The following is a 57,671-nucleotide window of genomic DNA, read 5'->3' as shown; positions in this document are numbered from 1 at the left end:
ATAACGGATTCGCGCAAGGTTCAGTGAAATAGAATAACGGTGAAATAGAAAAATCAGTGAAATCAAGTATCTCGGTGAGAGGAGAGTATACGTATGAGTAAATTGAATGTGGATTTAGATGTAGGTGACGTACGCATTGTGGGAGACAGCCTGGCGGAAATGCCGTGGCAAGATAAGCCGGAAGGTGGCGAGGCTACGGTATGGAGGCATAGTGAGAATCCGGTCATTGGACGGAATCCGGTGCCGGGCATTGCCCGTATTTTCAACAGTGCAGTAGCTCCGTATGAAGGGCGGTTTGTGGGGGTGTTTCGGGCCGAAACGATTAATGGACGCCCGCATTTGCATCTGGGCTGGAGTGACGACGGGTTGGCTTGGGACATTGAAACGGAACGTTTGCATTTGGTCGATGAGGCAGGAAACGATTACCAGCCTAATTATGCTTATGATCCGCGCCTGGTTCGAGTGGAGGATACGTATTATATCATCTGGTGTACAGATTTTTACGGTGCGGCGTTGGGTATAGCGCAAACGAAGGATTTTAAAAGCTTTGTACGATTGGAAAATCCATTCCTGCCGTTTAATCGCAACGGTGTGCTGTTCCCCCGCAAACTAAATGGAAACTTTGTGCTGCTATCCCGTCCGAGCGACAGCGGTCATACGCCGTTTGGGGATATTTTTCTAAGTGAAAGCCCGGATCTGGTGTACTGGGGCAAGCACCGTCATGTGATGAGCAAGGGTGGACAGGGCTGGTGGCAATCGGTAAAGATTGGCGGTGGACCGGCTCCGATTGAGACGACAGAGGGCTGGCTGATGTTCTATCACGGGGTGACAGGCACGTGTAATGGGCTAGTATACAGTATGGGCGTAGCCGTTCTTGACCTGGATGATCCGTCTAAAGTTAAATATCGTTCCTCTAATTTCGTGTTGACCCCGGAGGAATGGTACGAAGAACGGGGCTTTGTGCCGAATGTGGTGTTCCCGTGTGCTACGCTGCATGATGCGGACACCGGACGGATTGCGATTTATTATGGAGCCGCCGATACGTATGTAGGTATCGCATACACGACAGTATCCGACATTATAAAGTATGTCATCGCAACGGATGAAGTGGTCGCAGACGACCGTGAGTCGGGCCGGATGTAGGAGGGAACTTGAATGCCGGAGGATATGTCTTTACAGCAATTGCAGTCGTATATGGGGAGTAGCCCGAAGCCTTCGGATTTTGACGTATACTGGGAACGGGCATTACAGGAGTTGGAGCGGCAGCCACTTGATTATACACTGGAGCCGGCCAATTTTGTCTCTCCGTTGGTGGAGTGTTACCACCTGTATTTTACTGGAGTAGGCGGAGCAAAGGTTCACGGAAAGCTGGCTCGTCCCAAGCATCTTACAGAACAAGGCCCGGCTTTGGCCATGTTTCATGGGTATTCCTGCGACAGTGGTGACTGGTTCGACAAGGTGAGCTATGCGGCACACGGATTCACTGTGCTGGCTATAGATTGCCGGGGACAAGGTGGGCTGTCTGAGGACAATTTGCAGGTTCAAGGAACGACGGTTCGCGGCCATATTATCCGCGGGATTGACGACCCGGACCCGGATCGGTTGTATTACCGCAATGTATTTTTGGATACGGTACAGGCGGTGCGCATTCTAATGTCGATGGAGCAGGTGGACCCCGAACGGATCGGCGCATTTGGCTGCTCCCAGGGAGGGGCCTTAACGGTTGCCTGCGCTGCGTTGGAACCTCGTGTCCGTGTGGCGGTTCCGGTATATCCGTTCCTGTCGGACTATAAAAGAGCTTGGGCGTTGGATGCCACTACATCTGCATATGAGGAACTGGTTTATTATTTTCGTTGGTTTGATCCAAATCATGTACGTGAGATAGAGGTGTTTCACAGATTAGGCTACATCGACATTCAACATTTGGCAGACCGTATTCGGGGCCGGGTGCTATTTGTGACGGGGTTGTCGGATGGAGTTTGTCCACCCTCCACCCAGTTTGCGGTGTACAATAAAATCGTGTCAGACAAGGAAATGCTTCTCTATCACGAATACGGCCATGAATACTTACCGCATCTGTCGGATCGCGCCATGAACGAATTTTTACAGCTTTAGGGGGTTGAACTTCGGTAAAGGCTCCTTTATAGTAATAGCTATAACCTTCGTGAATGCGTAATAAATGAATGTCCCATTTGTATAACCTCAATAATATGGTTTGAGGGTCTCTACCAGGAACCGATAAATCCTGATTACAAAAAGTGTACGTCTTGTACATTTCTTGTGGTCAGGATTTTTTTGCGTGATACGAGGGATTTACATGACAGCAAAGGAGCTAATGTAATGAACTTCAAAGTAGTTATTTTAACGATTGCGACCTTTACGGTGGGTCTGGTGGAGCTGATTATCGGTGGTGTTCTACCCCAAATTGCACAGGATTTGAATGTCTCCGTAAGCACGGCAGGACAGCTTATTATGATCTATGCGCTCGTGTATGCTATTGCCGGGCCGACTTTGCTGGCGTTGACCGCCAAAATTGAACGAAAACGACTGTATCTGTGGTCGATGTTTATCTTTATTCTGGGAAGTCTGCTGGCCTTCTGGAGTCCGAATTATGCTGTTTTGTTTGTATCCCGTATTGTTACCGCTGCAAGCGGATCGCTGATTGTGACGTTATCGCTGACCATTGCGGTCAAAGTCGTGTCCAAGGCTTATCAGGCCCGCGTCCTCGGAGTCATCTCCATGGGGGTTAGCTCCTCCATCGTGCTTGGTATTCCAGCCGGAGTGCTGATTGGAAATGCGTTTGGCTGGCGGGTGCTTTTCCTGATCATTGCTTTATTGACGGTAGTTGCTATGATCGTTATAAACTTGTTTATGGAGCGGATTCCGACGGAACACGTTGTGCCTATGCGCGATCAATTGAAATCCTTGAAAAATGTTAAAGTGATCAGTGCCCATCTGGTAACCACGCTGACACTAGCGGGGCACTACACGTTGTATGCGTATTTCACTCCGTTTTTGGAAAACCTGATGGGCTTGAACGCTTCATGGGTTAGTGTGGCCTATTTTGTCTTTGGACTGGCGGCAGTGAGTGGCGGTTTTATTGGCGGCTCTTTGGCCGACCGGTTCGGAACAGCGAAAAGTATTCTAATCGTCGTGGGCGTGTTTATCGCCGTGATGTTTTTGCTGCCATTCTCGATCCACTCGATGTATGTATTTGCGCCACTCCTGATCATATGGGGAATACTGAGTTGGGCCTTGTCGCCTCCGATGCAAAGCTATCTCATTGAAAATGCACCCGAATCGGGTAGTATTCAGCAAAGCTTTAATTTCTCCGCACTCCAGGTCGGGATCGCTCTCGGTTCTGCCTTGGGAGGGGTAGTGATTGAGAATAGTGATTCTGTTGCCACGAATGCTTGGGTAGGCGGGGCATTTGTGATCGTTGCTTTTGTCTGCGGCGTATTTTCGATTACCAGAGCCGGGACATCGCAGGCTGTCAGAGGGCACGGACACCAATCCATTTTATAGCTCAATTGGCCATCCCCTCTTTTATAATACGAGCAAACATGTTATACTACACACAATTATGAAGAAGGAGGTGAGGTAGGTGAATCACGAGATGCTGAACAACCGTATTAGCCAGCTGCCGATTGCTATGGCTGGCATTGTTCATGCTTTTCCATACAACGGGAGAAGTCTGTCCAATTTTAATCATACGGTTGTAAACATCGCGAGAAGACGCCTACCTTAACTCGAACGGATTGCTGTATCTTCCGAAGAGTCGCGGGGTTGCTCCTGCGGCTCTTTTTGTGTTACCCGGGTAAGGGTCTTCCTAAATAAAGGAGAGCCTGAACATGTATATAGTAAATGGTCAACAATTGAAAAAATACCACGCTGCCAATTTGATTTTGGAGGGTGCATCGTTTGATATCCATACGGGGGAAAAGGTGGGGCTCATCGGCCGCAACGGAAGCGGTAAAACCACCCTATTACGCCTAATCGCACGTTTGTCCCGCCCAGATGAAGGGCAGCTCGTCATTGCCAAGGATACGAAAATCGGCTATTTACCGCAAATTCCGGCGGAGTTTGAGAGCTTCACCGTATACGAAACGCTGGCTTACGCCTATCGTGAGCTGCAGGATTGCCGCAATCAGATGAGCACACTGGAACGGGATATGTCAGATCCGGTTGTGGCGGCGGATGCGGGTCTTTTGGAGAAGTTGCTGCAATCGTATGCTGCCTTGCAGGAACGATTTGAGCGCAACGGCGGCTATGAAATGGATGCAAATATTGACCAAGTAGCGGATGGGCTGCGTATTCCCAAAGCAATGTATACGCGCAGCTTCGGCTCGCTGTCAGGTGGAGAGAAAACGAAAATTGCGCTGGCATCACAGCTGATCGGGCGGCCGGATTTATTGCTGCTGGATGAGCCGACCAACCATCTGGATTTGAAGGGGCTGGAATGGTTGGAGCAATTTTTGCAGGGCTACACAGGCGCATGTGTGGTTGTGTCCCATGATCGTTATTTTCTGGATCGGGTTGCCGTTAAAATGATTGAGCTCGAGGATGGCGAGGCGTTTACGTATTATACGAACTACAGCGGCTATGTTAAGGAAAAGGAAGAACGATTGCTACTGCAATTTGAAGATTATAAGGAACAGCAAAAGCGGATCAAAAAGATGAAAGAGGCCATTCGGCGTTTTGAAGAGTGGGGCCGCAATGGCGACAACGAAAAGTTTTTCAAAAAAGCAGCCTCCATTCGTACGGCGTTGGAGCGCATGGAGCTGGTCAAGCGGCCTGTATTGGACCCGCAGGGGGCGGAGTTTCACTTAAAGCTGGAGGATCGCTCAGGTCGCAGAGTGCTGCAATTTGAAGAAATCGCCAAATCCTATGGAGAGCGCCAGATATTAAACGGGGCAACGGGTAGTCTGGAATTCGGCGAAAAGGTGGCCTTGCTGGGTGATAACGGCTCAGGCAAAACGACGCTGCTCAAGCTGCTGCTTGGTCAGGAAAGCGCGGATGCAGGCACGGTACAGTGGGGTGCGCGCGTGGAGTACGGATATTTGGCGCAGCAAGAGAGAGAACGGAATAGCCGGGCAACTGTGCTTGCTTACTTCAAGGAGGAAGCAGGGGTGGAAGAAGGCGAGGCACGCGGGTTGCTAGCGAAGTATTTATTTTACGGTGCCGATGTGTTTAAGCCCGTGAGCATGCTGTCCGGTGGCGAATGGTCCCGCTTGCGGCTAGCGTTGCTGGTCATGAAAAAGCCAAATTTGTTGGTGCTGGATGAGCCGACAAACCATCTGGACATTGACTCACGCGAGGCGCTGGAGGAAGCGTTAGACACCTACACGGGAACGGTGCTGGCGATTTCCCATGACCGCTATTTTGTGAATAAGCTGGCAGGGCGCGTGTGGGAGCTGGAGGCTGGAAAGCTGACCTTTTATCTGGGCAGCTTTGATGAGTACCGAGCGAAGAAGCGGGAGCTGGAAAACGCTCGTCTACAGAGCGAGGGGGATACCGGGACACGCCCGACATCTGCAAGCAGAGCCGCATCGGGTAGCGGTTCTGGCTCGGGCCTAGCTGCGTCTGCTGGTGCAGCCAGTAATGGGGTGGGATCGGCTGCACGTACAGGAGCGACCACCGGAGCCGATGCGAGCCGTGCTCGCTCCGGATCAGCAGGTCGCTTGGGCTCGCCCGCTGCCGGGTCTGGGGCCCGCGAAGCGAAGGCCGCGAAGCCATCACGTACGCCCGTTGCATCCAGCGAGCGGTTGGAGCGGGCCATCGCCGCCAAAGAAGCAGAATTGGCGGCGGCGGATGCCGAGCTGGAGCTGCTCGGCACAAGCAGCGACACGATCCACATGGCGGAGCTGTGGGATGCGCGTGAGCGGCTGCAAGCGGAGCTGGACACGTTGCTCGGCGAGTGGGTTGAACTGGAGTAGGTGACAGGCTGTTACTGAATAGACAACGGTTTATTTTATATAGAGGGTAGCCCTAAGGTAGCACGTCTGCTGAGGGGCTATTTTTGTATGGTAAAAGAGAAGGGGAGTGGAAATGAAATAACCATATATTAAAACTAATACATTAAAATGCATGATTATTATTTTCTTTTACATATAAAGTAATAGATTTACATTTTGCAACATGTGATATTCTTTTGTTTGTAAGGAAGATATAAACTTTTGTTAGATGAAGTGTTTGTTGTCAACAAAGATCATACATACAGGTTGTCTACGTGATATATGGCAATATTTCGAGTAGGTGACGATCTGGTCGGGGTGTTGTTCATATAAATCCTTCTCTTCTATTGCGAGAAGGAAAGCTTCGGCGGGGTAAATATGAATCTCGCTGAAGGCTGATGGTATATCTGAATGAAAGGGGGGGAATGCAATGGCTGAAAATTTATTTGATCTGGACGTTCAAGTAAACAAATCTCAAGGTTCTATTGAGCCTCAATTCACTAGTGTTGCTAGATGCTCCGGCGGATGTGGTGATGATAAAACGGACAATACTAAGTGTGTTGCTACCTGCGGGAAGAATTGTTACACGAATGTCGGGGCATTTTGTTAGTAATTAAAATGCCTTTTAAGTACTTATGATTCTTTTATGATAGGTGAATTTAATGAAAATCAAGAAGAGGGACGTCTTAATAGTTCCTCTTCTTGTTTGGAAAAGCGTATTCCAAAGTAAAAATGGTCGTGTCAGGCTAATTGTATATTGCTATGCATGGAGGGGAAGGTATGTCGGGCTCTTTACTAGAGGTTAGTAAGGTAACGAAGAGAATGGGAAAGAGAGACTTGTTGGATGGTATTTCTTTTAAACTTCAAAAAGGAAAGATATATGGATTCATTGGACCTAATGGAGCAGGCAAAACCACGATGATGCGGGTCATGACCGGATTGATGCAGCCAACGAGCGGCTCTGTAAAGATAGCTTCATATGATGTACACACAGATCGGGAAAAAGCGCTATCTAAGGTGGGGGCTATTATTGAATCTCCGGTCTTTTTTGATTATATGACAGGTAGGCAGGTTTTACGCAATTTGTCACGGCTGCACTCTGAAATTGCACCCTCAGATCGGGAGATACATATTGAAGAGTTACTCACAAAGGTGAGGTTAGAAAAACGGGGAGACGACAAGGTGAAAACCTATTCTCTCGGAATGAAGCAAAGGCTAGGCATTGCGCAGTCCATGCTGGGTGCTCCTGAACTTTTATTGCTGGATGAACCGTCCAATGGCCTTGACCCTATGGGGATGAGGGAACTGAGAGATATTGTGCTTCATTTGCGTGATTCAGCGAATTATGCCTTTTTTATCTCAAGCCATTTACTGGATGAGTTGCAACAGATGTGTGACGAACTCATTGTAATTAAAGAAGGCAGGCTAGTTTGGCAGGGGCCTGCGGAGCAGCTGGTAAAGGAAGGCCAACGGTTGGAGGATGCTTTTATGGGATTAATGGGACTATGAAGTTATTGATATACAGCGAGTTCGAACGATTGTGGAAGCGAAAGTGGTTCTGGCTTATGGTTTTGTGCACACCCGTGCTAGCTTATTCGACAGGGTTATATTATTTGCGTACTCGGGATGTTCCAATAGAGGCGCTACACAAAATTTTTATTGTCGCAAGTCTGAAAGAGAATTTGTATTTATTTTGCAATATTCCTGTGGCTGCTTTAGCAGCTGCTATGTTTACTGAGGAATTTCGAAGTGGGCGGCTGCGTCTATTATTTATGCGACGATTTACTCGCGGTCAGATTTTTTGGAGTAAGCTGCTAGTTTTGAACAGTTCTATCTTGTTTCTTCTCCTTGCATTTGCCATTTCATCACAGGTAATCGCTGAAATATGGAAGTATTCATATCATTTAAGTGACGCGGGCCTATCCGGATTCCAACGACTGCAAGTGCTTGAATACTACGGCTGGGCGCTTGCCTCACTGTTAGCTATAAGTTCTTTCTATTGCTTTGTCGCTATGTACAGTAAGAGTGTGACGTATGCAATTGGTATTTGTATGGTATACAATTTGGGCTCTTTATTGTTTGATCCGTTGTACTTAAAATTGGCATCCTTTGTTTCTCATATACCATATTTATACGATGTGGCTACATTTATGATTATCCCATATATGCAGCATACTGGGCTGGATAAGTCCTTAATAGGGAATTGGTCTGTGAATGGGGCAATTGTCACTGTCGTTTGTTTATATCTTTTCTTTTTTATTTGGGGCGCATACCGCCGCTTTGTAGCCGATGATTATTTGTATTAGGGGGATTTCTTTATGCTGGGAATCTGGAAAAGCGAAATGGAACGGATTTGGAATCGAAAGTCTACTTATTTGTTGTACGTAGCCTATATATTAATAATTGTTGCAATTATATGGAGTCATAAAATAACGGGCACAAAGGTCTTCCGTTTTGGTGAAGGGACGATGGTTGTAAATAATTTAAATCTGCCGTGGCTGATGATGAGTGAAGTTGCTCTATTTCTAACTACAGCGATGCTTCCTATTTTATATGTCGATCAGTTAGGTGGTGATCTTCATTCCGGGGCGTACAGGTTATATGTTTTACGGCCGTACCGCCGCTTTCAGTTTTGGCTCGCCAAGTTGCTAGCCTTATCGGTCACGACAATCATTTTTTTAGGGACAAGTTTGCTTATAGGTGTGATTGCGGGATGGTGGTTATTCCCGCATAGCTCTACTTTTTTTAAATATGGTTCATCCGTAACCTCTACTTCATCAGATGCCATACCTTATGTACTTGCATTTTATCTCGTGTTAACTATAGTTTGCCTAGCGAAGCTCATGTTAAGTAGTGTCATATGTTTGTTTGTATCCCGACCATTGTTTTCCTATATAGGTATTATAACTTTATCTGCATTTCTCTTCCAATTGTTTAGGCCGCTCATTATGTTAATGGACCCATTTCGAGAAATATTGCTTGCTCTACAGGTTGACAACTCATTTAAATTTTGGATGTGTGTAGGTGGGATGATTGTGATATGCGTTATTATTAGTTTTACTCGATGGCAAAAGAAAATAGTATAGAAGTTCAGTTCGGAACGGAGGCCTCATGTGAAACTATGAAAAATCTATATAAGGCGTTAGACTTCTTTATGTTGCGTACCCCTGTGTTGCCTATGGAAGAGTTCTTAAAATGCTTCTCAACCGAGACTGGGGACAATGAGGAGGCTACGGTTGCTGCGATAAACTACCTATCTGAATTGTCCCGTAATCCGGTTATACGTGAAGCTTTGGCAGCATCAAGTCCCACTTTGCTTGAATCTTTGATACATATGTATAACCCAGATAACCCGCGCAAGCAAGGGCAGGTTATTAAAGCATTTATTCGTTATGTTATAAGAATGATCACACGTCCTACACCATTTGGATTATTTTCAGGAGTAACCTACGGACAATTCGGGGAACAATCACAGCTCTGCTTGCAAGGTCCTGAAACATTTCGAAAGCGTGCCAGACCTGACATGGAATGGTTGTTAAAGATGGTGGAGTTAATTGAAAGCCGGCATGAGGTCGTACGACAGCTTAAAGTCCAGCGCAATACATTAATCTTTCGTCAGGGGAGCAGGGCTAAAATCCCCTATACAACAAGGCACGGCAGTATGACTAAAGGAGAGGATCAGAGCGTATCTGTACGTGCAACCCAGGTATTTGATTTTGTGATGGGTGTGAGTTCAAGTCCTATACCCTATTGTGATTTGGTTCATCATCTCCAGCAGAAATTTAAAGTTGCTGATATAGAAACAATTGAGCGTTATGTATGGGAACTATTTGAGCAAGAGTTTTTGATTTCTGAGATTATTCCTCCCACAACTACCACTGATCCGCTAAATCATATTATGTCTGTTCTGAAACCAGTAACGGGGATAGATGATATAAAAGAGAAGCTGATTCAAATTGCAACTGATATTCATGAATATAATCAGCTCCCTGTAGGCCAGGGTGAGGACTTAATGGAGAAAATAAGACAAAGTATGGATTGCATGTTCGATGTGAGATCAAGTCTCCAAATTGATCTTTCTCTTGAAGATCGGAGAATTACACTGCCCCAGTCCATTCGCAGGGATGTAGAGCGTGTAGCTGAATTGCTAACAAGGATCTCCTGTTATAGGAATAGGGCCTTGGACGAATTTAGTGCAGAATTTCTTGAAAAGTATGGTCCATATCGAGAAGTTCCAATACTGCAGCTATTGGATGAAGACATGGGACTAGGTGCCCCGATAGGCTACAATCATCCTCCGAGTCGTCGTGGACAATTACAGAATATATTACCGACCAAGTCGAGAGCACACTACGAAAGGCTTCTGTTTCGATGGTTTCTAGATTGTATTCGTGAAGGAAAAAATGAAGTTGTACTTACAGATGCTATGATCGACGAAATTGCAAAGGAAGAGGGTCAAGAGGGATGGATCGCATCACCGTCTATGGAATTGATTGTACAATTAGCAGCAACTAGTCAAACAGCTGTAAATCGTGGGGAGTATACACTTATTTTAGGCCCCAATCAGGGATCCGATGGTGCGGGAAAAACGTTTGGTAGATTTATGGATCTACTTGGTGAGCCCTTTGGAGACATGTTTTCTATAATCCAGTCGGAAGAGCAGCAGTTGCAACCTGAAAAGTTATTGGCCGAAATATCCTATCTGCCTAGTGCGGGGAGAATGGCTAATGTGGTATTAACGAGACATAGCCGGCCATATGAAATAGCCATAGGAACCAATCATGTATTGTCGGAGGAACGACAAATTCATGTTTCAGACCTCGTTGTGGGGATGAGGGATGATCGGCTCTATTTGAAGTCTTTGAGTCGCAATCGCGAGGTTATTGTCAAAGCGGGACATATGCTCAATCCGGAAGTCACCCCCAATATATACCGTTTTCTCCTCGAGGTTAGCCAGAGTGGTTACCAACAATGGTCACCTATGGATTGGGGACTCGCGGCAAAGTCTCCATTCACGCCACGTCTAAGATATGAGCATATGATTCTCCATCCAGCTACATGGAGAATAGCAAATGATGAGATGGCTAGTCAGCCCAAGGAAATTGAGATAATTGAAGAGTCTGTTCGCCAATTCCAAATGAAATGGAATGTACCGCGTTATGTATATATGATTGAATCGGATAATCGTATCTTGCTAGATATGGATCATCCGCTGCACATTGAACAAATTTGCAGAGATATTCAGTCTAAAGGCACAGTCACATTAATTGAGCACATAGGTAAAGTCGAAGAGACGCCAGTTACCCGTTGCGATGGTCATTTAGCGGCCGAATTTGTGTTCCCGCTCGTACGGAATCAGGCTGATGATGCTCACTACTTTGGGGAAGAAATCGCTGCTACCCTAAATGTAGATCGTAAGAAATTAAGTGAAGGTTCTGTAAAAGTTAACCGTTTCTATCTGCCTGGAGGTTCTTGGTTTTATGGAAAACTATATGGGATGGACACTCGACAAGATGAGTTTATAGGAAGATATTGGAATGAATTCGTGCAGAAATATCAGCAGAGTGGAGAGATCCTTCAGGCGTATTTTATACGGTATGCTGATCCTGATAAGCATCTTCGTGTCAGGTTTGAATTATCGAAGGATTGTAAGGTGCAGATGTTTCTGTCCATTTTCCATGAATGGACAGAAATGCTAGTAGATGAAGGGTTGGTATCTAGAGTTGTCATTGATACGTACGAGCCTGAATTGGAACGTTACGGCGGAATGGAGCTTATGGCATGGGCAGAGAGAGTGTTTTCTTCTGATAGTGAAGTGGTAGCAAGACTCATACAGGTTATCAGATTTGCCCAAACTTCGTTGTCGCAGGAGATTATAGCAACATTAAGTGTTATTAACCTTCTATATCAATTTGGATACTGCTTAGAGGATGCTTATTCGTTACTAAATCGAAACTTTAACGTTAAGGAGTATTTGAAAGATTTTCGCAAGGAGAGGAAATTCTTTTTACAATGGATGACATCAGGGCTGGAAACTCCAGCTTCTTTCCAATCCACTTGGGACTCTATAGAGATTATCTTCAAGCTGAGAAAAGAGGCAGTGGCACAATATAATCAACAGCTTAATGAGCAGGAGGGGAAGGGCGAAATCACTAATACTAAAGAAGATATTATGTATAGTGTAATCCATATGCATTTAAATCGGTTGTTGGGTATAGACAGAAGACGAGAACGTAAGGTGATGATCATGGCCAGGCATGCTTTAGATAGCTTGGTTAAATATCGGGGGAGTCACCAATGACTCATTTGAATAATAATACAAACTCTAGGATTTCTTCCATATTAGGTGCCATACATCAGGGGTTAAAGTTATTTGCATTAGTGTTTAGTATGAATAAGTTTTATATGGTTTCTAGCGTTTTTTTGCATATTTTCCAAGGTCTGATGCCCGTTTTGACACTGATGGTTATGCAAAATTTGCTTAATGGTATTGTTTCTAGTGGAGACATTCGATTGATTTTGTTACAGTTTGGCTTTTTCATAGCCATTTACGTACTGAAGAGTGCAGTTACGATGAGTCAGACTTATGTGGAAGGCACACTAGAAGCGGTGCTGTCCAAATCATTAAATATAATGATTGGGGAAAAATCAAGTTCACTGGGATTAGCCGACTATGAAAATTCAGAAATTAATGACCAATTAAAGCGTGCATCTCAGGAAGCCTCTTACCGACCATACCAGTTGTATACCCAAATGACAGGTATCCTATCTAGTTTGGTAACTATGCTTTCATCTGCAACTTTACTCTTTTTGTGGAAATGGTGGGTAGTTGTTATTCTGTTTTTGATCTCATTGGTGTCTGTATATTCTATCCTTAAACTAAATAAAGAACAGTTTGAAATCTATATGAATCGAACTCCGTTATATCGGCAATCATGGTACATGACCTTTCTGTTAACTAATGATCGTGCAGTCAAGGAAGTCAAAATTTTTAATATGAGTACTTACTTACTTAAAAGATATAAGGATTTGTTGCAACGGTTTTTTGTGGAAGATAGGCGAATATTAGGAAAGCGGGTCACAATTACCTTTATGTACAGTCTGCTGGAACTTGCTGTGTTGTTGGGAGTGGTGTGGCTGGCCATTAGAGAAACCTTTGAGAAAAAAATATTAGTAGGTAGCCTATATGGCTATATTCAAGCAATTATGCTGACGCAAAATCAGATGCAGGCTTTAATTCAGGGGATGGTCCAATTTTCACAAAATAATTTGTATATGGAACAGCTGTTTTTATTTCTGCAGCTACCCACATCAGACCCAGTCCGCCGTCAAAAAGAACAAGCGACGTTAATTGTCATGGACGATAGCAAGGGATTTTGTATGGAGCAAATATCATTAGACGACGTTTCATTTACTTACTCGGGTCAGACCGTCCCCTCAATCCGAAATATTGATTTAACTATGAGTAGGGGCCAGACAATAGCTATAGTAGGAAAAAATGGCTCAGGGAAGTCAACGCTCATAAAGGTGTTGATGCAGCTCTACAACGATTATGAAGGAAGTATCAAAATTAATGGACGTTCTGTTCACGATTACGATTTGCAGCTAGTTCAGGATAAGATTGGCGTTGTGTTCCAAGATTTCATGCACTATGAAATGTCAGCACGTCATAACATCGGTTTTGGATCGATAGAGCGTATAGAGCAGGATGACGAGCTCATTTATGCAGCACAATGCGCAGCTATAGACCAGATTATAACCAAGCTTCCGCAGGGATTGGATACTCAGCTCGGAAAGTGGTTTGAGGATGGTTACCAGTTATCGGGGGGACAGTGGCAACGAGTGGCAATAGCACGGGCTTTCTTGCGGAAGGCCGATATGTATATTTTGGATGAGCCGAGTTCCTTTCTAGATCCAGTGGCAGAAAGGGATCTGCTAGCCCTGTTTCTTGAATTAATGAAGGATAGTATTGGTATTTTTATTACTCATCGAATTTCATCAGCACGTCTGGCGCAAAAAATAGTCGTTATGGATAACGGTGAGATTGTAGAGCAGGGGACCCATAAAGAGTTGATGCTGCTGGGTGGATTATATGCAGAGATGTATAACATTCAGGCCAATACGTTCAGTGAAGAAAATTTGGTCGAAGCTGGAGGGAGAGTTCCAGGATGACAGTTACCTCATACAAATGCAACAATTGGATACCAATTGAGGGAATCATGAAGGATAAGATATCCGCAGTTTTGCAGGAGATTGCCGAGCGCTACAAGGATCCGAATCAGGTGCGTTCATGGATGCAAAAGGTTCCTCCAATAGAGGTCGATGGAAAGAAGATAGAACGTTGGTCAGATGAAACTTTAGCTAGTGGATTCACAGGTATATGTTTATTCATGGGTGAGCTGGATCGACTATATCCCGATGATTGCTGGGATATTATAGGACATCAATATCTAGAACAGATTCAAATGTTTGTGGAGCGGCAGGGCATCTATAATGTTTCCCTATATAGTGGATTAGCAGGCATTTTGCTGGGGATTCACGCTTTATCTAGAAATGGAACACGTTACCAAGGTATGCTGGATTCCCTTGCCTCTTGGTATGAAGAGATTGTTTCGCATAAACTGACTCTCTATCGAAAAGAGTGGCAAAACGGAAGGCTGCAAATGAGTCAATATGACACAATATCAGGATTTGCAGGAATTGGACGTATCACTATGCTATTTCTGAACCGTCCTGGTATGCGCTTGATATGGGAGCAGGCCATTGAGCTATTCCAGATTATGTGCGGTGAGAAAAATACGAGTGGTTACATAGTACCTGCTTGGCATATTTCTCCGGAATATCAGTTTCAGGAGGGTGAAAAATTACAATATCCTCAAGGTAATTTTAATTTAGGACTTTCACATGGCATTGCAGGCCCACTAGCTTTTCTAAGCTTGTCTGCTCTTCATGGAGCCAGCTCCCCCCTATTGAAAGATGATATTCTTAGCTTGGCTGAATTTATAAACCATTGGCAGGTTGAGGGAAAGGAAGGCATAATTTGGCCTGGTCGGATTTCTTTTGAAGAATGGGTGAGTGATCACTTATTGCATGATTGTACAGAGCGTTATCGTGATTCCTGGTGTTATGGTGTACCGGGTATTGCACGTTCTATCTGGTTGGCAGGACAAGCTGTTCACAATGAAGAATGGATTGAAACGGGGCTCACCGCCTATTTGGATATAGAGAAACGACTATATCGAAAAGGAGGATTGTCTTCTGCCACATTGTGTCATGGTATCGGTGGGTTATTACACCTTGTTCAACGTATGTACTCAGATACAGGACATGAGAGGTTAGGCATGATACGAGATAAGCTACTGCAAGATGTACTAAATATGTTCGATGCTAATTCGTTGTTTGGCTTTTACGATCATACTTTGTTGGAGGATAGACTTGAAGAAGTGGATGAGGCAGGTTTTCTGAATGGAAGTGCTGGGGTGGCTCTGGTGCTAGCTTCCTTAATTGGAGACAAAAGTCCGGATTGGGATGTTGCTTTTCTGATCCGCTGAGATATACTATGGTTTTCACGTAGTCTGAACATCATAAAGATAAAAAAAGATCTAACCGACCATTTGAGGTACGACTGGATCTTTTTTTATAACTAATGGCTTAAAATACCTTGCCTCAGTATACCGAAGCTGTCTTCGAAGTGTTCTTGATGCCGTTGACATCGTTGAGCACGGTGTTGCCCCATGCCGTCGGCGTTTTCCAGTCGCTGCTGTTCACGAGATCAAGCCACGCGTTCTCACTATTGTTGCCAGTCCAGGACCAGGCCAGATAGCCGATGCCTTTTTCTTGGGACTGCTTCATGACCTCATAGGGATTCACGGTGGTGCCCAGATTGTTGTTGCCATTGTTGTAGTTGTAGCCAAACTCACCCACGATTACCGCTAGGCCCTTGTCTTTAATGGCTTGCAGCTCGGAGCCGATTTTACTGGAATCATTGTAGTTGGCATACATATGGACGGAAAATAAAAGATTATGGTTAGGATCATGCTGTAGCAGCTCTACGCCATGGGCCTTGATCGGGGAAGCATATTGTCCCCAGCCGGAGCCGTCGATCACAATCGTATTCGGCAAGCCTGCGTTGCGCAGGGTGGTAATGGCCGTTTTGTAGGCGTCCCGCCATGCGGCATCGGAGAGATTGTGGTCGCCCCACTCATTGGCGATATTCACGAGTACATACTTCTGGTTATCGGCCAATATTTGTTTCACCGCTGGATCAGCGAAATAACGAGCCATGTCGTTCAGACGGTTGGCATCATTGCTGCCGGTAACGTCATGCAGTTCAACCACAGAAATCAGCTTGAGCTGTTTCGCGCGTTCGATGATCTCTCCCAGTCTTTGTGCAGATCCGTTGGTTTGCCACACAATACGGACGGTGTTGGACTTCGTGGCAGCAATCGCATCCAGTGCCTGATAGGCTTGCGTGTCAAACCAGATATGAGGGTTGTTCACTCCACGCATGACAAAGGTATTCCCGTTAGCATCCTTCAAGCTGGTTCCGCTTACATGGAATCCCGAGGCAGCAAATGATGTACCCCCATTCAATAACCCAATACCGGAACAAAGCAGAAAAACAACAGCGAAGATGAGTACCTTTTTACCATATAAACGCCAAACTCTCACAAACAAACGCCTCCTCCTCTATAGTCAAGTTAATCCTATGTTGAAAATGGCTACATATTACACCCATTGTGATGTTGAAATGCGGTGTATCGTTTCTTTTACATAAGGGACGGGTATTAATTGTCTAGTCCCGCATAGATTGACGTAGGGGAAAAGGAGGTATGAGCATGTGGAATTGGGTTAAAAGGCTGTCTATACTGGCGGCAATCCTTTTGCTGGCTATTTTTGTAAGCGCATGCAACAAGGGCGATGCTTCGGGTAAGGTGAAAATTGAGTTTTTTCAAAACAAGCCGGAGGCCAAGGGTTCATTCGATAAGCTAATCTCTCAATTCAATCAGGAACATCCCGGTATTGAAGTGACACAGGTCAACCCGCCAGAGGCAGAGACCGTGTTATTGACCCGGGTTGTCAAAAACGATGTACCTGACATTGTGGGGCTTGGGGCCACCGATACCTATTCTATTTTGGCACAGAGCGGAATTTTTACGGATCTAGCGAATACAGAATTGCCGCGTACAGTAGACCCGATTTACCTCAAAATGCTTAAGGATGTAACCGGGGTCGATCCCGTGTATGGAATTCCTTATGCTGCGAATGCGAATGGTGTGATGTATAACAAAACGCTTTTTAAGGAAATGGGATTACAGGTGCCCAAAACGTGGGATGAGCTGATTGCAACGGCACAAAAGATCAAGGCTGCTGGAAAAATCCCGTTCTATTTTACATATAAAGATGATTGGCAAACGAACCTCCCCTTTAATGCGCTGGGCCCGAATCTGGTGGGCATTGATTTTTTCCTGCAACGGCGTGAAAATCAGGTCACCTTTCAGGACAAGTACCGCGAGGTTGCTGAAAAGCAGCTGGAGCTATTGAAATACGGACATGGTGATAATTTTGGCAAAAACTATGCCGACGGTAATCGTGCCTTCGCTAACGGGCAGGGATTGATGTACATTCAGGGCTCGTGGGCCATATCTGAAATTCGCAAAGCCAACCCGAAAGTGGAGCTTGGGTTTTTCCCATTACCGACAGGGAATGACGAAAAGGCGGTCAAACTGGTGTCCGGTATAGATACGCTATTAGCCGTATCGGAGAGCACTCCGCATAAAAAGGAAGCCGAGGAGTTCATTTCCTTCTTGTTGAAGCCGGAGAACAGCAAGCAATACATTACAGAGCAAACGCTGTTTTCGGCGGTGAAGGGAGTTACGCAGGATGATCCGAGTGTGGCGGAGCTGTTGCCGTATTTTAAATCGGGCCGAGTCATTGATTTTGCCGATCACTATATTCCCAAAGCGGTCCAATTGAATTCGATTGTGCAGGCCTTCCTGCAAAACAGAGACATCGACGCTTATCTGGCCAAGCTGGACCGAGAATGGGATAAGGTAGCTAACCGCCGATAGGAGAGGAGGAGGAGACATGAATAAGCGATTAACGGCTTTTTACTGGATGACGGTGCCGGCGGTGCTATTGTTTTTTGTATTTTTGACCTTGCCTGCCTTGCAGGGCTTTTATTATTCGCTTACGAACTGGAACGGCTTTGGTCATCAGTATCACTTTGTCGGGTTTAAGAACTATATTAATTTGTTTCAGGACGACAATGTGGGGAACGCATACTGGTTTACTTTCAAATTTGCGATTGTGGTTACCATTGCGACTAATATCCTTAGTTTGCTGATTGCGCTAGGGCTGAATGCTAAAATACGGTTTCGTAACTTTTTCCGCGGTATTTATTTTCTGCCTAATATTTTGAGCGTGCTGATCGTGGGTTACATATTCAATTACTTGTTCTCGAACGTGTTTACGATTTGGGGGCAAAATTTAGGTATTATCTCATTGTCGACGAACATTTTGGGCAGCGAACAACTGGCTTGGGTGGGGGTTGTCATCGTAGCTGTATGGCAGGGGATTGCCTTTAATACGATTCTCTATCTGGCCGGGCTGCAAACCATTCCGACAAGTCTGTATGAGGCGTCCAATCTGGATGGTGCGGGGAAATGGCGCGAATTCTGGAGTATTACCTTTCCGTTAATTGCTCCGTTCTTCACGATTAATATGGTATTGGCGATGAAAAATTCCCTGATGGTGTTCGATCAGATCGTGGCTTTGACGAATGGCGGGCCGGGACGGGCCACCCAGTCGATTTCCCACCTGATATACACTGGGGGCTTTAGAGGCGGAGAATTTGCTTATCAGTCGGCTAACTCTGTTATTTACTTTATTGTGATCGCGATCATTTCCATCTTACAGCTGCGATTCCTCCAGAGAAGGGAGATGGATAACTGATGAAAACAAGCAGACGTACGAACTGGCCTGTGCTGCTATTGGTAGCGTTAGGGACAATATTTATTCTGTTTCCTCTCTATATGACTGTGACGATAGCACTTAAAAATCCCGAGCAGATGGCGCATTCCGCCTTTGCTTTTCCGACCGAGCTGCATTGGGAGAATTTTAGTCGTGCAGTGGAAATGACCCATTTTTTCAGCGCTTTTCAGAACAGTGTGATGGTCACGACATCGACGGTCATACTCACTTTGCTAACCAATTCGATGGTCGCTTATGCGATTGCCCGTAATATGCAGCGACGCTTTTTTAAGGGATTATATTTTTACTTTGTGAGCGCCATGTTTATTCCGTTCCCGATCATCATGCTGCCGATTGTAAAACTGGCCTCGGGCCTTCATATGACTAATCTGGTGGGTCTCATTATGCTGCATACGGTGTATGGTTTGGCGTTTAATGTTTTCGTGTATGTCGGTTATATTCGCTCCATTCCGGTGGCATTGGAAGAGGCAGCCACGGTAGATGGTGCGACGACATGGGGCACTTTTTGGCGCATTATATTCCCGCTGATGGCGCCGATCAGTGCTACGGTAGGGATTCTCACTTGTCTGTCCACATATAACGACTTCCTGCTGCCGCTCATTATTATTAGCGATGCGGAGCAGTATACACTGCCGCTCGTTCAGTATGTGTTTCAGGGGCAGTTCAATACCGACTTTAATCTGGCCTTTGCTTCGTACCTGATGGCCTTGCTGCCGATGATTATTGTCTATTTGATTGCACAAAAATGGATTATCAATGGCGTTACGCAAGGCTCTGTGAAGTAAGATGAGAATACAATAGCTTCAGGGATACTGTGCCTTACTAGAAAAATAAAAAGAGGGCCCTATACCAGTTCAAACCAGGTATAGGTACCCCTCTTTTTTTATAGCATTACTATTTAGATGCTTCGCTTTGGGTCGTTAGAGGCTGTAAGGGTACAGTTGTCTCTGCTTTCGGGTCGTCCGTTGTATAGTAGAACATATAGATAGAAGCTTCCTTCCCTTTGAAGTTCTTGTAGACATCCACTGCCTTGTTATTGCCGTCTCCGGCGAAATTGGTTGTGATCGGCTTGCCAATGATCCGTTCTTTACCCAGGCCAATATGCGTCTGGTTAATCCCTCCAAAGTGAGCGTCCTCGCTTTCGGTTTCTACGAATAAGTCTGATCCCTGTTTGTAGTAGGTCCACTTCACAGGATAGCCACCGATTTGCGTCGTTAGCGTCTGCTTTTGCTCAGAAATATCAGTTAAACGCTGTGGCGTTTTGTCATCCGAATGGGTCGTAACCTTGTATTTGCCTGTAAAAGTAATAGGAGTGTCCTTGGTAATCACAAGATTGGACGGTCGTTCAAAACGGATCGTGTTCAGATCGTGTTCCTGATCAGGTGAAGACCAACGACTACCCTCTAACGTTGTGCCGTTCACAGAAAGAAAGTATTTTTGATAAGGTAACATGGCGAATTTCTTTTCGCTTCTGATCGTGAGACGGATTTGCGTAGGTGTGACAATCATTTGTTCTATCGTAAAATTCGGATTGTCTTTCTCAAATGGGGTATTCAGCACGCTTTTAATCGTCCCACTTTCCATTTTCTTTTTGCTTAACTGCAGGTCAAAGTTTATGGGTTCATCTATACTTTTCTCAGTTTGCGCATATTGCAGTTTGAAAGCAGTCTGTCCTTCTGGTATAGCTGCTTTAGAAAAATATTGCTGTGCTGTATACTCCCCGTTATCTCCGGGTTTGCCAAAAGCCCCTCCAGGCTGCGACATCACAGGCTCGCCGCCTTTGTAAGCAATAATTTGCGGATTATCCCATCTCTTGGGTATCGACGAATCGAAGGTAATTGCCGAGGACAGCATCAGCTTATCCTTCCCTTGTTCAAATACCTGCACCTTCATACCTTGTAAGCCGTTACGATCCAGCTTGAACGTCTGCATCTGAGGCGATGTGATATCGAGCGGCAATTCCAGTTCCTGAACGCTGTTGAGCTCAATATGATCTACGGTCAGCCGCACGTTCTCTGTTTCTTGCTGCGGTGTCCAGTCACTTTCAAAGTACCCGTTGTACCGTTGATTTTTCGGGTCCCATTGCTGAAAGTTATATTCCCCTGCACTGGTTTCCCCCACAGCACTTTTTAGCGATACGCCTTTGACATTCCAAAACTCGTTGTCTGCTCGTTTTCCGACCTCCAAGCTGTACAGAATCACGGTCCGGTTCTCATCGACAATAGCTGTATGCAGCGTCAGCTTCACTCCGTCTCTGGTTACGGATTGCTCCAGCGGCTGTCCAAGGTCTTGATTTAGTGCCGTCTGAATGCCACTTCTTCCGTGCAGCAGATTGTCCCAGTTATAATGGATGGCGGCATAGACGGGAACGGCAACGAGAAGTGCACTCAGAGAGGCAGCGATAGCTATTTTGCGCCAATTTCTGTGTCGGTGCGGGGGAAATGAATCGGAAGCATTAGTCAGAACGGGGGCAGTCTGTCCTGCCTGTTCCATCCGGTTCCACATCTCATCGAAGTCAGGATAGGCCATTTCCGAATCTTCATTTAACTTGCGCTTCAATGCTTTTTCTATGTTGTTCATAGTTCTCTCCTTCCATCTCGGGAATTTGTACCCCTGCATCCCGCAGTATTTGCTCCAATAACTTTAGTCCTTTGTGAGTCCTCGATTTGACGGTTCCCAGCGGAATTTCCAGTAGTTTGGATATTTCCGCCAGTGTGAAATCATGCATATAGCGGAGTGTCAGCACAGCGCGGATTTTGGCTGGAAGGCGATTCATATACATCGCCCATTCCTCTGCCGACTCGCGTTCTTCCACCAGCCTGTCTACAGGCTTACCTTCCGCCCCGCTAAATAAATAGGGATTAGCCGATACCTTCATATGGAAGCTGTTCCGGCGTTTAAGGTAATTCAGACAATGATTAACTGTAATTTTCATAATCCAGGCTTTTAGTTGTTCGATGTGTTCACGATTGCTGCGAAACAGGGTGATAAACACTTCTTGCGTTAAATCCTCTGCATCCGATGCGTTGTGTACCATGTAGTAGCAGGTTCGGTATACATCTCGTTGATACAGATCAAACAACTCTCGATTACTTTCCAATATGTGCTCTCCTTTCTTGTGCAGTTTATCTATATAACAACTAGGGTTCCAAAAAGGTTCATTTATCGTGAAAAGTAAACCGTCCGCTTCGAATGTATATCACTTTTCCTCAAATGTACCACATGAAAAAAGAAGCCTGTAAATCCCAAAAATGCAGATTTACAGGCTTCTTATATTTTCCGAAGCTAGAGCCTACGAAATGAATATTCCTTCACGCGAAAACACGTCAAATGGATAGCTTGCGGACATACTTCCGCTTAGTCAGTCAGCCGTACAATCGTTCTTCCTTGCGAGCGAGCTGCAAGGATGTCTTCCAGCGCGCTTGGCAGGTCAGCCAATCCGATTTCGCGCTCAACGAGCTGTTCCAGCTGTTCCGGCTTCCAGTCGCTACCGAGCCGCTTCCAGATCGCTACGCGGGTGTCGTAGGGGCAGAAGACGGAGTCTATGCCCAGCAGGCTTACGCCGCGCAAAATAAACGGCAGCACCGTCGTAGGCAGCTTGGTGCCTGCCGTCAGGCCGCTCACGGCTACGGAGCCGTTGTAGGCGATCTGGCTGAGCAGCGAAGCGAGCGGCTTGCCGCCTACGGGATCAACGGCCGCTTGCCAAAGCTGCTTGCCCAGCGGCCGGATGCTCTCCGCACCGTCGTAAACGGCCTCGCGGGAAATGACCTCGGCTGCTCCGAGCGCCTTGAGGTAATCGTGTGCATCAGCCTTACCACTGCTGGCTACGACATGGTAGCCCCTCTTGCCCAGCAGGGCAATGGCTGCACCGCCTACGCCACCCGTCGCTCCGGTGACGAGTACCTTGCCCTGCTCCGGCGCAACGCCGTTTTGCTCCAGCCGATATAACGACAGGGCTGCGGTGAATCCGGCTGTCCCGAAAATCATCGCCTCTCTCGGCGTGAGTCCGTCCGGAAGTGGAACCACCCAGTCCGCAGGTACACGTGCATATTGGCTGAATCCCCCGAATTGAGACACACCCAGTCCGTATCCGGTAACGAGCACCGCTTGTCCCTCGCTAAAGCGGCTATCCTTTGAAGAGACGACAGTTCCCGAGCAATCTATGCCTGGTACGAACGGATAGGCTTTAACAATATTGCCATCCTTGCGGGCGGCAAGCCCGTCTTTATAATTGATGCTGGAATAAGCGACACGAATCAATACTTCCCCAGCAGGTAAACTGCTAGTTTCCAAAGAACGGACCTCTGCTTGAACTTCACCGTCTTGTGTCTGATCGACGACAAGAGCTTGAAATGATTGAGTCATCTGTAAGAGCCTCCTTTATTGCCGTATAAGCCTATGAATGGCGTATATTTCAGTCTACTTCGCAAATTATGCTTAGGGAGCATACAACAATCTGCGCAGCCTGTCAGCGGCAATGCTCACAGGCTCGTATTCTATTATATCCTTAAGCTCATAATTACGTCGAAAAGGCCCAGATTACTGATCTATTCTTGCAACACCCTGTTTCAATAAAGTTCGATAATCAATTATAAAGAAAGTGATAAATGAATTCTTACGCGTTTTGTAAATCATTTTACGCAAACGGGATGTATTTTCAGAATGACTGTGCTAACATACCTTTTGATCGTTAAATAAATCTATGAAGAAAGGTGAATGAATGACAACCAGAGCACTAAAAAAAGGTTCGGTATTGTCCGAAGCTAAGGAACTGAATTTGTTCCGTTTGACATGGCCTATTTTTCTTGAATTGTTCCTGTTTATGCTAATGGGGAGCGTCGACACGTTCATGATCAGTTCTGTATCTGATAATGCAGTGTCGGGTGTGGGCGCGTCCAATCAAATTATTTCAATTGCCATCCTTGTACTGGAGGTTATCGGCAACGGCGCTGCTATCGTCGTAGCTCAATATATCGGTTCTAAGAAACTAGTCGAAGCGGCCCAGGTTACAGGTACGGCCATTACGTTGAATTTGATGGTAGGTCTTTTACTTAGCGTAATTTTTCTTGTATTTGGTACGCACATGTTGCAATGGCTGAATGTCCAGGGTGAGATTCTGGCTTACGCGGAGTCGTATATGAGCATCGTCGGGGGTGCCATTTTCCTTCAGGCATTGATTAATGCGCTGGCGGCGACCATTCGTACACATGGTTTTACCAAAGAAACGATGTATGTATCGGTTTTTATGAACGTGATCCACGTGGTCGGCAACTATGTTTTGATTTTTGGGCATTGGGGAATGCCTGCACTTGGAGTAGAGGGTGCAGCTATTTCTACAGTAGGTAGCCGCTTTATTTGTCTCCTGATCTTCTTCTGGCTGATGTACCGGGTCACTGAGGTTCGTGTCGAGTGGAAATATTACGTCCAATTGTCTAAAAAGTTCATCTCTAAAATATTGCGCATTGGTGTACCATCCGCGCTGGAGTCCATTATGTATCAGTCGTGTCAGCTCATCTTCACACTGTACGTGACTTATCTGGGCGCAGAAGCAATGGCGACACGTCAATATGCGAATAATATTTCAAGCTATATTTACTTGTTCAGTATGGCAGTCGGTATGGGTACGGCTATTGTGGTAGGAAGGCTCGTGGGAGCTAGACAGAAGGATACTGCCTATAAACGTGTACTGACCAGTGTGAAATGGGCGTTGCTCGTGACCGTGATTATTGATGCGGTGGTCATCTTTTTCCGTGTTCCCTTGCTCGGTTTGTTCACGGAAAACCCTGAAATTATTCGTTTGGGAGCACAGGTCATTTTACTTAGCATTCTGCTAGAAACTGGTCGGACCACGAATATCGTCATTATTAACTCGTTGCGTGCTGCTGGAGATGCGAAGTTCCCGGTCTTTATGGGTCTGATCTCCATGGTCTGCATGAGCTTGCCGCTTGGTTATCTGCTTGTGTTCAAGCTGGACATGGGGCTCGCCGGCGTGTGGCTGGCCATTGCTGCTGATGAATGGACTCGTGCTGTCATCATGTATGCCCGCTGGAAAAGCCGGTTATGGGAAAAGCATGCGCTGGTCGAGCACGATACACCGGATCAGTCTGCAACGCCAGTGCCGGCACACTGATGTGTTAGCATTTAAGGTTAGCTGGAACCTAGCTTTTCGATAGAGCTGTAAACGTGGAGGCAGTTCAAGAGAACATCTTGAACTGCCTCTTTTTGCTGCCTGAATAGATAATAGCAGTTAATAATGGTATTCATAAATAGAAGTATGGTAAATTTACTAAAAAAAAGATATACTTTTGTTGCACTAACGCAGTACATGAAAGACAAGGAGTGTACCGATGAAGAAGCCGACGATTGAAGATGTTGCCCAGAAGGCAGGAGTGTCTAAAAGCACTGTCTCGCAATTTCTGAACAAACGATATAAATATATGAGCGACCAGACCAGAGACCGGATTGCCGAGGTTATTCAAGAGCTGAATTATCAGCCTAACGGGCTGGCCCGCAGCTTGAAGCAAAACCGGACGTTTATGGTGGGTGTTATTGTAGCCAACATTGATTATACGCTGTCGATCCAGTCTATCCGTGCGATTGAAGAGGAATTGCAGCGTTTTGGCATTCAGGTGATCATTTGTAACGCCGACGAAAACCCGGATAAAGAGAGCCAGTATATTGAGATGCTCAAGGCTCGGCAGGTGGATGGCTTGATCATCTTCCCGACAGGCAAGCATGCGGATATTTACAACCAGCTCATTCGTGAAAAGTATCCGTTGGTGTTTTTGGATCGTTTGGTAGACGGTGTAAATACGCGCAGCTTACTGCTGGATAACGAAATGGCGATTAAGCTGGCGATTCAGGAACTGGTGGCTCATAAGCATGAACGGATTGCGCTGATTACCTTGCCTCTTGGCTTGAATCGGATTACTCCACGAGTGGAGCGGCTCAGCGGATACAAAAAGGCGCTGGAGGAGCATGGCTTGCCCTTTAGGGAAGAGTACATGCGCAGTGTACCGAAGGAAGATGTCCAGCAGACGCTGGAAGAGCTATTTCAGCTACCAGAACCACCAACTGCGCTGTTGGCCGGGAATGATATCGTGCTGGCAGAGGCGCTGAAATATGTGAATGCCCGCCGTATACGCATCCCGGTAGAGCTGTCCATTATCGGGATTGACGATGCGGAGTTTGCCCATATTTACAATCCGCCGATTACGACAATTACGCAACCGATTGCGGATATGGGGAAGCAGGCGGCAAAAACGCTGCTGTCCAGCATTGAGGAGGGCGGCGAATCGGTTCCGATTATTTACCGATTTGTGCCGGAATTAAATCGGGGAGAATCAGTCAAAACGTTGTAGATGAGCATCCAAGTATTCAGTATAAAATAGCCCGCATTCCTTTCTGCGACCTGAGCATGCAAATGCTGCTCAGGCCACGCAAAAGTGAATACGGGCTATTGGAGTTAAGGCCGATCTCTGATTCGGCCTTCTTGAGCTTGCGGAACTAGCGATGAAGGTACGCGGGGAATGAACTCAGCCTAGTTCGTGCTTGCACTGAGCAAAAAAGACTCCAGCTCGGCTCGTGTCGGATAGCCGTCCATATCTCCGGCTGACATGACAGCCAGTGCGCCAAGGGCATTACCGCGTTTAACTGCTTCTGCCAAGGGCAAGCCCTCCAGCAGTGCGCTGATAACACCCGCGGCAAAGCCGTCACCCGCGCCGACGGTATCCACGACATGATCTACGCGGAAGCGTTTGACATATCCCTCTGTATCTGCGGATTTATAATATGCGCCTTCGGTTCCCAGCTTGATGATGACCAGCGAGGTACCACGGTCAAGGTAGAACGAAGCAATATCCTCAGGCGAAGTGTAGCCTGTCAATATTTTACCTTCATGAATGCCTGGCAGAAGCCAGTCGCAACCCAGAGAAGCTTCGTTAATCGCTTCGACCATCGTCTGCGTGTCAGGCCATAACTTGGGTCTGAGGTTTGGATCGAAGGACACCGTTTTGCCTGCCTTCTTCATAAACTCCCGTGCATGTCGTGCGAAGTCACGGCACTCAGGGGAGAGGGCGACAGAAATGCCTGTAAAATGCAGATGGCGAGCCCGGGAAAAATACGCCTCGTTAAAATCAGCGATGCTTAATGTGGAAGCGGCGGAATGTTTGCGGAAATATTCGACCTCGGGATCCCCGCTTGTAACTTTTGATTTAATCAGCATCCCGGTAGAGTGATCTTTGGTAAACATGACGTTCTGAGTGTCGATCCCTTCCTGACGTAGCGCACCGGCAATGAACTTGCCGAACGTATCCTCGCCGAGTTTGGTCACGAGTCCCGCCCGTAGTCCCAAACGCGCCAAACCGGCTGAAACATTCGTCTCTGCCCCGGCCAACGCTTTGGTGAATGAACGCACCTCATCCAGAGAGCCTGGTTCATTGGCATAAAACATGGCCATCGGTTCTCCGAAGGTAACAGCATCCAATGTTGCGGTCATTTGAATTCCTCCTTATGTTTAGTAAACTAAATCTGTAAGCGTATGCACCAACTGAATAAATTGAAATTATCACATAAATCGGTTTTTCACAATGATGAAGTTGATATATTTGCTAAAAAGTTTTTGGGTAATATAGATAAAAAAATACGATTTTGTTTATCAGAAGGTAAAAAGTGTGTAAAAGTTCGTGAATATTAAGGGTTTTTCAAGGAATAGTGAAGTTATGGGTTGACACCCTCTTAGATAATTATTACAATTCTAGCTAAGAAGTAGAGTTAGAAACCGCTTTTATAACAATTCCGTTGATAAAAAAGTTTATCTAAACAGGAGGAATGTTTTTATGGAAATGCGTTATTCAACTCATCCCGAACATGCCAAGCATTTTACGACTGAAGAGTTGCGTCAGCACTATCTGATCCAGGAACTGTTTGTACCTGAGGAAGTCAAGCTGGTCTATACGCATGAAGATCGTGTCATTATCGGGGGCATTTATCCCGTGAATAAATCTGTTGCGCTGGAAGGTAACGATCAAATCAAAGCAGAAACCTTTCTGGAGCGCCGCGAGCTGGGTATCTTTAATGTCGGCGGCAGCGGTACTGTAAAGGTAGACGGTGTATCCTACGAGCTGGCCACAAAAGACTGTCTCTACGTAGGTAAAGGTGGCAAGGAGTTGATCTTTGAAAGCGATTCCAGTGAAAAGCCTGCAAAATTTTATATCGTTTCGGCATTGGCTCATACCACGTATCCAACGACGAAGCAGTCTTTTGCCGATGTGCCGTCTGAAAGTCTGGGTTCGCAGGAAACAGCCAATAATCGCACGTTGCGCCGCTTTATCCATGATGAAGGCATTCAAAGTTGCCAATTGGTTATGGGTATGACGACGTTGGAAAACGGCAGTGTATGGAACTCCATGCCTACACATGTTCATGACCGTCGTATGGAAGTGTATTTCTATTTTGAACTGGATGAGAACGCCAGAATGTTCCACCTGATGGGTGAGCCGAACGAAACGCGCCATCTGGTGATGAAGAATGATGAAGCAGTTATTTCTCCACCTTGGTCTATCCACTGCGGTGCGGCTACGGGCAGCTATACCTTCATTTGGGGCATGGCCGGTGAAAATAAAACATACAAAGACATGGATCAGGTAGCCATGAGCGAGTTGCGTTAATCCGGTCATTGTATCGGAGCGTAGACATGCAAATAGCTAAAGGTACATGGCCATCCCATTCGTGGAAAGGATCAGGAACATGACGAAAAAGAAAGTTTTGGAACATATCACTTCAGTTGGTGTTGTCGCAGTCATTCGGGGAAACACGGCGGAGGAAGCGTATCAAATGTCCAAAGCCTGTATTGAAGGTGGTTTGGATAATATTGAGCTTACGTTTACCACGCCGAATGCGGATCAGGTCATTCGTAGATTGAAAGACGAATTTAAAGATCGGGCAGTTATTGGTGCAGGAACCGTACTGGAGTCACTGACGGCGAGAATTGCTATTCTGGCTGGAGCAGAGTTTGTCGTGAGTCCTTCTTTTGAAGAAGAAACAGCGAAGCTATGCAATTTGTACGCGATTCCTTATATGCCCGGCTGTATGACGCTGAATGAGATCAAGGAAGCCATGAAATTGGGCAGCGATGTCGTGAAGCTATTCCCGGGTAGTGCAATGGGGGCGGATTTTGTTAAGGCAGTTAGAGGTCCAATGCCTCATGTGCAGATTATGCCAACCGGTGGCGTTGATCTGGATAATATGGAAACCTGGCTACGTAACGGATGTGTCGCTGTGGGAATTGGAGGCAATTTGACGGCTCCGGCCAAGGAAGGGCGCTACGATTTGATCACAGAAAACGCAGCACGTTATGTAACTAAATATAAGGAAATTCGTGCAGCGTTGTAGGCTTCAGAAAATATAGGTTTTACACTAATTTGTGATGGAGGCGTAGGCATGGGTCTGGACAATTTTTCATTGGATTTTTTCAGTCTAAAAGGTAAAACGGCGATTGTAACAGGAGGCAACAGTGGTTTGGGTCAAGGATATTCCGTAGCTTTGGCCAAAGCGGGTGCAGATCTGTTCATCGTAGCTAACAATGATGATTATGAAGAAACAAGACGTCTGCTGGAACCGACGGGTGTGAAGGTTGCCTTTTATCAGGCTGATCTGACGGAGAAAGAATCCATTAAAAAGATTGTAGAAGAAAGTGTCAAGGAATTCGGTAAAATTGATATTCTCGTGAACAATGCGGGTACGATTCGTCGCGCTCCTCTGCTGGAGTATAAAGATGAGGATTGGGACGCTGTCATGGAAATCAACTTGAATGCCGTATATCATCTGAGCCAGGAAGTAGCAAAGGTGATGGTAGAGCAAAAAAGCGGGAAGATTATCAATGTCGCTTCTATGCTTGCTTTTCAGGGTGGCAAGTTCGTTCCGCCGTATACAGCGAGCAAGCATGCGGTAGCTGGTTTGACCAAGGCATTTGCGAATGAGCTGGCGGTTCATAACGTTCAGATTAATGCGATTGCGCCTGGTTATATTGCTACAGCAAACACGGCTCCAATCCGTGCGGATGAAAGTCGCAATCAAGAAATCTTGTCGCGTATTCCTGCTGGTCGTTGGGGCGATCCGTCTGATCTGATGGGGGTTGTTGTTTTCCTCGCCAGTCAGGGTTCCGATTACATGAACGGTCATATCTTGGCGGTGGATGGCGGCTGGCTGGTACGTTAAGCAGTGCTGGTCACATCTAAGTCATGAACCGAAAGCTGCCTCAAAAGGAAACCATCCTTTCAGGCAGCTTTTATTTGTTCGATGAAGTTGTACGCTGAACTTGAAGGTTTGGAACGCTGTGTCGATCCGTCCTATGCATATGACATGAATGCCTTTATAATTTAATGAGATAAAAATTGCTTAGGCTCCAGCCGTACACTTGGTTGGAGCCTTTGAGCATAAAAACAGATAGATTGGAGAATGGAGAGATGAGTTCACAGCAACACCAACGAGCTTTGGTATACAAATCTTTGTGGCATGCCGGTCCTTGGGTGCTTGCCGCAGGGATTATTCTGGTAGGTGCCAATCTGCGCGCTTCGATTACTTCGGTAGGACCTCTTATCGGCTTGATTAAGGATTCTTTGCATATTTCGAATACACTGAGTGGCCTATTAACGACATTACCGCTGCTTGCTTTTGCGCTGTTGTCGCCTTTTGTAGCCAAACTGTCGCGTCGCTTCGGGTCGCCCCTTATTATTTTTGCAGCATTGCTTCTATTAACCGCAGGTATTGTGGTGCGATCAACGTTGGGGGTGACTGCATTATTTGCCGGGACAGCCATGCTGGGACTGGCTATTGCCGTGTGTAATGTTTTGCTGCCCAGCTTGATCAAAGAGGAGTTTCCCCGCAACAGCGGGCTCATGACCGGTGTATATTCAGTATCCATGAATGTGGTCGCTGCAACAGCATCCGGTCTGAGTATACCGCTGGCTCTGAACGGAGGTATGGGCTGGCGCGGTGCTTTGGGAATATGGGGGATTGTCGGTGTCGTAGGTATTTTACTCTGGGTGCCCCAGCTCCTTAAGGCGCGCAAAACGGCCAATAAAGCGGCAGTGTCTGCCCGAACCGTGAATGTGTATAAATCGTCTTTGGCTTGGAAGGTAACGCTGTTTATGGGGCTGCAATCTGCCCTGTTTTATGTTCCTGCCGCCTGGTTTCCCGAAATGATGAGCGGACAAGGAATGGATTCAGAGACTGCGGGATGGATGCTGTCCGTGATGCAGTTTGCGCAAATGCCATTTACTTTTATTGTGCCTATTTGGGCAGCGCGGGTGAAGGATCAGCGGCTATTGGTTCTGATTATGGCTGCGCTGTATTTCATCGGTCTGGGCGGATTTCTGCTCGGGGCTACACAGTGGAGTGTGATTTGGGTCATTTGTATCGGTATAGCGGGTGGTTTTGCTTTCCCGTTGGTGATGATGTTCTTTAATTTGCGGACGCGGACACCCCAGCAGGCAGCAGAGCTGTCTGGGATGGCGCAATCCTTTGGTTATTTGCTAGCAGCGACAGGGCCGACGCTGTTCGGTTATTTGCATGATGCGACACAAGGCTGGACGATTCCGCTGCTTCTACTCTTGGGCCTGAGTGTTCTGCTTATGTTTACAGGGCTGGGTGCAGCCAAGAAACGATATGTCGGAGGCGAGGTGGATGATCAGGCTGCAATTTGATGCAGACGGTTACAGTGTAATCTGTAATGCAGATCGTGTTATGTTGTTGGCTAAAGAGTTTGCGCTGTTACGCTTTCTATACGATAACCGGAATCAGGTGTTCACACGGGAACAACTGCTGGATCGTGTGTGGCCGCTGGAGTATCCGGTGGAGCGTACGGTGGATGATCATATCTACAGATTGCGCAAAAAACTTAAGACATGGAATGTGCTCCGTATTCATACGGTCAGAGGGTATGGCTACAGCTTGACCTTGACTGGCATGCAGCCACAGAATCATCCATCCTTGCACGATCAGGAAGTGCAGGTCGCCGTTCATGGACTTTTCCGAAAATACCACCTGCTGGGGCAGGGCGATTCCATCGAAGCGCTGGCTGCTCAGCAGGAGCAGATGGGTTTTCAAATGTCTGCCTATTATCAAATGTATACCCGTTTTGTACAGACGGATGTGCCTTGGTTTTTAAAGCGAGAGGATTTTGCACCCGCAGACCGATTGTATTGGATGCTGCTGCTATATACAGGCACAGCAGGAGTAACAGATCAGGGGCTTGCCCTATGTGAGCGTGCGCTTTCCAGTAGGTTGCTGTCCAGTGATCAGGAGCGGGAATTACGCATTCTCAACATCCTGGAGGCTTATGTGGAGAATGGACAACCTGAATGCGCGGAGGAAGGTCTGCCGCTGGCTTTTGCAATAATGGAACGGGATAGCCTTGATAAATTCGTGATGCCTGTTGCACTGATGGAGATGTACATGCATCTGGTTGCCAACGATATGGAAAAGGCTGCGGCACTGTCTGATCGCCTGGAAGGAATGCTGTCGGAGGCTCCATATTTGCGCGAACTGGGGCGTTATCGCATATTGCGGGGATTTATGCTTTTGCGTAATGGAGATGTGGACAACGCCGAGCGGCTCATGGATGAGGGGCTGGTTACCCTTGATATGGCTAAACAGGAGTTGCTAAAAATCAAAGCGGTCAGTCAAATTTGCGGTTTCTTGAAGCTTTGCGGCTCCTATCCCACGCTGGAAGAGAAATATGCGGCTCAATATGATCGACTTGACCGGGACAACAGTTTAACACTGCATCGTTCGGCGCTAAGGCGCTGGTTGGAGCAAACACTTTCTGCGATCTAATATTTTTAGCTGTCTGATTTTCCTCTGATATAGGCCCGGTAGAATGTTCTTATTGCTAAAGAAGCAGAAAATGAGGGCAGGGTGAGTAGAAATGAAGGAAAAGAAAGAATTGCAATCCACGCCTAGCATTTGGCGCAATGGCCGTTTTCGGCGGATGTTTGCGGCGCACACGGCTGCTTCCTTTGGCGATTGGTTTGATGCTATCGCCATTCAGGTGCTTGTTGCCTACCGCTGGGAAGCCGACCCTATGCTGATTGCGCTGATTCCGGTAGTGATGGCGCTACCGGGTCTGCTGCTGGGTTCCATCGCGGGCACGTTAGCCGACCGGGTACACAAAGCCCGGCTAATGATCGGCTGCGATGCAGCTATCGCCTTATTGACGCTGGCGATTCTCGCCGTCCCGGGCCCGGCGTGGCTGTTGCCTTTGCTCGGTTTGCGCGCGGCAGCTGGCGTATTCCAAATGCCGTCACAGCAAGGCTTGACCCGCACTGTAGTCGCCAGCGGTGACCTGTTTCGGGCGACCTCGCTGAATGGTCTGGTCAATCAGGCCTCCAAAGTGGCGGGGCCATTACTGGGCGCCATGACCTTGACTGTATTGTCCCCCCAGGCATGCATTATTCTGAATGCATTGCTGCGTCTCTGTTCCGGCCTGCTGCTGTGGCCGCTGCGCGGAATCGGTCCGGCGCTGGTCAGCACAGATCAGCAAGGAAAGCTCGAATCGCATACAGCGCCCGACGCTGATGAAGCAAAGATACGGGAGGAGCATGTCCGCGCATCCCGTTTTTTCATCCAATGGCGTGAGGGTTGGGCGTTCCTCTGGCGCAGTCGAATGCTTTTGCATACGCTCATATTCGGGCTTTTCGGCTTGATCGCCATTCTCATGATTGACTACCAGTTCCCTACACTGCTGCGAGTGCTCGCTCCGGGTAACGAATCGCTGCTTGGCTGGCTGGTTTCATCGATAGGGGCTGGCGCCGTCGGATGCATGCTTGTGCTTAATCGCTTAAATTGCATAAGCGCAGGCTGGGGGCTCGGTGGAGGTTATGTGCTGGTTGGCGGAGCTATTGCCGCTTTAGGCTGGGCGCAACCGGGGACAGGATTACCCGTACTGCTTATAATCGGAGCCATGCTAGGTGTGGGCAACGGCCTGTACATCATCACCCAGAATTACATATTACAAGCCAAAACCCCTGCTGATATGGTGGGGCGCGTCTTCGGTATCCAAAGTACCGTGATTGGAGCGATCATGGTCGTTTCGCCGCTTGCCGGGGGGTTATTGATCCGAATAGCAGGGGCAGGGACTGCTTTTGTCTGGATCGGGATGACTGTTGGAGTCCTGGGTTTGGCGGGACTACTGCTTCAATCCGTGATTTGGCGTGAGTCCCTCGCTGATCCTAACCTTTCTACGGAACAAAATGTCGACTTTGCGCAATAGTTTGTTTCGATTTTCGTAATTTATATTTTTAGCATAGGAGGAATCATGATGACTCAAAATTCTTCGCCCACAACGTCTGTGGCACGATTACTTGAAGGATCACGAGTGTACTTGCGGCCCATTCAGGTGGAGGACACTGAACTGTACTATAATACATTGTTCGATCAGGATGTACGGAGGCTGACAGGGACACAGCGCAGCTTTACCAAAGATCAAATCGCCCGTTATATTGAAGCTAAAGGGCAGGATAACTCAAGCTTGCTGCTTCTAATTGCACTTCGGGAAGATGATCGTATCATCGGGGATATTGCCCTGCAGGATATGGACAGCCTGAACCGCAGCGCCAATATCCGTATTGCCATTAATGAGCATGGAAATCAGGGGAAAGGCTACGGCACCGAGGCGCTTGTACTAATGCTGGGTTACGGGTTCGGTATTTGTAACCTTCATCGGATTGAGCTGAATGTATATGATTTTAATGAACGGGCCATCCGCTGCTATGAAAAAATAGGTTTTCAACGCGAAGGTGTGCAACGGGATGCTTTATTCTACAATCACCAATACCATGATTCGATTTTGATGAGTATGCTGCATCATGAATACTGCGACCGGTATGTGGAAAAGGCAGAGAGTTAAATCAACACATTTACAACTTTTGTAAACCATAGAATCAGTAAAAGATACAGTATAAATTCTTTAAGCCAAGTAGAGAAGTAAGAGGCTGGCACTGACAAGTCATACTAAAAGACCCTTCGGATTCATATTTCCATGCAGCATGGGAAAGTGAACGAAGGGTCCTTTTTATGTTTAAATATTCGGCTAAGGTGCAGGAATTAAGACTCGGATACGACAGTGAAACGTTGGTTCAGATGTTGTGGTTTTTCGATTTCATCCACTACGGCAACGGCATAATCTTCATAGCTGACATAGCTTGCACCTTTGGAATTAACCAACAGTGTGTCTTTTCCCACTTGGTAAGAGCCTGTACGTTTACCCAGAGCAAATTCAGCGGAAGGGCTAATGAAAGTCCAGTTCAGATCGCTGGTACCGCGCAGAATTTCCAGGTTTTTTCCTTGATTATTAGCTGTTGGATATACGAAATCAGGGAAGTTAGGAGTATCTTTTACCAAAAGTGTGTGGGATTCGTCAGTGAACAAGCTGCCTGCACCACCTACGACAATTAGGCGAGTACCGGATACATTGCGCAGGGCTTCAATCAGTACGTTACCTGCATCTACATGCAGATGCTCTTGCCCGAGTGGAGCGGCGAAAGCATTAACGACTACGTCAAAACCTTTCAGATCATCTGTTTTCAGATCAAAAACGTCTTTTTGTACTACGGTAACACGACTTTCCGTTACTTTAGCCGGGTCACGGACGATGGCGGTTACTTCATGCCCTCTGTCTAATGCTTCTTTTACGATATTACTTCCTGCTTTACCGGCTGCACCAATAACTGCAATTTTCATAATAGATTGCCTCCTATAAATATGATTTAAATGATTCATAAGTTTGATCGTAAGTTCATCCTGTTCATTCACGAACGCGGATATGTAACTATTATAGTTACAAAATAAAATGGAAGTCAAGCTCTTATGTTGGGCAAACTCAAGTCCTCCGATTGGAAAGAGAGAAACTCGTTTAAATATATAAGGTGAAACTGAATGAGCAAACATAAGTCATATTGGATACATGTAGATCACAGATAAGAAAGGAAGAGTGAACCGATATGAGTAAAAAAGTACAGCTTGAGCCGGCAGCGCAAAAATTTGCAGACGATAATGCCAAGCCTCCGTTTTTGTATGATTTGGGCCCTGAAAAAGGACGTGAAACGGTCAATGAGGTTCAATCTGGTCCAGCAGACAAACCTGCCGCAGACTTAGAGGATCTGTCTATTCCAGGTGGCCCTGGCGGCGAGGTGAAGGTCAGAATTGTTCGTCCACAACAGGTGACAAGCGATCTCCCGGTCATTGTATATATCCACGGAGCAGGCTGGGTATTCGGTAATGCCCATACCCATGACCGTCTGATTCGTGAATTGGCCGTGGGCACACAGGCAGCAGTTGTATTCCCGGAATACAGCTTGTCACCTGAAGCCAAATATCCGACAGCGATTGAGGAAATCTACGCGGTCGTTCAGTGGGTGGCACAGCATGGGCGTGAGCATGGGCTGAAGCCCGATACGCTGACGATAGCCGGAGACAGTGTCGGCGGTAACATGACCGCGGCCGTAACTCTGCTGGCAAAAGAACGCAGTGGCCCTTCCATCCGGCAGCAGTTGTTATTCTATCCGGTGACAGACGCTTCTTTTGACACGGAATCATACCAGGAGTTCGCCACAGGATATTTCCTGAGCCGCGAAGGGATGCAATGGTTTTGGGATCAATATACGACTGATCCCAACGAACGAGCACAGATCACGGCTTCCCCGTTACGTGCCACCACAGAACAGCTCAAAGGGCTACCGCGTGCGTTGGTCATTACAGGCGAGGCCGATGTGTTGCGCGATGAAGGCGAGGCCTATGCGGACAAGCTGCGTGAAGCTGGGGTAGATGTGACCGCTGCACGCTTTCAAGGCATCATACACGACTTCGTGATGCTGAATCCATTGTCGGAAACCGCGGCCAAGCGTGGTGCGATCACGCTGGCTACCTCTTGGCTGCGCCAAGGTTTTGAGGGCTAGTACACTATAGAGCTTATCAAGGGCGCCGTTGTGTGATCTGATCCGTTTCTTTGAAGGACTAGGCTGTCTTCTTTCTGCTGATATCTATGGCAGGGAAGGCAGCCTTTATACATATCTGAAATGAAACCGCTTCACGTTCGTCGAACAGAGTGATAATATAAAATTTGAACGAGTTTGACCGACGTTCAGCCTAAGGGGGATATCCATGCCATTTCAGGGACAACGCATTTTACCTGCAGCTAAACATATGAAGCAGCTGGAGGATATTTTGAACAGTTCTTATGAGTATGCGGTTTTTCTGGATACGCATGTAGCGCAGCTGCGCAACCTGTACCAGATGGCAAGGAGTCGCAACAAGCAGATGCTTCTGCATGCCGACCTGGTGCAAGGCTTGAAGAATGATGAGTATGCGGCTGAATATTTGTGTCAGGAAATTAAGCCGTTTGGGATTATATCGACCCGATCCGGGGTGATTGCAACCGCTAAAAAGAAGGGAATTCTTGCTGTACAGCGGGTGTTCCTGCTCGATACGATTGCGCTGGAAAAAAGCTACGCACTGGTGGAAAAAACGCGACCCGATTATATTGAGGTGCTGCCCGGTGTTGTTCCGCCGATGATTAAGGAGGTCAGCGAACGCACAGGCATTCCTATTTTGGCGGGAGGACTTATTCGCACCCCTGGGGATGTGGAAGCGGCGTTGGCAGCGGGAGCTACAGCAGTTACGACCTCCAATAAACAACTGTTCGAGCATTATAAGCAATAGCTTTTATTTTAATCATTTTGCATAAACGCAAAAGGCGGCGCGTGTAACCTCGACGGAGGGTGTATATTTTGTCCCGGCCTTTGTAGGTCTCGGCAGCCCGTATTGGGACAGTGACGTGCGTGGCGCGACATTTGGCCTGACGCGGGGAACGTCCAAGGAACATTTTATCCGAACGGTACTGGAATCGCTGGCTTACCAGACCAAAGATGTGCTAACCGCCATGGCGAGCGATTCGAGTGTACCTGTGCGTTCATTGCGTGTAGATGGAGGCGCAGTGATGAACGAGTTCCTGATGCAGTTCCAAAGCGATATCCTCGATCTGCCTGTGGAGCGCCCTGCTGTGAACGAGACAACGGCACTCGGCGCGGCGTATTTGGCAGGGCTGGCAGTCGGCTTCTGGAGCAGTCTGGATGAAGTCTGGGGATATGCTCAGAGTGATCGAACCTTTACTCCGTCCATGAGTGAAGACGTGCGGACTGAACTATATGGTGGCTGGAAAAAGGCAGTTCATGCCGCGATGGGGTTCAAGTAGAGACGGATTTACGATAGAAGGTAATCATCTGGCAGCAGGCAGATTCCCCTTTTCATAGCGTACAGTGTGTGCTACGATATAGATAAGTTAATACTCGTCAGGAGACTTGGAGAGACCATGAACCGCTCGGCATGCGCCGTAGCGATGTTCGTGGTCTTTTTTTGTATCTTTTGATGATTCGGTTGGCATATTGCATAACAGAATGTACAAAGATGGAGGGATAGATGATGGGGGAACATGGATTTGCTGCACAGGAGAGAACGGATGTTTTGGAGCGTATGGGCTGTGAGCATTTTGATATTTTGATTATTGGCGGCGGCATTACAGGGGCGGGAATTGCACTGGATGCGGCGGATCGTGGTTTGAAGACGGCACTGGTGGAAATGCAGGATTTCGCAGCAGGCACGTCCAGTCGATCTACCAAACTGGTGCATGGCGGTCTCCGATATTTGAAGCAATTTGAGGTTAAAATGGTAGCCGAAGTCGGGAAGGAACGAGCCATTGTATTCGAAAATGGTCCTCATGTGACCATTCCGGAACGTATGTTGCTTCCTTTCCATAAGGGCGGTACGTTTAACGCATTCACCACCTCTGTCGGGCTGCTGGTGTATGATTTCCTCGCCGGGGTTAAACGTAGTGAGCGCCGCCGCATGCTGGATATCCAGAACACGCTGGAGCGTGAGCCTTTGTTGAAGCGAGAAGGACTGAAGGGAAGCGGCAGCTATGTGGAGTACCGCACAGACGATGCTCGCCTAACGATTGAGGTGATCAAGGAGGCTGTTACGCGAGGGGCGCTGGCCGTGAACTATGCTAAGGCTGACAAGCTGCTGTATGACGGCGGACGAATTAACGGCGCGAGCGTAACGGATCGGGTAACGGGCCAGACTTACGAAATTAAGGCTTCGCTGGTCATTAACGCCGCCGGACCATGGGTGGATACGTTGCGGGAAATGGACCGCTCCAAAGAAGGAAAGGTGCTTCGCCTGACTAAAGGCGTCCATCTGGTGTTCGATGCCAAGCGCTTTCCGCTCAAACAGGCTGTGTACTTCGATACACCGGATGGACGCATGGTATTTGCGATCCCGCGTGATGGAAAAACCTATGCAGGTACGACCGATACGGTATATGAGGGGGATACAGCCCATCCCCGGATGACTGCCGAAGACCGGGCGTATGTGCTTCAAGCGATCAACGGGATGTTCCCGGATGTGAAGCTGACTGTTCAGGATGTAGAATCCAGTTGGGCGGGGGTACGGCCGCTCATATATGAAGACGGTAAAAGCCCTTCGGAAATTTCACGGAAGGACGAAATTTGGGAATCCCGTTCAGGTCTGATCACGATTGCAGGCGGCAAGCTGACGGGCTACCGGAAAATGTCCGAACTCGTCGTGGATCGTGCGGTACGGGAGCTGGGGCGCTTGCATGGGCAGAGCTTCCGGGCATGCCGCACGAGGAATATCCCGATTTCGGGCGGCAGCGTAGGTGGCTCGGCGGGCTGGGACGCCTTCGTGAGTAAGCAAGCTGCAGCGGGCGCTGCGCTCGGTCTGTCGCCGGATATAGCTAGAGCGTGGGCCACCCGCTATGGCTCGAACACCGAGCGACTGTTTGCGATAGCGGCACGCAGTATGAAGGAGGCTACCGAGACGGAAGCAGCCCTCCCTGTGGAAGTGCGTATTCCGCTCCTGTATGCGATGGAACAGGAAATGACGGTGACACCGTCTGATTTCTTCATACGCCGAACCGGGGCGCTGTTCTTTCAGATTGACGAGGTGAAGCGCTGGAAACGGCCCGCCATCGCGTTGATGTCCGAACATGCAGGCTGGAGCGCAGCACAAGAACGTCAATATACGGATGAGCTGGATGCTTACCTGTATGAAGCTGTGATGCCTGTAGAGGCAGAGGTAAAGAAGAAATCTGGCGTCGTTAAGGCAATCTGATTGCTGTGGGGGTGCGCTTTCTTGAGCGCCTCCTTGCTTTAGAGAAGGATATTCGTCGGTACTTCAGATGGACGCTCCGCGAACGGACCGTTGTTCCAATAGCTGTTGCGCTCGCTTCCGCTTTTTCACAATCATTCCATTCTCGCCGCTGCTTTAAGCGAAAAAAAGGTTGTACATTCCTTCTAAAATCATAAAAAAATCGCTCTTAGTAAAATGGAAGTGTCGAGCAGCCATTTCAAAAGGAGCGAATTCTGCCTCGCGGCATAGACCGAAAGCACAAAGCAGCGATTCTCTACTAACAAGAGAATCGCTGCTTTTTTGTATGAAAATAGCTTAGAGCATCAAGTGGAACAGGAACGGCGCAGCCGCCAAGGTAAAGAGAGCGGCAAGCACCATCGAGATGCTGGAAATCGTCCCCGTCAGCGAACTGAACTCGAATGCTTTGGAAGTGCCAGTACCATGAGCACCAGTACCGAGCAGCACCCCACGTGAGACTTCATTTTCGATACGGAACAGTTTTACAATCATCGGACCGATAATAAGACCGCTCAATCCGGTCAGAATCACGAATACAGCCGTGACCGTCGGATTGCCGCCAATCGTTTGTGATACATTCATCGCAATGGGTGTCGTAATGGAGCGAGGAATCAGGCTGCTCAGCAGCGAGGAATCCAGATGCATCCACTTGGCGAGCGCCATAGAGGACAACACAGCTATAACGGACCCAGACAGCACGCTGAGCACGATTTGAGTCGCATGTTTTTTTAACACAGGGAAATATCGATACAAAGGGACAGCAAATGCAATCGTAGCTGGCTGTAGCAGCATGGACAGCAAGTGGGCGCCCGAATTATAAGAACGGTAGTTCACACCCGTCAGCGTCAAAATCAAAATGATAACAATAGGTGTAATAAGCAATGGAGACAAATACACCTTGGGCAGTGTGCGATACATGCGTTTGGCCATCCAGTAAATAGCGAGTGTCAATACAATACATAGAAGACCGGTCATGATGATTTATGCTCCTTTCGTTTACCAAGCAGACTGGCGACCATACCTGTGCAGGCCATCACCAGAAAGGTGCCGAGCAGCACGACCAGCATAATGCTCATACCATCGTGTTCCAGCATCGGCCAATAATTCATAACGCCGACAGCGGAGGGAATAAAGAATAATAGCAGCTCGGCCAGCAACCAGTTTGCGCCAACTTCAATCCAGCTTAGCCGGACCAAGCCGGTTTGCAGCAGAACAAAGAGGATCAGCATACCAATGATACTACCGGGTACAGGCAGGTGGAGCCAGGAGACTACCGCGTTCAGGATGAGCGAAAAGGCCATCAGGACGGCGATCTGGAGGACACCGCGTATGAAGCTTTTCATATATAATGGCTCCTATCTTTGAGATCGGTTATTTTCAAACTGTAATGAAATTTTACATCACAGGCTTTCATGAGTAAAATGCATATAAAGAATGTAATCTATTCCGTTTGTCTATGGGAGAAGGTGTAGCTTTGGATATCCGACATTTACAATATTTTTTGGAAGTCGCGCGGTTGCGTAGCTTTACAAAGGCCGCGCAGAGCATGTTTATTACCCAGCCGACGATCAGTAAGACGATTAAAAGTCTGGAAGATGAACTGGGGGTCGCTTTGTTCGACCGAATTGGCAAAAGAATCGAACTAACGGACGCGGGAAAGGTAATTGAGCTTCAAGCACAAGCGATTGTAAAGTCCTTTCAGAGCCTGTCCTCGGAGCTGAGTGATTTGATGAACCTGAAAAAGGGACATATCCGTATTGGTCTGCCCCCTATGGTCGGATCGAGCTTTTTTCCGCGTGTCATTGGAGAATTTCATAAGGCATATCCCGATGTGACCATTCAATTATTTGAGGACGGGGCGAAGAAAGTGGAACAGGATGTAGAAGCCGGGGCATTGGATATCGGGGTGATTGTGCTGCCTGCGGTTGGAGATATGTTTGAGACATTTCTGTTTGTGGAGGAAAAGCTGAATTTGCTCGTTCATCCTACGCATGCATTGGCAGAGTGCAAGGAGGTACCGTTATCTGCGTTGGCGGAGGAGGCGTTTGTACTGTTCCGTGAGGATTTTACGCTGCATGATCGTATCATTGCGGAATGTGTTCGTGCTGGCTTTCAGCCGCGTGTAGTCTACGAAAGCTCACAATGGGATCTGATTAGTGAAATGGTTGCTGCAAACCTTGGGGTAGCGCTGTTGCCAGAGGCCATTTGCCGAGATCTGGATTCCGAGCGCTTGCGTGTTCTTCCATTGGTGGACCCCGCCATTCCTTGGCATTTGGGGATGATTTGGCGGAACGATCGTTATCTGTCCTTTGCCGCCAGAGAATGGATATCGTTCACACAACAATTGTTGCGGACGGAATATGGCGGAAAATAGTCAGTCAGCGAGAAGGTGAGTATGATGCAGATGTGTACCGAAGGAGGACGAATACTGCTTACATCATAAAAAAGCTGCCCTGAGGGGCAGCGATGTAGCTTGCTTCTATGAGTGTGTTTGGTTTATTGCACGCTTGGTGTGAAGGTACTTGTCCATAATACGGTCAAGTCTGGAGGATTTGTCCAATACACGTTCATCTTTTAATCCGTGTAAGTCAGCCATGCGATTCAGTTCACGGCGTTCTTTTTCCATGAGTTTTTCCAATTGTTCGAGGTTCACAAAGCCCACCCCCCATGTCGATTGTAAGGCATGTCTCCACTAGCGGCAGAAGTTTTTTTGATAACGATGTTATTTCCATTTTACCACTTTTTATTAACAATAATCCAGCTTTCCTGACATTTAGCGACTAATATTTATGGTTTTGCCAGTTTCACCTGATTGCGTCCTGAACGCTTAGCTTCATATAATGCCTCATCTGTCTTTTCCAGTAAGTGCCTCGATGCAATGACAGGTGAACTGCCTGCTCCGATGGATACGGTTAGAGAGATGGAGGTTCCGTCATTCAAAAGAAAACGTTCATTTTCCACAGCTTCCCGAATTTTTTCGGCAAAGCTTGCTGCTTTCTGACTATCACAATTTCCAATCAGAATGGCAAACTCCTCTCCGCCTTTACGGGAGGGGTACGCCCTCGTTGTAGATTCCCGGGTTAACAGCATTCCCAATTGGCTTAAGACGGTATCTCCGTTCAAATGACCATACGTATCATTAATATGTTTAAAGTGGTCAATATCCAGCATCACGAGTCCAAAGGGTTGTTTTGTAGTCTTGGAAGTATGAAAGACCTCTTCGAATAGCGCATCGTAAGCACGCGGACTGTAGAGTCCGGTTAAATGATCCCGATTTGCAGCTTCTTCCAGCAGATGAACAGCCCGTTCTGTTTTTTTGATATGAGACATCATAAAATAAGTGAATAAGCCGCCAAGCATCTTAACGGTTGTAATCATTATAATAGATTCATTATCAGGAGGATTAGCTACATAGAAAGTAGATAACAGCGACACTACAGCAGCTCCAAGCACGGCCGACATCCACTTGCGGAGTGTTAGGCTTTTTTCTCGAATAAAGATAAGTGAAATGCCCAGTGTCATGAAGCAATTGACGGTAGCAGTCAGAGAAACATCTGTCCAACCACCTGTGATGTAAATACGGTACAGGCTTATGATCAAGGTGGTCAGCAGACCGGATACCGATCCTCCCATATAAACAGATATGATAATCGCCAATTGGCGCAGATCGACCACAAAGTGCCCACGGATCCATAAACCGGTCATCATTAACAGAATACCAAACAGACCCAGCATTAAACCGTTCATTACCCGATAAATGAATACATGTTTTTTTAGGTAACGTTCATATTTCCGGAAAAATAAATTTCCAAAGAATAAGAAGCTCGTTAATAACGCAAAATTGTTAATTAATTCTTTTAACATATCCCTATCCTTTATGCTGAAATGAGAGTTGTAGTATCGTGGGGAATAAAGCAAAAGGCCTCGTTTCTATATTTCGGTAAAAAGTAGGCATGAGTGAATACCAATCGACCACAAACGATTCTTATGTCCCTTACGTTTCGTTTATCTACGTGGTACAGTGAAGGGACTATGACCGGAACGGGTGATCGTATGAAGGAACCAATTCACATATCGGTGCGTCCACTTGTGGAATATGTGCATCGGAGCGGCAGCATTCATAGCGGCTTTCGCTCGAATAGCAGTATGCTCGAAGGAACTCGCGTGCATCAGGTTATCCAGAAAGGTTACAAGGAGCATGACCGCAAAGAGGTACATTTGCGTACAGAAATTCCGTATGAGGGCGCAATATTTATCATTGAAGGCCGCTGTGACGGGTTGATTGAGCTGGATGGCGTATGGACGGTTGATGAAATCAAATCGATATCCCTGCCCTTTGAAGATATTCAGGGGGATGGTCAACCCGTACACTGGGCGCAAGCGTTCTTATACGCTTATATGATTGCTCGTGAGGAGCAGCATCATTCCATGCAGGTTCAGCTTACTTATGTACAGGCACATAGTGAAGATATTCGCCGATTCAGACGGGAGCTGTCCTTTGCAGAGCTGGAGTCTTTTGCACAGGAGATGATTGCCGGTTATGCACCTTATGCATTCCTGCTGAGAGCACATGCGGAGAAGCGGGATGCTAGCATTGCCACGTTGGACTTCCCCTTTGACACGTATCGTTCAGGTCAGCGAACTCTTGCGGGTTCAGTGTACAAAACGATTGCTGAAGGGGTCAACCTGTTTGCCAAAGCACCTACGGGAATCGGTAAAACGATATCTACCTTATTTCCTGCAATCAAGGCTATCGGCGAAGGGCTGTTGAGAAGAGTCTATTATGTGACGGCTCGTACCACGACTCGGGCAGCAGCTGAAGAAGCTTATGCCAGAATGCAGGCCCAAGGGCTGCACATGCATGTGGTAACGTTGACTGCGAAGGATAAAATTTGCTTCAAGGATGAAAATGATTGTGATGCTGGATCATGCAGCATGTGCGAGGGCTATTACGACCGGATCAACGGTGCGGTGTCCGATATTTTGGCGAATGAGACGTTAATGACTCGGGCGGTGATTGAGCATTATGCGCGCAAGCATAAGGTATGTCCCTTTGAATTTTCGCTAGATGTGGCGTATGCCTCGGATGGTATAATTAGTGATTATAATTATGTTTTCGATCCACGGATTTCTTTGAAAAGATTGCTGGAGGAGCACAAGCGAAAAGGTGTCGTACTGGTGGATGAGGCACATAATCTGGTAGAACGCGGCCGGGACATGTTTTCGGCGGAAATCTTGAAATCTTCTTTTTTGGAACTGAAAAGAGAATTTAAGCTGCTCAGCCCGGACATTGCTGCGGCTGCGAGTGCAGTGAACGCACATATGATTACGCTGCGCAAGCTGAATGCAGATACAGGAAAAGCAGTGGAGACAGCAGCACCGCAAGAGGTGCTGGAGCTGTTGGTGCCTTTTGTGGAAGCAGCTGAACGTGAACTGGTAACGGGGGGCGGTACAAGTCGCGCAAGCAGTGAGGGTATGGCTTATGCCTTGCTTCTGGATACGTATTTTACCGCTCAGAATATGCTGCGAATTGCTGCTTTGTACGATGAACGGTACGTTACTTATGTGGAAGCGGGGCGCAGTGAAGTGAGGGTCAAGCTTTTCTGCCTCGATCCTTCTCACTTGCTGGGACAGGCTATTAAGGGCTACCGCTCAGCCATTTATTTTTCCGCGACGTTGACACCGCTTGCTTATTACCGGGACATGCTCGGAGCAAGCGAGGAAGATTATACGTTACAGGTTCCTTCCCCCTTCCATCAGGAGCAATGGGATGTACGTCTGTTGCCGCTCTCCATCCGTTATCGGGATCGTGAGCGTTCCAAAGGGGCAATTGTGGATATGCTGGCTGGATTGGTTGTGGAGCGGAAAGGGAATATCCTTGTGTTTTTCCCGTCCTATCCGTATCTGCGTGAAGTATATGAGGAGTTCATGCTTCGGGGCGTGTCCGCAGATACGTTGGTACAAAGTCCGGGGATGACCGAACCGGAGCGAGATCGCTTTTTGGAGGCCTTCCAGCCTGGACAAGAGCGCACCTTGCTCGGCTTTGCCGTACTGGGGGGTGTGTTTGCCGAAGGCGTCGATTTACCGGGTGATCGCTTAAATGGGGTGGTGGTCGTCGGCGTCGGCTTGCCGCAAATTGGAGCAGAGCGGGATGTGCTGCGGGATTATTTTTCGGAACAGGGACGGAATGGTTTCAACTATGCGTATGTATATCCGGGAATGAACAAGGTTCTTCAGGCAGGTGGCAGACTTATTCGCACAGAGCACGACGAAGGATTGCTGGTCCTGGTAGATGATCGTTTTGCCAAGGAACCATATGCTTCTTTGCTGCCTGACGAATGGAAAAGCTACCGTCTGACGGAACAAGCGGGATTAAGGAAGGAATGGATAGACTATGAACTTTAATTTTCATAATGACTCCATACGCGGGGTGCTGCGTAGCTTTGGACATGAAGATGCCGAAGTGGATAATATAGAGACTTTTGTGACATTTGCGCGCTTGGCTAATGGTATTTTCAGAGAAATGGATACGGATCTTAGCAAGTTGGGGGCTTCTCAGGGGCGGATTATTGTTCTTAGCCTGTTGCATTGCCACTCGCCGCATCGCATGACACCATCAGAGTTGGCGGAAAAAGCTGATGTGACGCGTGGAACCATGACGGGGCTGATCGACGGATTAGAGCGAGATGGCATGATTGAACGTGTGGCTCATGAGAGTGACGGACGGATGGTGACTGTCGGATTAAAAGAGGCAGGACGAGAGCTGTTAAGTAAGATAGTCCCTTATTATACGAAGTTGATTCGGTCGTGTATGTCTGAGTTTACGCCGCAGGACCATAAGATGATGAAGGGTTTACTGGGAAAAATGAAGGGCGGTTTTGAGCGGTCCTTGCCGAAATGCTGAGTTCCTAACATAGGGAATAAGGAATAGGAGAGAGAACATGTTCTTTTATACAGATGAGGTCTATGAAGCCCGTGATTTTGGCTCAATGGATGCCAGAGAAGGCGAGTGGAGAAATTGCGAGTTTACCCGATGTCGCTTTCGGGGTGTGGAGATGAATGAGTCCCTCGTGGAAGGCTGTACTTTTGTGGACTGTGATTTTACCGGAGCCATTCTGAATGCATCTCACTACAAGGAGTCGGCTTTTACCAATTGTTTGTTCACCAGCGCCAATTTGTTTGTAGTCCGGTTTGATAACTGCAAGCTGGTAGGTTCAGATTTTGCGGGGGCGAATATGGATGGTATCACAATTACGGGCGGAGACTGGTCTTATACGAATTTGCGTCATGTAGATTTAAGAAAACAAGATTTGCGAAAAATACGATTCAAGGAAGCCGACTTATCCGAATGCAATTTGGAAAAAGCAGATTTGCGGGAGGCGGATCTTACCCGGGTAAGACTGCACAAGGCGCATCTTCAAGGAACAGACCTGCGCGGTGCGAAGATGGATGGCGTGAATTTTAAAGATCTGGACATCACCGGAGCCAAGTTGGATATCGAGCAGGCAGTAGCGGTAGCTCGCTCCTATGGAGCCAAGGTGGAAGGCTAAAAAGCACGGGATACAAGAGCTGTCTCGATCTGCAGTACCCCGTGTGGGTGAAATGGATGGTTGACTCGAATGTGAAGAACTTAATCCTTAGGGGATGCCGGCAGTAGTGGAATCGCTGCTTCCGGGTCCCGGTTTGGCAAATGATCAACTCCGACAGGCTCTAGAGGCTGCTGTGGAATCGTCCAGTTGCGCGCGATATCTGCGGCAGTTCGCTGCTCCAGCAAGCGTTTGGCTACTTCATAACATTGATCGACATGCCGATTACCAATGGTTCGCATAGCAGTAAAGCCAATTGCCGCGGCTAGCCCTTGCCCCAGAAGGGGGACAAACTTGCTGACCTGCTTGGTAGCGATCCGAATACCCATTTTTTGTAGAATCTGCACGATGGCTTCACGGGTGATGAGCCGCCCGATCAGCTTGCTGCCAATCGAGGTGATAAAACCATACACCATGGATTTTGTTTCTGCGTCCAGGCCTTCCAGTTGCTTCTCAGATAATCCGAATTTTCCGTTAATGGCAGGCAGCAGCTGCATCAAAATGCCAACATCAGCAAGAACGTCAGCCCCTGGAACTGGAACTAATACCGCTCCACCTGAAGCCGCAGCCCTTTTCGTCACCATGGATTTACATTCTTTACGGATCTGCTCCAACTCTTCTATTGTTCGGGCTGTCATATGCATCTCTCCTTCTTACGCTTCCGATTAGGACCCATGATTCTACCCTGTTATTACACACATTTCTACCTATCTTAAGCATGGAGTAAGCAAAAAATCCCTGATTCACGCACTATCCCACATTTACTCCTGTGAAGCGATCAGGCATAATGAAGGGTGGTTGCCGATAAGAACAAGCCTGTTTTACGGGGATAAAGGAAGGAAGAGACAGATGAGTCAGACAAACGTTTATTTTAATCATGATGGTGGAGTGGATGATCTAGTATCCCTTTTTATGCTGCTTCAGATGGAGCAGGTTCATTTGACCGGAGTATCGGTGATTCCAGCAGATGGTTACCTGGAGCCTGCGACGGATGCCAGCCGTAAAATTATTGATCGTTTTGGACAAAATAAAGGGCCTGTGGAAGTCGCAAAGTCTAATTCACGCGGTAAAAATCCGTTTCCTGCCGCTTGGCGTTTACATTCCTTCTATGTGGATGCATTACCCGTACTGAATGAATCAGGGCGTATGGAAGCACCGCTTTCATCCCTACCAGCTCATCAGCATCTGATCGAAAAGGTACGCGGAGCTGAAGGTAAGACGCTGTTGCTATTCACTGGACCGCTAACCGATCTGGCGCGAGCGCTGGATGAAGCACCGGATATTGAAGCAAAGATCGAAAAGCTGGTATGGATGGGCGGCACCTTTGAAAAAGGGAATGTGGAGGAGCCTGAGCATGACGGCACAGCAGAGTGGAATGTGTTCTGGGACCCAGAAGCGGCATATCGGGTGTGGCAAAGCGGCATCACGATTGATCTGGTAGCGCTGGAAAGCACAAGCAAAGTGCCATTAACTCCAGCAGTACGCAATCGTTGGGCTGCCGAGCGCCGATATGAAGGCGTGGATTTCTTGGGTAATTGCTATGCTGGATGTCCGCCGCTCGTTTATAGCGAGACGAACTCAACCTACTACTTGTGGGATGTACTGACCACTGCATCCGTAGGACGCCCGGACATTGTCAAGAAAAAGACGGTGCATTGCAGCGTTATCGCAGAAGGTCCAAGTCAGGGCAGAACGGTGGAACAGGCAGATGGACGTCCTGTGAACCTGGTATATGATACAGATCCAGAAGCCTTTTTTACGTATATGGCGGATTTGGCCAAGCTGGCTGCTCCCAAACGTTACTAAGCCTGGCTATGAACAAACGTGCGGCATAGGGTGATAATACTGCCTAGTGACACGTACTCATAACATAAAGCCCGTGACGTTATGCGTCACGGGCTTATATTACATGATGTGTCCTATAATTATCACAAGCTAGTTTCTATTTCATGCTGACTCCTGGTATGTTTTCAGAGTGAACTGGAGCGTTATTTCTGTCCCGCTACCAGGTTCACTGATCCCAGTCATTTTACCATTCATTCGTTTTAATAGATGTTTGGTAATCTGCCAACCCAATCCTGGATTGCCATATGAGGGGGAGTTCCCACGGTCATGCTCAAGCCACAATTTCAGTTTGTTAGGAGATATACCGATCCCAGTATCCTTCACCTTTAATTCCAGTTCAACCTCAGGTGCATCGGTCACGGATTGGGCGGTTGCAGATAAGATGACAGCTCCTGTGCTTGTAAACTTTACTGCATTATCTACCAAATTAATCAGCATACGGCGAATTTTAGCTTCATCCCCGATAAAAATAGGCGAGCTGGTGAGATTCCAGTCGAGCTTCAACTCTAGATTCCGCTGCGCGGCTACTTCTGTATACAGGCTCAACACATTTTCCATCATCGTTCTCAGATCAAATGGATCTTCAATATCATCAATCTGCCTGGATTCCATATGGCTGTAATCCAAAATATTACTCAATAACGTCATGAGCGAGCGACTGCTCGACTCCATGATGCTCATATATTGCTGTTGTTCCTCGGTTAACTCCGTCGTCAGCATGAGATCGGTGGCTCCCCATATTTCGGTCAGCGAAAACCGAATTTTATTACTCAGGGAAGATATCAAATCCAGCTTGCTCATGGAAGAGATTTCAGCATCGATCTTGCCTTTCTCCAGTTCAACTACATACCCCAGAAATACGGCCATAGCCTGTAGTGCCTTCAGTTCTGATTCTGTCAAGTGTACAGATGGCGCGTCCAAAATACAAATGGTTCCGTAAGCCTGACCATTTTTCATTCGAATAGGGATTCCTGTAAATGAGTGGTTTCCAATGGTTTTAGTCACATCTAAATCACGTGTTTGTGGATGAGTAGACGTTTCCGAAATGATGAGGTAATCCGCAGAATGGTTCAGCACCAGACTGCAATAGCTAAGCTCAAAAGGAAGCTCCTCTCCATTACGAACCAGCACCTCTTCCCGGTTAAATGAATCTACAATCACATTCGTAATGCCGTCATTAGCAGCAATGAAAATGGTATTTACATGCAAAATATCACTCAACACATCAATGACATGTGCGGTAGCCTCTTGAATACTATTATAAAAACCTGTAGGTGAAGTAATCATGTATCTCCAATCCTGATGCAAAGTGGTGGTTATCCAAAACTCTAGCAGTTTGTGTATCCCATTCCCGATCCTCTGAATGTGTTTTTGGAGCGTATCATTAATTATACATGATTATTTCATTATAAACCGATCTTTCTACTTCCATTTACCTATTCGCTTGCGCAAACCTTCATTTCTTAGGTCTAATTCTAGCCTTTCTTGGAGAGTTTTTGTTTATATCATTACATATTCACGAAAAAATGTGATTATTTTTATTATATTTCATAAATTCATATGTAATCTCATGATATGAAAATTGTGTAATAAAATAGGAGGATAGAACCAGTAATATCATGTAAATATTCTATATAATAGGTTCAGAGGTGGAATTATGAATAGACTGGAAGCCCTAGAACACTTCCATAAGACCTATGCGGAAGATGTATTGAACCAGAAATTACATCAAGCAGCGTGTTTGTATGAACAAAGAAAAGATGAGCTCATTTTTTCTTTTATTCAATCCTTTCAATCGATCTGCCTGCAAGCCCATTCCGCAGAAGTGGCCAAGACAAGGATCGGATACATTACTTATTCTATGAGGCGCACGTATCTGATGGATCGCAACTATAACTATGTCGTCGAAGCCTATGATGAAAATTGGTTCTTTGATCCTCAACCTTGTTATGGAATCTATGATGCAGGCTGGGCATTCCGCTTTTTAGCAGAAGTGGAGGATGAATTGAATCAGCTTCGAAAACCCTATATGAATAAGATTTTTCAGCCTGATGTTGAGCGATTTGTACTCCAGGCTGCAGGGGAATTTCATCAATATATTCTGAAATTAGCGAAAGATGCCATTCAGCAGGCTGTACATTTACCTGAATTCAAGGCGTTGAAATGTGAGGACGATTTGGAAGTAAGAATAGGGGAGTATAAAGGAATCAGTGAGGTGGTGTATTCAACAGCTTATGGAGTACTACATGATTCAACAGGATAATCGTATTACGGAGTATATGTATCCAGTAGAGACGAATCGCAGGCAGTTATTGGAATGGGCAGAAAGCTCATCATGTACTGATGAAGAATCTATTTTACAATTTTATGTATCAGGTGATGCGGATTATATTGATTTTATAGAGCATCCGGTATCCATCGTTTCGGAGAAACTAAAGGAAATCTTTGATATATATCAAGCCGGATTAAGCTGGAAGCTGGTTGTTTTTGCCGATATGCAGCGAATGCAGCAAACAAGGTATTGGCTGGCAAATCTGCCTAGCCTGATGTGTTTATCACCATGTAGTGAATATCATAGGGACGGTACACTGAAGAAAATCATTCTAGATGAATATGCAGTGGAGAATCATAAAATATTCAGGGTTCAGGATGCCAATCATCATATCATTGTAGACCTCGATGTGGCTGAATGTATTTTGAAGTTCAATCTGGCAGGCTTGAAATTACAAAGGGTTGATACAGAGGGGCCAATTATACAAAGGAGAGTCCAAGAATGAGTGAGAGCTATGTAGTGGATGGGGCACAGATACATTGCAGCTATGGAAGTCATACGGGAAGATTTAGTGTTTCAGCTAACAGAGGGATTAGTATTGGCGACAAACTGCAAGGGAATATTCAGGATTTTCACTCGCAGACGCATATCCCTTCTTTCGGAATGTGCCGTAGTATGCATAATCCTGCAGTTTCTTCTGCTAACAAAGGAAATTCCGGAAAAATCATTCCGCAGCCCTGCAAACCGAGCATTTCTATGCCTTGGTTGAATGGAAAAAAGGATGTATATGTAGATCAATCTCCGGCTCTTATGAGCTGCTCCACGAACTTATGCATGTGGTGTGGAAAAATCTCGTTCACCACAGACGGGCAGGAATAGCTAACAGATTGTAGGATTTGCATCATATGAAAAGCAAACGGGGGGAGTAAGATGGGACTGGCAGGAACTATGCTGACTTATGGAAATATTAGAGTGAATGCACCGTATGAAATTATCAGGCTACTTGATTTTGAATTGACACAGAAGATAAATGAACACGGTAAGGTGTACATTACTGCTCTCATACCGGATGAGGATCAAGCGAAGTATGACGGTTTAGCGCATGATGAGGATGTGCTAGAGGTATATGAGACGGATGAAGACCGAGGGACAGTTAGCATTTTTAAAGGAATCGTCACCGATATTAGAATTGCATTCAAGAATGGCGTATATCACATGTACATAGAGGCTGCCTCTTTTACATATCTGATGGATCAACAACGGAAAAACCATTCGTTTCAAAATAGCAACTTGACGTATTATCAACTGTTCCGCGAACTTATAGATGCCTATCCACACGGGGATTTTATTGACCTGACGGACAGCGATCAAAAGCTGGGCGGCTTTACTATTCAGTATGGGGAGAGTGATTGGGAGTTTCTAAAAAGAATGGCCTCTCATCTGCAAACTGGACTCATTGCCGAGATTACATCCGTATTCCCGAGATTATGGCTAGGTACCTCGAAAGAACAGGTGAAAGGTGAACTGCGCAGTATTAACTTTTCCCTCCAAAAAACAAAGTCAGGCCCCCGGTATACATATGCTGAAGTGGAGGATACGAAACGTTTTGAACTTGGAGATATGGTTTTGTTTCGACGAAAGCATTGGGTGATTGATCAGGTTCATGCAGAGATGAAGCAAGGTATTATGACATATGACTATGTTCTCGTTCCAGAAGAAGGCATTCCGAGGGAGGTTATACATAATCAGTTTATTAAAGGCACCTCTATTGAAGGGAAAGTCATTGATTTAAATAGTGAAAACGAATCCGTTAAACTTCACTTATCCGTGGATTCTATGCAGTCCAAAGTGGAAGGGTGCTGGTTTTCTTACCCCACCATGTATACCGGGGATGGGATCGGCTGGCATTGCATGCCTGAGCTTGGAGATCATGTCCATTTGTATTTTCCATCCAACAATGAAAAGGAAGCACGTGTAGTTCAATCCCTGCGTAAGAGAGACTACACAGGAGATGAAATCAGCAAGCCGTCAAGAAAGTTGCTTCATACCAAAACACAAAAAGTAGCGAGATTCGATGATAAGGAATTAGCCCTCTCCACCCAGAAAGAAAAAATACTTGTACGCTTAAATCCTGCATCTGGTATTCACGTGTACAGTCATCACGATCTCACCTTTCACGCCGATACAGACTTGGTGCTGCATGGAAAAAAGGTACAGATGACCGCTACTCGCGAAATATCTCTGACGTGCAAAACTAGCTATATCCGAACCGATGGAACACTTCATATCAAGGCTAGTAAGTTCATGAAAAATCAGGTACCTGATGCCGAACTGAAAGCCTATAAATCCCTGATTCAAGAATTGAAGGGAAAAGGGTATCCGCAATGGGTGCAGAATTTGCTTTTGCAATATAAAACGGACTACTACAAAGCCGTGGCAGCAGGGGATAAAAAGGGGGCCAAGGAAGCTGCAGCCAAGGCCAAGCAATTGCGTCAACAGGTGGCAGAAATAGATCGTATGCCTGCCTGGGCCAGAGCGCAAATGCATGAATACACGTCCCAGTGGTGGGAAGCGCACAGCGCAAACGACAAGGCCAAGCAAAAGCAGATGCATCTTCTCGCCAACCAACTGCGTGACAATGTGCTAATCAACGAGCTGATTCGTGGTCATTCAGCCCAATCCTATCTGGATGCGAATCGGCTGGAGGAGCTGTCCGGGCAATACGCAGATGCGGCGCATAAGCTGACCGTTGCTGATCAAAAGGCTATTGCTAAGGAAGCGGCTACCCTGCGTAGTAAGTATGGTGTGAACAGCCTGCTTGCCAGAGATAATTTGAACAAGCTTGCCAGGAAATATCCGGACAGCTTCTCATACAAGCTGCCAACGACCGGGGATTGGGATCAGGAACTTAATGCCGCTTTGCATGATTTTGCGAAGAAATATGGGCTGGAGAATAAGGGCTATGGTCGTGATGTACTCGCAGTATACCTGCATCAAGTAGCCAATGGGATTCTTCCATGGCCTAAGGTTAATAAGGCTGCAACGCCAGCTGTTCCGACAACGAAAACAGAACCGGGCAAGAAGCCGCCGACTACTCCTGAAAAGCCGTCGAAGGAGGAACCAAAGCCATTAGATCCTGAGGATTATAAAGATGGATTGGTAGCGGTGAAAAAGATTGAAAGCTATATAAGTAGTAAGGGCATAAAAGGTAATCAAGCCCGGGCTCTGTACAGAGTAAACGATTATACCAATAACAGTATCATTCAAAAGAAACTGTCCTCGAACCGTAAAGCACCGCTCGTGTTTTTCTTTGAAGGGGATGGTTCTTATAGTTATGCACAACGCGATCACCCAGAAGGTCGATATGGAGCGATGACTATTGTGGTGATAGACGGCGAGATTAAGTACACAAGTAAAACTGCTAGTACGCTTCCTGATTATGAAAATGAGGACGCCACGGTAAATGATGGAGTATATGAATTTGTAGGTGGATGGCATAAGAAAAAAAATCGTGCCAAAAGGTATCCAGCGTTACGCGTTAGAGATGGAGGAGTGGTACCTTCAACGAAAGGTAAAAACAAGAAGCCCCATAATGCAACTGGTATCAACATTCACAAGGGTTTCGACGAAGATAAGTTGCCTGGTAAAACTTCAACTGGCTGTATCACAATCCATAAAGACGAGTTTACACGATTTCTTATTGTGCTAGGAGTGGTGAAGCATTCTTTAAAAGAAGAACCTAATGAATCGATTCAGGGACTGGCTATAATTGACCGAAAAGACAGAGAGAAATAGTATAAGCAATGAAAAAAAGTAGTGTGTAGGAGGGAGGGTTTTGGATGAGAAAAACAATAATATGTTGTTTGGCGTTTTCAATTTTATATGGTTGTGTCCAACATAATGATAGTACAACACAGAGCGAATATAACAAAAGTAATACAGAGCAGGTAGTAAAACCAACGCAAAATAAAAAACAAACAAATTGGATGTGGTTTCAAGGAGAAAATGATAGCGAGTCTTTAGACTATTTAGCGAATATGGATGACTCTGCGGGTAATACCTATATTGATTTAGATGACATTATAGATGAGTTATATGCAAATAATAAAGAGAGTTTTCCTAAAAGTGAATTGGAGATACACCGAATCTCTGATGATGGCAAAGCTATAGTTTTATACAGAGAAACAAACTATTTGGATTATAGTACCTTCCTAATCTATGATTTATCCACGTCCAAGAAAATATATCAGTTCAATGTACCAAATAGTTACTATGCTGTAGTATCCCCTGATTTAAGTAGATGTATTTATACAAAGAATGGGGGCTTTTATCAATATAGTATTCGGGAACGAGTTACTAAAAAGCTCAATGTTTTGAGCTATAAAGGCACAGATGATTCTGCTCTTTTTGATCATTTTTCTCCAGATAGCAAGGAGCTCTGTATACAGGATGGTTATAATAACTTAATCATTTTTGATCTACTGAATAATAAAGAAATTAAACGAATCAGCATGGGTCAAGACAATATACAGGTTAAAGAATGGCTTCAGAGCGACCTACTGGTCTATACCAACAATAATTCTAACCAGACGTATATGTTGGATTTAAAGAACGAGCAGAGGAGGTTGTTGGGAAAAGCTTCTGAATCCCCTGTTTTAACCTTGGATAGCCGCATGATCGCTTATTTAAACTCGTCGGGAGAAGTAGAACAACGTGATACTCAAACAGGTCTACTCATAAAATACCCTGATATCATGCATCGAATAGGATTTGCCACCGTTCCTACACAATGGATACAGACTACAACGAATTTGATGCGATATCAGAAAAGTATCTCGGCAAAGAAGATTAGCGCATCTTCTACGCTTTCTGATCAAGCAGGGAACTCCTATGCTGCCCGTAACATCATGGATGGAGATGCAAGCACTGCTTGGTGCGAAGGAAGTAAGGGAGATGGAATTGGAGAGTGGATCAAAATTGATTTCGGCTCTATGCAAGAACTAAAGGGTTTTGAGCTCATCAATGGTTTAGCTAAGTCATCTAATGCTTACCAAGCAAATAACAGAGTTAAGCGAATGAAACTAGAGTTCTCGAATGGGCAGACCATGATGGTAGATAATGATTTTTTAAGTAATGAATTTCCTGATGGCGCCGTTCACACTTCATTTGTGAAAATAACGATTGAGGCAGTAGAGAAAGGAAGCAAGTACCAAGATACATGTATGTCGGAGATACGATTCTTCTAAGCATTCCTAACAAAGGAGAAGACATATGAAGTGGAAAGAACCAACGTTTGGTGCAACACCTATGTTGAAAGCTTTAGCAACTGCTAATGCACACAGGAAAGCACAGGCATTTGATCTTGCAGCAGAACAGAAAAAACAAAAACTAAATTATCCCGACTGGGCCCAGACCTGGATGCGTAAATACAAAGAGGATTGGTATATTGCTCAAGCCAATGGTGACGAGGTTGGTATGCGTAAAGCGCAAAAGCTGGCAGAAGGCCTTCGCAGCAAGCTACGCGAAATGGCGACGATGCCCAAGTGGGCCCAAGAGCAGATGCAAAAAGAAACCGTCCGCTGGATGACGGCTGAAGCGAGCGGAAATATCATGGAAAAGTTAGCTGCTGAGAAAGCGGGACGAGCTTTACGGGAGAAGCTAGGTTTGATCGATCCAAATCCAAATCCTGAGGTACCTAAGGAGGATGATTCTAAACCTGTACAAGTACCTCCTGATAATTCAGGAAATGATAGTTTTGAAGCTGAACTTGCTAAATTCCCGGAATCATACAGGTCTGCG

The 57,671-nt window shown here is 46.5% G+C and carries 51 protein-coding genes, 1 pseudogene and 1 riboswitch (2 of these 53 cut by a window edge); of the genes and pseudogenes, 40 read left to right on the top strand and 12 right to left on the bottom strand.

From position 1 onward, the window contains the following. From AC6EJC_RS00545 to AC6EJC_RS00485, 13 genes are all read left to right on the top strand, one after another. Nucleotides 1-32: the 3' portion of a carbohydrate ABC transporter permease gene (locus AC6EJC_RS00545; RefSeq protein WP_444952254.1), read on the top strand. It extends 802 nt beyond the left edge of the window; the window shows 32 of its 834 coding nt (coding positions 803-834); the start codon falls outside the window, past its left edge; the stop codon is at nt 30-32. 61 nt (nt 33-93) lie between these two features. Continuing rightward, on the top strand, nt 94-1,143 hold the full coding sequence (locus AC6EJC_RS00540) for a glycoside hydrolase family 130 protein (RefSeq protein WP_444952253.1): 1,050 nt from the start codon (nt 94-96) through the stop codon (nt 1,141-1,143). A 12-nt stretch (nt 1,144-1,155) separates the two neighbouring features. Beyond that, the gene (locus tag AC6EJC_RS00535; protein WP_444952252.1) at nt 1,156-2,115 is read left to right on the top strand and encodes an acetylxylan esterase; all 960 of its coding nucleotides are present in this window, start codon (nt 1,156-1,158) and stop codon (nt 2,113-2,115) included. A gap of 57 nt (nt 2,116-2,172) precedes the next feature. Further along, nucleotides 2,173-2,272, top strand: a riboswitch (purine riboswitch). A gap of 68 nt (nt 2,273-2,340) precedes the next feature. Next, nucleotides 2,341-3,525, top strand: a complete 1,185-nt coding sequence (locus AC6EJC_RS00530; protein ID WP_444952251.1) for an MFS transporter — start codon at nt 2,341-2,343, stop codon at nt 3,523-3,525. A 79-nt stretch (nt 3,526-3,604) separates the two neighbouring features. Then, nucleotides 3,605-3,748, top strand: a complete 144-nt coding sequence (locus AC6EJC_RS00525) for an RAxF-45 family protein (protein WP_016822706.1) — start codon at nt 3,605-3,607, stop codon at nt 3,746-3,748. Between the two features lie 103 nt (nt 3,749-3,851). Beyond that, nucleotides 3,852-5,936: a ribosomal protection-like ABC-F family protein gene (abc-f, locus tag AC6EJC_RS00520; protein ID WP_444952250.1), complete on the top strand. Its 2,085-nt coding sequence runs from the start codon at nt 3,852-3,854 to the stop codon at nt 5,934-5,936. Nucleotides 5,937-6,384: 448 nt separating this feature from the next. Further along, the gene (locus AC6EJC_RS00515; RefSeq protein WP_444952249.1) at nt 6,385-6,564 is read left to right on the top strand and encodes a gallidermin family lantibiotic; all 180 of its coding nucleotides are present in this window, start codon (nt 6,385-6,387) and stop codon (nt 6,562-6,564) included. Nucleotides 6,565-6,734: 170 nt separating this feature from the next. Then, nucleotides 6,735-7,463, top strand: coding sequence for an ABC transporter ATP-binding protein (locus AC6EJC_RS00510; protein WP_444952248.1), 729 nt, complete (start codon nt 6,735-6,737; stop codon nt 7,461-7,463). Further along, the gene (locus AC6EJC_RS00505; RefSeq protein WP_444952247.1) at nt 7,460-8,260 is read left to right on the top strand and encodes a DUF2705 family protein; all 801 of its coding nucleotides are present in this window, start codon (nt 7,460-7,462) and stop codon (nt 8,258-8,260) included. The genes AC6EJC_RS00510 and AC6EJC_RS00505 overlap by 4 nt, the downstream gene beginning before the upstream one ends. A 12-nt stretch (nt 8,261-8,272) precedes the next feature. Further along, nucleotides 8,273-9,040: an ABC transporter permease gene (locus AC6EJC_RS00500; RefSeq protein ID WP_444952246.1), complete on the top strand. Its 768-nt coding sequence runs from the start codon at nt 8,273-8,275 to the stop codon at nt 9,038-9,040. Continuing rightward, on the top strand, nt 9,019-12,255 hold the full coding sequence (locus AC6EJC_RS00495; RefSeq protein WP_444952245.1) for a lantibiotic dehydratase: 3,237 nt from the start codon (nt 9,019-9,021) through the stop codon (nt 12,253-12,255). The genes AC6EJC_RS00500 and AC6EJC_RS00495 overlap by 22 nt, the downstream gene beginning before the upstream one ends. Continuing rightward, complete coding sequence (locus AC6EJC_RS00490) at nt 12,252-14,126, top strand: ABC transporter ATP-binding protein (protein WP_444952244.1); 1,875 nt, start codon at nt 12,252-12,254, stop codon at nt 14,124-14,126. Before AC6EJC_RS00495 ends, AC6EJC_RS00490 begins: the two co-directional genes overlap by 4 nt. Continuing rightward, the gene (locus tag AC6EJC_RS00485; protein ID WP_444952243.1) at nt 14,123-15,505 is read left to right on the top strand and encodes a lanthionine synthetase C family protein; all 1,383 of its coding nucleotides are present in this window, start codon (nt 14,123-14,125) and stop codon (nt 15,503-15,505) included. Before AC6EJC_RS00490 ends, AC6EJC_RS00485 begins: the two co-directional genes overlap by 4 nt. Nucleotides 15,506-15,620: 115 nt before the next feature. On the opposite strand, the gene AC6EJC_RS00480 is transcribed toward AC6EJC_RS00485, so the two are convergent. Beyond that, nucleotides 15,621-16,625, bottom strand: coding sequence for a cellulase family glycosylhydrolase (locus tag AC6EJC_RS00480; protein WP_444952242.1), 1,005 nt, complete (start codon nt 16,623-16,625; stop codon nt 15,621-15,623). Nucleotides 16,626-16,792: 167 nt separating this feature from the next. On the opposite strand from AC6EJC_RS00480, the gene AC6EJC_RS00475 reads away from it, so the two are divergent. From AC6EJC_RS00475 to AC6EJC_RS00465, 3 genes are read left to right on the top strand one after another with little or no spacing between them, the layout of a single operon-like run. Next, nucleotides 16,793-18,025: an ABC transporter substrate-binding protein gene (locus AC6EJC_RS00475; RefSeq protein ID WP_444952241.1), complete on the top strand. Its 1,233-nt coding sequence runs from the start codon at nt 16,793-16,795 to the stop codon at nt 18,023-18,025. A 16-nt stretch (nt 18,026-18,041) separates the two neighbouring features. Next, nucleotides 18,042-18,908 carry a carbohydrate ABC transporter permease gene (locus tag AC6EJC_RS00470; RefSeq protein WP_444952240.1) on the top strand — a complete coding sequence of 289 codons (867 nt, stop codon included), beginning with the start codon at nt 18,042-18,044 and terminating at the stop codon, nt 18,906-18,908. Further along, nucleotides 18,908-19,732: a carbohydrate ABC transporter permease gene (locus AC6EJC_RS00465; protein WP_444952239.1), complete on the top strand. Its 825-nt coding sequence runs from the start codon at nt 18,908-18,910 to the stop codon at nt 19,730-19,732. The genes AC6EJC_RS00470 and AC6EJC_RS00465 overlap by 1 nt, the downstream gene beginning before the upstream one ends. A 109-nt stretch (nt 19,733-19,841) precedes the next feature. Here the strand turns inward: AC6EJC_RS00465 and AC6EJC_RS00460 are convergent, their stop codons facing one another. The 3 genes from AC6EJC_RS00460 to AC6EJC_RS00450 all read right to left on the bottom strand — a co-directional run bounded on the left by AC6EJC_RS00460 (nt 19,842) and on the right by AC6EJC_RS00450 (nt 23,312). Next, a complete protein-coding gene (locus AC6EJC_RS00460) occupies nt 19,842-21,527 on the bottom strand; it encodes a DUF4179 domain-containing protein (protein WP_444952238.1) in 1,686 nt (561 codons plus the stop codon). Continuing rightward, nucleotides 21,487-22,047: an RNA polymerase sigma factor gene (locus AC6EJC_RS00455; protein ID WP_444952237.1), complete on the bottom strand. Its 561-nt coding sequence runs from the start codon at nt 22,045-22,047 to the stop codon at nt 21,487-21,489. Before AC6EJC_RS00455 ends, AC6EJC_RS00460 begins: the two co-directional genes overlap by 41 nt. Before the next feature lie 257 nt (nt 22,048-22,304). Further along, a complete protein-coding gene (locus AC6EJC_RS00450; RefSeq protein WP_444952236.1) occupies nt 22,305-23,312 on the bottom strand; it encodes an acrylyl-CoA reductase family protein in 1,008 nt (335 codons plus the stop codon). Between the two features lie 355 nt (nt 23,313-23,667). Between AC6EJC_RS00450 and AC6EJC_RS00445 the strand changes: the two genes are divergently transcribed. Next, entirely contained in the window at nt 23,668-25,077 is a 1,410-nt protein-coding gene (locus AC6EJC_RS00445) for an MATE family efflux transporter (RefSeq protein ID WP_023990870.1), read from the top strand. A 217-nt stretch (nt 25,078-25,294) separates the two neighbouring features. Beyond that, nucleotides 25,295-26,308, top strand: coding sequence for a LacI family DNA-binding transcriptional regulator (locus tag AC6EJC_RS00440; RefSeq protein ID WP_444952235.1), 1,014 nt, complete (start codon nt 25,295-25,297; stop codon nt 26,306-26,308). Between the two features lie 179 nt (nt 26,309-26,487). Here the strand turns inward: AC6EJC_RS00440 and AC6EJC_RS00435 are convergent, their stop codons facing one another. Further along, nucleotides 26,488-27,444, bottom strand: coding sequence for a sugar kinase (locus tag AC6EJC_RS00435; protein ID WP_444952234.1), 957 nt, complete (start codon nt 27,442-27,444; stop codon nt 26,488-26,490). Between the two features lie 340 nt (nt 27,445-27,784). Here AC6EJC_RS00435 and kduI point away from each other — a divergent pair, with 340 nt between their 5' ends. From kduI to AC6EJC_RS00400, 7 genes are all read left to right on the top strand, one after another. Continuing rightward, the gene (gene kduI, locus AC6EJC_RS00430; protein WP_444952233.1) at nt 27,785-28,615 is read left to right on the top strand and encodes a 5-dehydro-4-deoxy-D-glucuronate isomerase; all 831 of its coding nucleotides are present in this window, start codon (nt 27,785-27,787) and stop codon (nt 28,613-28,615) included. A gap of 79 nt (nt 28,616-28,694) precedes the next feature. Further along, nucleotides 28,695-29,339, top strand: coding sequence for a bifunctional 2-keto-4-hydroxyglutarate aldolase/2-keto-3-deoxy-6-phosphogluconate aldolase (locus AC6EJC_RS00425; RefSeq protein WP_444952232.1), 645 nt, complete (start codon nt 28,695-28,697; stop codon nt 29,337-29,339). A gap of 48 nt (nt 29,340-29,387) precedes the next feature. Continuing rightward, on the top strand, nt 29,388-30,164 hold the full coding sequence (gene kduD / locus AC6EJC_RS00420) for a 2-dehydro-3-deoxy-D-gluconate 5-dehydrogenase KduD (protein WP_444952231.1): 777 nt from the start codon (nt 29,388-29,390) through the stop codon (nt 30,162-30,164). A gap of 248 nt (nt 30,165-30,412) precedes the next feature. After that, on the top strand, nt 30,413-31,651 hold the full coding sequence (locus AC6EJC_RS00415; protein WP_444952230.1) for a CynX/NimT family MFS transporter: 1,239 nt from the start codon (nt 30,413-30,415) through the stop codon (nt 31,649-31,651). Beyond that, nucleotides 31,632-32,783 carry a winged helix-turn-helix domain-containing protein gene (locus AC6EJC_RS00410; RefSeq protein ID WP_444952229.1) on the top strand — a complete coding sequence of 384 codons (1,152 nt, stop codon included), beginning with the start codon at nt 31,632-31,634 and terminating at the stop codon, nt 32,781-32,783. Before AC6EJC_RS00415 ends, AC6EJC_RS00410 begins: the two co-directional genes overlap by 20 nt. A gap of 91 nt (nt 32,784-32,874) precedes the next feature. Next, nucleotides 32,875-34,218 carry an MFS transporter gene (locus AC6EJC_RS00405; RefSeq protein ID WP_444952228.1) on the top strand — a complete coding sequence of 448 codons (1,344 nt, stop codon included), beginning with the start codon at nt 32,875-32,877 and terminating at the stop codon, nt 34,216-34,218. A 48-nt stretch (nt 34,219-34,266) separates the two neighbouring features. Beyond that, nucleotides 34,267-34,854, top strand: a complete 588-nt coding sequence (locus AC6EJC_RS00400; protein WP_444952507.1) for a GNAT family N-acetyltransferase — start codon at nt 34,267-34,269, stop codon at nt 34,852-34,854. A gap of 197 nt (nt 34,855-35,051) precedes the next feature. Here the strand turns inward: AC6EJC_RS00400 and AC6EJC_RS00395 are convergent, their stop codons facing one another. Beyond that, complete coding sequence (locus AC6EJC_RS00395; protein ID WP_444952227.1) at nt 35,052-35,687, bottom strand: NAD(P)-dependent oxidoreductase; 636 nt, start codon at nt 35,685-35,687, stop codon at nt 35,052-35,054. Between the two features lie 260 nt (nt 35,688-35,947). Between AC6EJC_RS00395 and AC6EJC_RS00390 the strand changes: the two genes are divergently transcribed. The 4 genes and pseudogenes from AC6EJC_RS00390 (at nt 35,948) to AC6EJC_RS00375 (ending at nt 40,133) form a co-directional block, all read left to right on the top strand. Continuing rightward, nucleotides 35,948-36,901, top strand: a complete 954-nt coding sequence (locus AC6EJC_RS00390; protein WP_444952226.1) for an alpha/beta hydrolase — start codon at nt 35,948-35,950, stop codon at nt 36,899-36,901. A gap of 205 nt (nt 36,902-37,106) precedes the next feature. Next, complete coding sequence (locus AC6EJC_RS00385; protein WP_444952225.1) at nt 37,107-37,664, top strand: glycerol-3-phosphate responsive antiterminator; 558 nt, start codon at nt 37,107-37,109, stop codon at nt 37,662-37,664. Between the two features lie 34 nt (nt 37,665-37,698). Continuing rightward, nucleotides 37,699-38,196, top strand: a pseudogene (locus AC6EJC_RS00380) (FGGY-family carbohydrate kinase); the annotation flags it as partial. 227 nt (nt 38,197-38,423) lie between these two features. Continuing rightward, a complete protein-coding gene (locus AC6EJC_RS00375; RefSeq protein ID WP_444952506.1) occupies nt 38,424-40,133 on the top strand; it encodes a glycerol-3-phosphate dehydrogenase/oxidase in 1,710 nt (569 codons plus the stop codon). A 333-nt stretch (nt 40,134-40,466) separates the two neighbouring features. Here the strand turns inward: AC6EJC_RS00375 and AC6EJC_RS00370 are convergent, their stop codons facing one another. Together AC6EJC_RS00370 and AC6EJC_RS00365 are read right to left on the bottom strand one after the other, a co-directional pair. Then, complete coding sequence (locus tag AC6EJC_RS00370) at nt 40,467-41,144, bottom strand: CidB/LrgB family autolysis modulator (RefSeq protein WP_444952224.1); 678 nt, start codon at nt 41,142-41,144, stop codon at nt 40,467-40,469. Further along, the gene (locus AC6EJC_RS00365) at nt 41,141-41,512 is read right to left on the bottom strand and encodes a CidA/LrgA family protein (RefSeq protein WP_444952223.1); all 372 of its coding nucleotides are present in this window, start codon (nt 41,510-41,512) and stop codon (nt 41,141-41,143) included. The genes AC6EJC_RS00370 and AC6EJC_RS00365 overlap by 4 nt, the downstream gene beginning before the upstream one ends. Before the next feature lie 131 nt (nt 41,513-41,643). Here AC6EJC_RS00365 and cidR point away from each other — a divergent pair, with 131 nt between their 5' ends. Next, a complete protein-coding gene (cidR, locus tag AC6EJC_RS00360) occupies nt 41,644-42,543 on the top strand; it encodes a cidABC operon transcriptional activator CidR (RefSeq protein WP_444952222.1) in 900 nt (299 codons plus the stop codon). Nucleotides 42,544-42,648: 105 nt separating this feature from the next. On the opposite strand, the gene AC6EJC_RS00355 is transcribed toward cidR, so the two are convergent. Continuing rightward, nucleotides 42,649-42,822, bottom strand: coding sequence for an aspartyl-phosphate phosphatase Spo0E family protein (locus AC6EJC_RS00355; RefSeq protein WP_013312483.1), 174 nt, complete (start codon nt 42,820-42,822; stop codon nt 42,649-42,651). A 134-nt stretch (nt 42,823-42,956) separates the two neighbouring features. Next, entirely contained in the window at nt 42,957-44,033 is a 1,077-nt protein-coding gene (locus tag AC6EJC_RS00350) for a GGDEF domain-containing protein (RefSeq protein ID WP_444952221.1), read from the bottom strand. A 168-nt stretch (nt 44,034-44,201) separates the two neighbouring features. Between AC6EJC_RS00350 and AC6EJC_RS00345 the strand changes: the two genes are divergently transcribed. Genes AC6EJC_RS00345 through AC6EJC_RS00335 form a run of 3 tightly spaced genes read left to right on the top strand, consistent with a single transcriptional unit; the run spans nt 44,202 to nt 47,719 of the window. Further along, entirely contained in the window at nt 44,202-46,574 is a 2,373-nt protein-coding gene (locus AC6EJC_RS00345; RefSeq protein ID WP_444952505.1) for an ATP-dependent DNA helicase, read from the top strand. Further along, a complete protein-coding gene (locus tag AC6EJC_RS00340) occupies nt 46,564-47,073 on the top strand; it encodes a MarR family winged helix-turn-helix transcriptional regulator (protein ID WP_039271748.1) in 510 nt (169 codons plus the stop codon). The genes AC6EJC_RS00345 and AC6EJC_RS00340 overlap by 11 nt, the downstream gene beginning before the upstream one ends. Nucleotides 47,074-47,110: 37 nt before the next feature. Next, nucleotides 47,111-47,719, top strand: coding sequence for a pentapeptide repeat-containing protein (locus AC6EJC_RS00335; protein WP_444952220.1), 609 nt, complete (start codon nt 47,111-47,113; stop codon nt 47,717-47,719). An 80-nt stretch (nt 47,720-47,799) separates the two neighbouring features. Here AC6EJC_RS00335 and AC6EJC_RS00330 read toward each other — a convergent pair whose 3' ends face one another. After that, nucleotides 47,800-48,393, bottom strand: coding sequence for a hypothetical protein (locus tag AC6EJC_RS00330; protein WP_444952219.1), 594 nt, complete (start codon nt 48,391-48,393; stop codon nt 47,800-47,802). Nucleotides 48,394-48,604: 211 nt separating this feature from the next. Here AC6EJC_RS00330 and AC6EJC_RS00325 point away from each other — a divergent pair, with 211 nt between their 5' ends. Beyond that, a complete protein-coding gene (locus AC6EJC_RS00325; RefSeq protein ID WP_013312477.1) occupies nt 48,605-49,561 on the top strand; it encodes a nucleoside hydrolase in 957 nt (318 codons plus the stop codon). Nucleotides 49,562-49,702: 141 nt separating this feature from the next. Here AC6EJC_RS00325 and AC6EJC_RS00320 read toward each other — a convergent pair whose 3' ends face one another. Further along, nucleotides 49,703-50,887, bottom strand: a complete 1,185-nt coding sequence (locus tag AC6EJC_RS00320) for a GAF domain-containing sensor histidine kinase (protein WP_272639407.1) — start codon at nt 50,885-50,887, stop codon at nt 49,703-49,705. Nucleotides 50,888-51,257: 370 nt separating this feature from the next. On the opposite strand from AC6EJC_RS00320, the gene AC6EJC_RS00315 reads away from it, so the two are divergent. The 6 genes in view from AC6EJC_RS00315 to AC6EJC_RS00290 are tightly spaced (at most 51 nt apart) and all read left to right on the top strand, a layout consistent with a single transcriptional unit that may run on beyond the window. Further along, the gene (locus AC6EJC_RS00315) at nt 51,258-51,863 is read left to right on the top strand and encodes a hypothetical protein (RefSeq protein WP_103047298.1); all 606 of its coding nucleotides are present in this window, start codon (nt 51,258-51,260) and stop codon (nt 51,861-51,863) included. After that, the gene (locus AC6EJC_RS00310; RefSeq protein WP_444952218.1) at nt 51,847-52,377 is read left to right on the top strand and encodes a hypothetical protein; all 531 of its coding nucleotides are present in this window, start codon (nt 51,847-51,849) and stop codon (nt 52,375-52,377) included. The genes AC6EJC_RS00315 and AC6EJC_RS00310 overlap by 17 nt, the downstream gene beginning before the upstream one ends. Next, nucleotides 52,374-52,751, top strand: a complete 378-nt coding sequence (locus AC6EJC_RS00305; RefSeq protein WP_444952217.1) for a DUF4280 domain-containing protein — start codon at nt 52,374-52,376, stop codon at nt 52,749-52,751. The genes AC6EJC_RS00310 and AC6EJC_RS00305 overlap by 4 nt, the downstream gene beginning before the upstream one ends. Nucleotides 52,752-52,802: 51 nt before the next feature. Further along, nucleotides 52,803-55,667: a phage baseplate assembly protein V gene (locus tag AC6EJC_RS00300; RefSeq protein ID WP_444952216.1), complete on the top strand. Its 2,865-nt coding sequence runs from the start codon at nt 52,803-52,805 to the stop codon at nt 55,665-55,667. 44 nt (nt 55,668-55,711) lie between these two features. Further along, on the top strand, nt 55,712-57,118 hold the full coding sequence (locus tag AC6EJC_RS00295) for an NADase-type glycan-binding domain-containing protein (RefSeq protein ID WP_444952215.1): 1,407 nt from the start codon (nt 55,712-55,714) through the stop codon (nt 57,116-57,118). 25 nt (nt 57,119-57,143) lie between these two features. Further along, on the top strand, nt 57,144-57,671 hold the 5' portion of the coding sequence (locus tag AC6EJC_RS00290) for an N-acetylglucosaminidase (protein ID WP_444952214.1). It continues 828 nt past the right edge of the window; the window shows 528 of its 1,356 coding nt (coding positions 1-528); its start codon is at nt 57,144-57,146; its stop codon lies off the right edge, out of view.

This window comes from Paenibacillus sp. TY11 (genome assembly GCF_059772165.1).
The sequence above is the reverse complement of the archived record's forward strand: the minus strand, read 5'-3'. Positions and strand labels throughout refer to the sequence as shown.

Excerpts from the sequence above, each read along its gene's own strand:
- AC6EJC_RS00310 (WP_444952218.1), top strand. The coding sequence starts at position 51,847 with ATGATTCAACAGGATAATCGTATTACGGAGTATATGTATCCAGTAGAG.
- AC6EJC_RS00445 (WP_023990870.1), top strand. The coding sequence starts at position 23,668 with ATGACAACCAGAGCACTAAAAAAAGGTTCGGTATTGTCCGAAGCTAAG.
- AC6EJC_RS00330 (WP_444952219.1), bottom strand. The coding sequence starts at position 48,393 with ATGACAGCCCGAACAATAGAAGAGTTGGAGCAGATCCGTAAAGAATGT.
- kduI (WP_444952233.1), top strand. The coding sequence starts at position 27,785 with ATGGAAATGCGTTATTCAACTCATCCCGAACATGCCAAGCATTTTACG.
- AC6EJC_RS00465 (WP_444952239.1), top strand. The coding sequence starts at position 18,908 with ATGAAAACAAGCAGACGTACGAACTGGCCTGTGCTGCTATTGGTAGCG.
- AC6EJC_RS00365 (WP_444952223.1), bottom strand. The coding sequence starts at position 41,512 with ATGAAAAGCTTCATACGCGGTGTCCTCCAGATCGCCGTCCTGATGGCC.
- AC6EJC_RS00370 (WP_444952224.1), bottom strand. The coding sequence starts at position 41,144 with ATGACCGGTCTTCTATGTATTGTATTGACACTCGCTATTTACTGGATG.
- AC6EJC_RS00490 (WP_444952244.1), top strand. The coding sequence starts at position 12,252 with ATGACTCATTTGAATAATAATACAAACTCTAGGATTTCTTCCATATTA.
- AC6EJC_RS00410 (WP_444952229.1), top strand. The coding sequence starts at position 31,632 with ATGATCAGGCTGCAATTTGATGCAGACGGTTACAGTGTAATCTGTAAT.
- AC6EJC_RS00415 (WP_444952230.1), top strand. The coding sequence starts at position 30,413 with ATGAGTTCACAGCAACACCAACGAGCTTTGGTATACAAATCTTTGTGG.
- AC6EJC_RS00435 (WP_444952234.1), bottom strand. The coding sequence starts at position 27,444 with ATGACCGCAACATTGGATGCTGTTACCTTCGGAGAACCGATGGCCATG.
- AC6EJC_RS00450 (WP_444952236.1), bottom strand. The coding sequence starts at position 23,312 with ATGACTCAATCATTTCAAGCTCTTGTCGTCGATCAGACACAAGACGGT.
- AC6EJC_RS00470 (WP_444952240.1), top strand. The coding sequence starts at position 18,042 with ATGAATAAGCGATTAACGGCTTTTTACTGGATGACGGTGCCGGCGGTG.
- AC6EJC_RS00385 (WP_444952225.1), top strand. The coding sequence starts at position 37,107 with ATGCCATTTCAGGGACAACGCATTTTACCTGCAGCTAAACATATGAAG.
- AC6EJC_RS00395 (WP_444952227.1), bottom strand. The coding sequence starts at position 35,687 with ATGAAAATTGCAGTTATTGGTGCAGCCGGTAAAGCAGGAAGTAATATC.
- AC6EJC_RS00535 (WP_444952252.1), top strand. The coding sequence starts at position 1,156 with ATGCCGGAGGATATGTCTTTACAGCAATTGCAGTCGTATATGGGGAGT.
- AC6EJC_RS00515 (WP_444952249.1), top strand. The coding sequence starts at position 6,385 with ATGGCTGAAAATTTATTTGATCTGGACGTTCAAGTAAACAAATCTCAA.
- AC6EJC_RS00495 (WP_444952245.1), top strand. The coding sequence starts at position 9,019 with ATGGCAAAAGAAAATAGTATAGAAGTTCAGTTCGGAACGGAGGCCTCA.
- AC6EJC_RS00315 (WP_103047298.1), top strand. The coding sequence starts at position 51,258 with ATGAATAGACTGGAAGCCCTAGAACACTTCCATAAGACCTATGCGGAA.
- AC6EJC_RS00345 (WP_444952505.1), top strand. The coding sequence starts at position 44,202 with ATGACCGGAACGGGTGATCGTATGAAGGAACCAATTCACATATCGGTG.
- AC6EJC_RS00530 (WP_444952251.1), top strand. The coding sequence starts at position 2,341 with ATGAACTTCAAAGTAGTTATTTTAACGATTGCGACCTTTACGGTGGGT.
- AC6EJC_RS00340 (WP_039271748.1), top strand. The coding sequence starts at position 46,564 with ATGAACTTTAATTTTCATAATGACTCCATACGCGGGGTGCTGCGTAGC.
- AC6EJC_RS00540 (WP_444952253.1), top strand. The coding sequence starts at position 94 with ATGAGTAAATTGAATGTGGATTTAGATGTAGGTGACGTACGCATTGTG.
- AC6EJC_RS00400 (WP_444952507.1), top strand. The coding sequence starts at position 34,267 with ATGACTCAAAATTCTTCGCCCACAACGTCTGTGGCACGATTACTTGAA.
- AC6EJC_RS00305 (WP_444952217.1), top strand. The coding sequence starts at position 52,374 with ATGAGTGAGAGCTATGTAGTGGATGGGGCACAGATACATTGCAGCTAT.
- AC6EJC_RS00440 (WP_444952235.1), top strand. The coding sequence starts at position 25,295 with ATGAAGAAGCCGACGATTGAAGATGTTGCCCAGAAGGCAGGAGTGTCT.
- AC6EJC_RS00425 (WP_444952232.1), top strand. The coding sequence starts at position 28,695 with ATGACGAAAAAGAAAGTTTTGGAACATATCACTTCAGTTGGTGTTGTC.
- AC6EJC_RS00475 (WP_444952241.1), top strand. The coding sequence starts at position 16,793 with ATGTGGAATTGGGTTAAAAGGCTGTCTATACTGGCGGCAATCCTTTTG.
- AC6EJC_RS00500 (WP_444952246.1), top strand. The coding sequence starts at position 8,273 with ATGCTGGGAATCTGGAAAAGCGAAATGGAACGGATTTGGAATCGAAAG.
- AC6EJC_RS00390 (WP_444952226.1), top strand. The coding sequence starts at position 35,948 with ATGAGTAAAAAAGTACAGCTTGAGCCGGCAGCGCAAAAATTTGCAGAC.
- AC6EJC_RS00335 (WP_444952220.1), top strand. The coding sequence starts at position 47,111 with ATGTTCTTTTATACAGATGAGGTCTATGAAGCCCGTGATTTTGGCTCA.
- AC6EJC_RS00485 (WP_444952243.1), top strand. The coding sequence starts at position 14,123 with ATGACAGTTACCTCATACAAATGCAACAATTGGATACCAATTGAGGGA.
- AC6EJC_RS00505 (WP_444952247.1), top strand. The coding sequence starts at position 7,460 with ATGAAGTTATTGATATACAGCGAGTTCGAACGATTGTGGAAGCGAAAG.
- AC6EJC_RS00295 (WP_444952215.1), top strand. The coding sequence starts at position 55,712 with ATGAGAAAAACAATAATATGTTGTTTGGCGTTTTCAATTTTATATGGT.
- AC6EJC_RS00350 (WP_444952221.1), bottom strand. The coding sequence starts at position 44,033 with ATGTTAAAAGAATTAATTAACAATTTTGCGTTATTAACGAGCTTCTTA.
- AC6EJC_RS00325 (WP_013312477.1), top strand. The coding sequence starts at position 48,605 with ATGAGTCAGACAAACGTTTATTTTAATCATGATGGTGGAGTGGATGAT.
- AC6EJC_RS00375 (WP_444952506.1), top strand. The coding sequence starts at position 38,424 with ATGGGGGAACATGGATTTGCTGCACAGGAGAGAACGGATGTTTTGGAG.
- abc-f (WP_444952250.1), top strand. The coding sequence starts at position 3,852 with ATGTATATAGTAAATGGTCAACAATTGAAAAAATACCACGCTGCCAAT.
- AC6EJC_RS00460 (WP_444952238.1), bottom strand. The coding sequence starts at position 21,527 with ATGAACAACATAGAAAAAGCATTGAAGCGCAAGTTAAATGAAGATTCG.
- kduD (WP_444952231.1), top strand. The coding sequence starts at position 29,388 with ATGGGTCTGGACAATTTTTCATTGGATTTTTTCAGTCTAAAAGGTAAA.
- AC6EJC_RS00300 (WP_444952216.1), top strand. The coding sequence starts at position 52,803 with ATGGGACTGGCAGGAACTATGCTGACTTATGGAAATATTAGAGTGAAT.
- AC6EJC_RS00320 (WP_272639407.1), bottom strand. The coding sequence starts at position 50,887 with ATGATTACTTCACCTACAGGTTTTTATAATAGTATTCAAGAGGCTACC.
- AC6EJC_RS00405 (WP_444952228.1), top strand. The coding sequence starts at position 32,875 with ATGAAGGAAAAGAAAGAATTGCAATCCACGCCTAGCATTTGGCGCAAT.
- AC6EJC_RS00510 (WP_444952248.1), top strand. The coding sequence starts at position 6,735 with ATGTCGGGCTCTTTACTAGAGGTTAGTAAGGTAACGAAGAGAATGGGA.